This is a genomic window from Terrabacter sp. 05T424 (assembly GCF_056396225.1).
On the sequence record NZ_JBFTLB010000002.1, the window covers coordinates 167,180 to 224,230 of the forward strand.

The 57,051-nt window shown below is 67.5% G+C and carries 53 protein-coding genes (1 of these 53 running past the window's edge); 26 read left to right on the forward strand and 27 right to left on the reverse strand.

Features of this window, described 5'->3' with window-relative positions:
• The 4 genes from AC1DE0_RS05835 to AC1DE0_RS05850 all read left to right on the forward strand — a co-directional run.
• A protein-coding gene (locus AC1DE0_RS05835; protein WP_478098138.1) for a LacI family DNA-binding transcriptional regulator crosses the window boundary here: on the forward strand, positions 1 to 336 show its 3' end. It extends 723 nt beyond the left edge of the window; only the last 336 of its 1,059 coding nucleotides appear in the window; its start codon lies beyond the left edge, outside the window; the stop codon is at positions 334 to 336.
• A gap of 1 nt (position 337) precedes the next feature.
• Entirely contained in the window at positions 338 to 1,597 is a 1,260-nt protein-coding gene (locus tag AC1DE0_RS05840; RefSeq protein WP_478098140.1) for a sugar ABC transporter substrate-binding protein, read from the forward strand.
• Positions 1,598 to 1,727: 130 nt separating this feature from the next.
• Positions 1,728 to 2,795 (forward strand): carbohydrate ABC transporter permease, encoded by a 1,068-nt coding sequence (locus AC1DE0_RS05845; protein WP_478098142.1) that lies wholly within the window; start codon positions 1,728 to 1,730, stop codon positions 2,793 to 2,795.
• A complete protein-coding gene (locus tag AC1DE0_RS05850) occupies positions 2,792 to 3,652 on the forward strand; it encodes a carbohydrate ABC transporter permease (protein WP_478098144.1) in 861 nt (286 codons plus the stop codon). The genes AC1DE0_RS05845 and AC1DE0_RS05850 overlap by 4 nt, the downstream gene beginning before the upstream one ends.
• 154 nt (positions 3,653 to 3,806) lie before the next feature.
• Here AC1DE0_RS05850 and AC1DE0_RS05855 read toward each other — a convergent pair whose 3' ends face one another.
• From AC1DE0_RS05855 to AC1DE0_RS05865, 3 genes are all read right to left on the reverse strand, one after another.
• Positions 3,807 to 4,496: an SRPBCC family protein gene (locus AC1DE0_RS05855; RefSeq protein ID WP_478098146.1), complete on the reverse strand. Its 690-nt coding sequence runs from the start codon at positions 4,494 to 4,496 to the stop codon at positions 3,807 to 3,809.
• A gap of 304 nt (positions 4,497 to 4,800) precedes the next feature.
• Complete coding sequence (locus tag AC1DE0_RS05860; protein WP_478098148.1) at positions 4,801 to 5,949, reverse strand: hypothetical protein; 1,149 nt, start codon at positions 5,947 to 5,949, stop codon at positions 4,801 to 4,803.
• Between the two features lie 108 nt (positions 5,950 to 6,057).
• A complete protein-coding gene (locus AC1DE0_RS05865) occupies positions 6,058 to 6,582 on the reverse strand; it encodes a 2'-5' RNA ligase family protein (RefSeq protein ID WP_478098151.1) in 525 nt (174 codons plus the stop codon).
• Positions 6,583 to 6,620: 38 nt separating this feature from the next.
• Between AC1DE0_RS05865 and AC1DE0_RS05870 the strand changes: the two genes are divergently transcribed.
• Positions 6,621 to 7,031, forward strand: a complete 411-nt coding sequence (locus AC1DE0_RS05870) for a PPOX class F420-dependent oxidoreductase (RefSeq protein WP_478098152.1) — start codon at positions 6,621 to 6,623, stop codon at positions 7,029 to 7,031.
• A 105-nt stretch (positions 7,032 to 7,136) separates the two neighbouring features.
• Positions 7,137 to 8,087, forward strand: a complete 951-nt coding sequence (locus tag AC1DE0_RS05875; protein ID WP_478098153.1) for an oxygenase MpaB family protein — start codon at positions 7,137 to 7,139, stop codon at positions 8,085 to 8,087.
• A gap of 83 nt (positions 8,088 to 8,170) precedes the next feature.
• On the opposite strand, the gene AC1DE0_RS05880 is transcribed toward AC1DE0_RS05875, so the two are convergent.
• The gene (locus AC1DE0_RS05880) at positions 8,171 to 9,280 is read right to left on the reverse strand and encodes a hypothetical protein (RefSeq protein WP_478098154.1); all 1,110 of its coding nucleotides are present in this window, start codon (positions 9,278 to 9,280) and stop codon (positions 8,171 to 8,173) included.
• 116 nt (positions 9,281 to 9,396) lie between these two features.
• Between AC1DE0_RS05880 and AC1DE0_RS05885 the strand changes: the two genes are divergently transcribed.
• The 3 genes from AC1DE0_RS05885 to AC1DE0_RS05895 all read left to right on the forward strand — a co-directional run bounded on the left by AC1DE0_RS05885 (position 9,397) and on the right by AC1DE0_RS05895 (position 12,633).
• Entirely contained in the window at positions 9,397 to 9,915 is a 519-nt protein-coding gene (locus AC1DE0_RS05885; RefSeq protein WP_478098156.1) for a glycine cleavage system transcriptional repressor, read from the forward strand.
• 618 nt (positions 9,916 to 10,533) lie between these two features.
• Positions 10,534 to 10,719: a hypothetical protein gene (locus AC1DE0_RS05890; protein WP_478098159.1), complete on the forward strand. Its 186-nt coding sequence runs from the start codon at positions 10,534 to 10,536 to the stop codon at positions 10,717 to 10,719.
• A gap of 27 nt (positions 10,720 to 10,746) precedes the next feature.
• Positions 10,747 to 12,633, forward strand: coding sequence for a glycoside hydrolase family 15 protein (locus AC1DE0_RS05895; RefSeq protein ID WP_478098161.1), 1,887 nt, complete (start codon positions 10,747 to 10,749; stop codon positions 12,631 to 12,633).
• An 80-nt stretch (positions 12,634 to 12,713) separates the two neighbouring features.
• Here AC1DE0_RS05895 and AC1DE0_RS05900 read toward each other — a convergent pair whose 3' ends face one another.
• The 3 genes from AC1DE0_RS05900 to AC1DE0_RS05910 are packed head-to-tail and all read right to left on the reverse strand — an operon-like array spanning position 12,714 to position 13,940.
• On the reverse strand, positions 12,714 to 13,145 hold the full coding sequence (locus AC1DE0_RS05900) for a type II toxin-antitoxin system VapC family toxin (protein WP_478098163.1): 432 nt from the start codon (positions 13,143 to 13,145) through the stop codon (positions 12,714 to 12,716).
• Complete coding sequence (locus AC1DE0_RS05905; protein ID WP_478098165.1) at positions 13,142 to 13,402, reverse strand: type II toxin-antitoxin system Phd/YefM family antitoxin; 261 nt, start codon at positions 13,400 to 13,402, stop codon at positions 13,142 to 13,144. Before AC1DE0_RS05905 ends, AC1DE0_RS05900 begins: the two co-directional genes overlap by 4 nt.
• 37 nt (positions 13,403 to 13,439) lie before the next feature.
• The gene (locus AC1DE0_RS05910; protein WP_478098167.1) at positions 13,440 to 13,940 is read right to left on the reverse strand and encodes a hypothetical protein; all 501 of its coding nucleotides are present in this window, start codon (positions 13,938 to 13,940) and stop codon (positions 13,440 to 13,442) included.
• A gap of 163 nt (positions 13,941 to 14,103) precedes the next feature.
• Here AC1DE0_RS05910 and AC1DE0_RS05915 point away from each other — a divergent pair, with 163 nt between their 5' ends.
• From AC1DE0_RS05915 to AC1DE0_RS05930, 4 genes are all read left to right on the forward strand, one after another.
• Complete coding sequence (locus AC1DE0_RS05915) at positions 14,104 to 14,598, forward strand: hypothetical protein (protein ID WP_478098172.1); 495 nt, start codon at positions 14,104 to 14,106, stop codon at positions 14,596 to 14,598.
• Between the two features lie 52 nt (positions 14,599 to 14,650).
• Positions 14,651 to 15,628 carry an ERCC4 domain-containing protein gene (locus AC1DE0_RS05920; RefSeq protein ID WP_478098174.1) on the forward strand — a complete coding sequence of 326 codons (978 nt, stop codon included), beginning with the start codon at positions 14,651 to 14,653 and terminating at the stop codon, positions 15,626 to 15,628.
• A gap of 75 nt (positions 15,629 to 15,703) precedes the next feature.
• Positions 15,704 to 16,192 carry a hypothetical protein gene (locus AC1DE0_RS05925; protein WP_478098176.1) on the forward strand — a complete coding sequence of 163 codons (489 nt, stop codon included), beginning with the start codon at positions 15,704 to 15,706 and terminating at the stop codon, positions 16,190 to 16,192.
• Between the two features lie 54 nt (positions 16,193 to 16,246).
• Entirely contained in the window at positions 16,247 to 16,840 is a 594-nt protein-coding gene (locus tag AC1DE0_RS05930; protein ID WP_478098178.1) for a hypothetical protein, read from the forward strand.
• Positions 16,841 to 16,857: 17 nt separating this feature from the next.
• On the opposite strand, the gene AC1DE0_RS05935 is transcribed toward AC1DE0_RS05930, so the two are convergent.
• The 3 genes from AC1DE0_RS05935 to AC1DE0_RS05945 all read right to left on the reverse strand — a co-directional run bounded on the left by AC1DE0_RS05935 (position 16,858) and on the right by AC1DE0_RS05945 (position 19,789).
• Positions 16,858 to 18,321: a plasmid pRiA4b ORF-3 family protein gene (locus AC1DE0_RS05935; protein ID WP_478098180.1), complete on the reverse strand. Its 1,464-nt coding sequence runs from the start codon at positions 18,319 to 18,321 to the stop codon at positions 16,858 to 16,860.
• 311 nt (positions 18,322 to 18,632) lie between these two features.
• The gene (locus AC1DE0_RS05940; RefSeq protein ID WP_478098181.1) at positions 18,633 to 19,427 is read right to left on the reverse strand and encodes a helix-turn-helix transcriptional regulator; all 795 of its coding nucleotides are present in this window, start codon (positions 19,425 to 19,427) and stop codon (positions 18,633 to 18,635) included.
• Between the two features lie 167 nt (positions 19,428 to 19,594).
• Positions 19,595 to 19,789, reverse strand: a complete 195-nt coding sequence (locus AC1DE0_RS05945; RefSeq protein WP_478098183.1) for a DUF4177 domain-containing protein — start codon at positions 19,787 to 19,789, stop codon at positions 19,595 to 19,597.
• A 532-nt stretch (positions 19,790 to 20,321) separates the two neighbouring features.
• On the opposite strand from AC1DE0_RS05945, the gene AC1DE0_RS05950 reads away from it, so the two are divergent.
• The 8 genes from AC1DE0_RS05950 (at position 20,322) to AC1DE0_RS05985 (ending at position 30,513) form a co-directional block, all read left to right on the forward strand.
• Positions 20,322 to 20,486, forward strand: coding sequence for a hypothetical protein (locus AC1DE0_RS05950; protein WP_478098184.1), 165 nt, complete (start codon positions 20,322 to 20,324; stop codon positions 20,484 to 20,486).
• Positions 20,486 to 22,588, forward strand: coding sequence for a DUF262 domain-containing protein (locus tag AC1DE0_RS05955; protein WP_478098185.1), 2,103 nt, complete (start codon positions 20,486 to 20,488; stop codon positions 22,586 to 22,588). The genes AC1DE0_RS05950 and AC1DE0_RS05955 overlap by 1 nt, the downstream gene beginning before the upstream one ends.
• Positions 22,589 to 22,958: 370 nt before the next feature.
• A complete protein-coding gene (locus AC1DE0_RS05960; protein WP_478098187.1) occupies positions 22,959 to 23,795 on the forward strand; it encodes a hypothetical protein in 837 nt (278 codons plus the stop codon).
• A 645-nt stretch (positions 23,796 to 24,440) separates the two neighbouring features.
• Entirely contained in the window at positions 24,441 to 25,565 is a 1,125-nt protein-coding gene (locus AC1DE0_RS05965) for a restriction endonuclease (protein WP_478098189.1), read from the forward strand.
• 610 nt (positions 25,566 to 26,175) lie between these two features.
• The gene (locus AC1DE0_RS05970) at positions 26,176 to 27,057 is read left to right on the forward strand and encodes a pentapeptide repeat-containing protein (protein ID WP_478098191.1); all 882 of its coding nucleotides are present in this window, start codon (positions 26,176 to 26,178) and stop codon (positions 27,055 to 27,057) included.
• A 190-nt stretch (positions 27,058 to 27,247) separates the two neighbouring features.
• On the forward strand, positions 27,248 to 27,934 hold the full coding sequence (locus AC1DE0_RS05975; protein WP_478098194.1) for a hypothetical protein: 687 nt from the start codon (positions 27,248 to 27,250) through the stop codon (positions 27,932 to 27,934).
• 1,281 nt (positions 27,935 to 29,215) lie between these two features.
• Positions 29,216 to 29,845 (forward strand): hypothetical protein, encoded by a 630-nt coding sequence (locus tag AC1DE0_RS05980; protein ID WP_478098198.1) that lies wholly within the window; start codon positions 29,216 to 29,218, stop codon positions 29,843 to 29,845.
• Positions 29,846 to 30,003: 158 nt separating this feature from the next.
• Positions 30,004 to 30,513 (forward strand): hypothetical protein, encoded by a 510-nt coding sequence (locus tag AC1DE0_RS05985; protein WP_478098202.1) that lies wholly within the window; start codon positions 30,004 to 30,006, stop codon positions 30,511 to 30,513.
• 390 nt (positions 30,514 to 30,903) lie between these two features.
• Here the strand turns inward: AC1DE0_RS05985 and AC1DE0_RS05990 are convergent, their stop codons facing one another.
• The 4 genes from AC1DE0_RS05990 to AC1DE0_RS06005 all read right to left on the reverse strand — a co-directional run bounded on the left by AC1DE0_RS05990 (position 30,904) and on the right by AC1DE0_RS06005 (position 35,051).
• Entirely contained in the window at positions 30,904 to 31,749 is an 846-nt protein-coding gene (locus AC1DE0_RS05990; RefSeq protein WP_478098206.1) for a nuclease-related domain-containing protein, read from the reverse strand.
• Between the two features lie 166 nt (positions 31,750 to 31,915).
• The gene (locus tag AC1DE0_RS05995; RefSeq protein WP_478098210.1) at positions 31,916 to 32,728 is read right to left on the reverse strand and encodes a hypothetical protein; all 813 of its coding nucleotides are present in this window, start codon (positions 32,726 to 32,728) and stop codon (positions 31,916 to 31,918) included.
• A gap of 92 nt (positions 32,729 to 32,820) precedes the next feature.
• Entirely contained in the window at positions 32,821 to 34,050 is a 1,230-nt protein-coding gene (locus AC1DE0_RS06000) for an HU family DNA-binding protein (protein ID WP_478098214.1), read from the reverse strand.
• 170 nt (positions 34,051 to 34,220) lie between these two features.
• The gene (locus AC1DE0_RS06005; protein ID WP_478098217.1) at positions 34,221 to 35,051 is read right to left on the reverse strand and encodes a DUF7669 domain-containing protein; all 831 of its coding nucleotides are present in this window, start codon (positions 35,049 to 35,051) and stop codon (positions 34,221 to 34,223) included.
• Between the two features lie 172 nt (positions 35,052 to 35,223).
• Here AC1DE0_RS06005 and AC1DE0_RS06010 point away from each other — a divergent pair, with 172 nt between their 5' ends.
• From AC1DE0_RS06010 to AC1DE0_RS06020, 3 genes are all read left to right on the forward strand, one after another.
• Positions 35,224 to 35,547 carry a hypothetical protein gene (locus AC1DE0_RS06010; protein WP_478098219.1) on the forward strand — a complete coding sequence of 108 codons (324 nt, stop codon included), beginning with the start codon at positions 35,224 to 35,226 and terminating at the stop codon, positions 35,545 to 35,547.
• Between the two features lie 728 nt (positions 35,548 to 36,275).
• Complete coding sequence (locus AC1DE0_RS06015; RefSeq protein ID WP_478098221.1) at positions 36,276 to 36,677, forward strand: hypothetical protein; 402 nt, start codon at positions 36,276 to 36,278, stop codon at positions 36,675 to 36,677.
• A gap of 255 nt (positions 36,678 to 36,932) precedes the next feature.
• Positions 36,933 to 37,913 (forward strand): hypothetical protein, encoded by a 981-nt coding sequence (locus tag AC1DE0_RS06020; protein ID WP_478098223.1) that lies wholly within the window; start codon positions 36,933 to 36,935, stop codon positions 37,911 to 37,913.
• Positions 37,914 to 38,099: 186 nt separating this feature from the next.
• On the opposite strand, the gene AC1DE0_RS06025 is transcribed toward AC1DE0_RS06020, so the two are convergent.
• From AC1DE0_RS06025 to AC1DE0_RS06050, 6 genes are all read right to left on the reverse strand, one after another.
• On the reverse strand, positions 38,100 to 38,333 hold the full coding sequence (locus AC1DE0_RS06025) for an HNH endonuclease (protein ID WP_478098225.1): 234 nt from the start codon (positions 38,331 to 38,333) through the stop codon (positions 38,100 to 38,102).
• Positions 38,334 to 38,811: 478 nt separating this feature from the next.
• Positions 38,812 to 40,518 (reverse strand): DNA/RNA helicase domain-containing protein, encoded by a 1,707-nt coding sequence (locus AC1DE0_RS06030; protein WP_478098228.1) that lies wholly within the window; start codon positions 40,516 to 40,518, stop codon positions 38,812 to 38,814.
• 301 nt (positions 40,519 to 40,819) lie between these two features.
• Positions 40,820 to 41,797 carry a glycosyl hydrolase family 32 gene (locus AC1DE0_RS06035; RefSeq protein ID WP_478098230.1) on the reverse strand — a complete coding sequence of 326 codons (978 nt, stop codon included), beginning with the start codon at positions 41,795 to 41,797 and terminating at the stop codon, positions 40,820 to 40,822.
• A 27-nt stretch (positions 41,798 to 41,824) separates the two neighbouring features.
• Positions 41,825 to 42,775: a carbohydrate ABC transporter permease gene (locus AC1DE0_RS06040; protein WP_478098233.1), complete on the reverse strand. Its 951-nt coding sequence runs from the start codon at positions 42,773 to 42,775 to the stop codon at positions 41,825 to 41,827.
• Positions 42,775 to 43,731 (reverse strand): carbohydrate ABC transporter permease, encoded by a 957-nt coding sequence (locus AC1DE0_RS06045; RefSeq protein ID WP_478098235.1) that lies wholly within the window; start codon positions 43,729 to 43,731, stop codon positions 42,775 to 42,777. Before AC1DE0_RS06045 ends, AC1DE0_RS06040 begins: the two co-directional genes overlap by 1 nt.
• 9 nt (positions 43,732 to 43,740) lie before the next feature.
• Positions 43,741 to 45,036 carry an ABC transporter substrate-binding protein gene (locus AC1DE0_RS06050; RefSeq protein ID WP_478098238.1) on the reverse strand — a complete coding sequence of 432 codons (1,296 nt, stop codon included), beginning with the start codon at positions 45,034 to 45,036 and terminating at the stop codon, positions 43,741 to 43,743.
• A 229-nt stretch (positions 45,037 to 45,265) separates the two neighbouring features.
• Between AC1DE0_RS06050 and AC1DE0_RS06055 the strand changes: the two genes are divergently transcribed.
• Together AC1DE0_RS06055 and AC1DE0_RS06060 are read left to right on the forward strand one after the other, a co-directional pair.
• Positions 45,266 to 46,288 (forward strand): LacI family DNA-binding transcriptional regulator, encoded by a 1,023-nt coding sequence (locus tag AC1DE0_RS06055; RefSeq protein ID WP_478098240.1) that lies wholly within the window; start codon positions 45,266 to 45,268, stop codon positions 46,286 to 46,288.
• Positions 46,289 to 46,318: 30 nt separating this feature from the next.
• Positions 46,319 to 49,099, forward strand: a complete 2,781-nt coding sequence (locus tag AC1DE0_RS06060) for a glycoside hydrolase family 38 N-terminal domain-containing protein (RefSeq protein ID WP_478098242.1) — start codon at positions 46,319 to 46,321, stop codon at positions 49,097 to 49,099.
• Between the two features lie 135 nt (positions 49,100 to 49,234).
• Here the strand turns inward: AC1DE0_RS06060 and AC1DE0_RS06065 are convergent, their stop codons facing one another.
• From AC1DE0_RS06065 to AC1DE0_RS06095, 7 genes are all read right to left on the reverse strand, one after another.
• Positions 49,235 to 50,473, reverse strand: a complete 1,239-nt coding sequence (locus AC1DE0_RS06065) for a CehA/McbA family metallohydrolase (protein WP_478098244.1) — start codon at positions 50,471 to 50,473, stop codon at positions 49,235 to 49,237.
• Complete coding sequence (locus AC1DE0_RS06070) at positions 50,470 to 51,549, reverse strand: ABC transporter ATP-binding protein (protein ID WP_478098247.1); 1,080 nt, start codon at positions 51,547 to 51,549, stop codon at positions 50,470 to 50,472. Before AC1DE0_RS06070 ends, AC1DE0_RS06065 begins: the two co-directional genes overlap by 4 nt.
• The gene (locus AC1DE0_RS06075) at positions 51,549 to 52,370 is read right to left on the reverse strand and encodes an ABC transporter permease subunit (protein ID WP_478098249.1); all 822 of its coding nucleotides are present in this window, start codon (positions 52,368 to 52,370) and stop codon (positions 51,549 to 51,551) included. Before AC1DE0_RS06075 ends, AC1DE0_RS06070 begins: the two co-directional genes overlap by 1 nt.
• Positions 52,371 to 52,377: 7 nt before the next feature.
• A complete protein-coding gene (locus AC1DE0_RS06080; protein WP_478098251.1) occupies positions 52,378 to 53,340 on the reverse strand; it encodes a carbohydrate ABC transporter permease in 963 nt (320 codons plus the stop codon).
• A gap of 43 nt (positions 53,341 to 53,383) precedes the next feature.
• The gene (locus AC1DE0_RS06085; RefSeq protein ID WP_478098253.1) at positions 53,384 to 54,838 is read right to left on the reverse strand and encodes a sugar ABC transporter substrate-binding protein; all 1,455 of its coding nucleotides are present in this window, start codon (positions 54,836 to 54,838) and stop codon (positions 53,384 to 53,386) included.
• 126 nt (positions 54,839 to 54,964) lie between these two features.
• Complete coding sequence (locus tag AC1DE0_RS06090) at positions 54,965 to 55,720, reverse strand: DeoR/GlpR family DNA-binding transcription regulator (RefSeq protein WP_478098255.1); 756 nt, start codon at positions 55,718 to 55,720, stop codon at positions 54,965 to 54,967.
• Between the two features lie 105 nt (positions 55,721 to 55,825).
• Positions 55,826 to 56,881 (reverse strand): cation diffusion facilitator family transporter, encoded by a 1,056-nt coding sequence (locus tag AC1DE0_RS06095; protein ID WP_478098257.1) that lies wholly within the window; start codon positions 56,879 to 56,881, stop codon positions 55,826 to 55,828.
• Positions 56,882 to 57,051: the final 170 nt, after the last annotated feature.

A 57,051-nucleotide genomic window follows, 5' to 3' on the forward strand; every position in this document is an offset into this window, starting at 1 on the left:
GCCCCCCTCATCGACGCCCTCGGCACCGGCGGCGCGCTCGTCTGCGCGTCCGACGCCCTGGCCCTCGGCGCCTGGCAGGTGCTCACGCGGCGTGGCCTGCGGTGCGGCGTCGACTTCGGGCTCGTCGGCTTCGACGACACCGACATCGCCCAGGCGCTCGACCTCACGAGCCTTCGCCAACCCCTCGACGAGGTCGCCGACCACGTCCTGCACCTGCTGGGGACCGGCGCGGAGCCACACGCGCCCGCGACCCACGGACTCCTCCTCAGCCCCGAGCTGGTCGTCAGGTCCAGCTCCCATCCCGCGGGTGACCGCACCAACCGGAAAGAGAAGTGACATGAGAGCACGTATGCCGCATGGTGTCGCCGCCCTCGCTCTCGCCACCACCGGCGCGCTCGTCCTGAGCGCGTGCGGCGGAGGCGGGTTCAGCGGAGGCACGAACACCCAGCCGCAGAACACCTCGGCCGGCCCCGTCAAGCTGACGGTCATGATCGGCAGCTCGGGCGATGCCGAGACCAACGCCGTCAAGACCGCCGTCGACGCCTGGGCCAAGAAGACGGGCAACACCGTCGAGGTGATCGCAGCCTCCGACCTCGGCCAGCAGCTGGGCCAGGCCTTCGCCTCGACGACACCGCCCGACCTCTTCTACACCGACGCCTCGAAGGTCGGCACCTTCGCCAAGGCCGGCAACCTGTATGCGTACGGCGACCAGGTGAAGGACGCCGGCTTCCTGCCGGCCCTCGTCAAGACGTTCACCTACGACGACAAGTTCTACTGCGCGCCGAAGGACTACTCGACCCTCGCGCTCGAGATCAACACCGACCTGTGGAACAAGGCGGGGCTCACCGACGCCGACATCCCGAAGGACTGGGCCGGACTCGAGGCGACGGCGCGCAAGCTGACGTCCGGCAAGGTCACCGGGCTCGTCATCGGCGACGACATCAACCGCAGCGGCGCCTTCATCAAGCAGGCCGGCGGGTGGATCGTCTCCGAGGACGGCAAGACGATCACGGCCGACAGCGCACCGGCGAAGGCCGGTCTCGCCGAGGTGCAGAAGATGATGAAGGAGGGCATCCTCAAGTTCAGCAAGAACACCTCGCCCTCCACCGGATGGGGCGGAGAGGCGCTCGGCAAGGGCGTCGCCGTCATGACCATCGAGGGCAACTGGATCAGCGGCGCCAAGAAGGACTTCCCCGACCTCAAGTACAAGGTCGTCGAGCTCCCCGCCGGCCCCGCCGGCAAGGGCACCCTGCTGTTCAGCAACTGCTGGGGCATCGCGGCCAAGTCGAAGAACCAGGCGCAGTCCGTCGACCTGGTCAAGTCGCTCATCACGACCGACCAGCAGATGAAGTTCGCCGACGCCTTCGGCGTCATGCCGTCGACGGAGGAGGGCGCCAAGGCGTTCGCCGCGAAGTACCCCGACTCGGCGGCGTTCGTCGCCGGCGGTGACTACGCGCAGGGCCCGGTCAACCTCGCCGGCTTCGACGACGTCATGTCGAAGTTCAACTCGTCGCTGGCCACGCTCGGCAAGGGCGGCGACCCGAACGCCTGGCTGGCGGAGCTGCAGAAGAACGGCACAGCCGCCCTCGCCGGCTGACCTGCCACACCCCACCACCGAGGGCCCCGGCCCTCACCCGAGGGCCAAGCCCTCACCGCGGGCGGCATCCGTGCACCCCCACCACGGATGCCACCCGCACCCCCGTCCCTCCTGCGGAAGGAGCAGCGCGATGGCGCGCACGCGCACGGCAACCGGCGGCATACGGGGCAAGGAAGGCATCGCCGGGTGGATCTTCGTCGTCCCGATGATCGTCGTCCTCGGGATCTTCCTCGTCATCCCGATCTTCATGGCCCTCTGGGTCAGCTTCACGAACTGGCAGGGCAACACGAACCCGTTCGCGATCGGTCAGGGCACCGAGCTCGTCGGCGCCAAGAACTACACCGACCTCTTCGCGCGCGACGGCCTGACCCGTGACAACTTCATGCAGTCACTCGGCAACACGTTCTACTACGTGCTGCTCGTCGTGCCGCTGCAGACCGTCCTCGCCCTCGCGCTCGCGCTTCTGGTCAACAACAAGATGCTCAAGGGCAAGAGCTTCTTCCGCACCGCGTTCTACTTCCCATCGGTGACGAGCTCGATCGCCATCGCAACCGTCTTCCTCTTCCTCTTCTCCAACTCCGGCGCCGTCAACGCGTTCCTCGGCTTCTTCGGGATCGACGGGCCGCAGTGGTTCAACGACAGCCGCGGCGTGCTGCACCTGCTCCTCAACGCGGTCGGCGTCGACAACCCCGCCTGGGCGCAGGGCGAGATCCTCGGCCGCAGCCTCTGGGACTGGCTCGCCGGGCCGTCTGTCGCGCTCTTCGTCGTCATCTTCCTCGTGGTCTGGACGACGTCCGGCACGTTCATGCTGATGTTCATCGCCGCCCTCCAGGACCTCCCCGTGGAGATCGACGAGGCCGCGGCCCTCGACGGCGTCTCGAGCTGGCAGAAGATCCGCCACGTGACGATCCCGATGATCCGGCCGGCGCTCTTCCTCGTCATCACCCTGGGTCTGATCGGCACCTGGCAGGTCTTCGACCAGATCTACGTCATGGGCCAGGGAGCGCCCGACGGCACGACGCTCACACCGGCCTTCCTCTCCTACCAGCAGAGCTTCCGCAACTTCCGCTACGGCTCGGGCGCCGCGATGGCGTTCGTCGTCTTCGTCATCATCGTGGTCCTGACGCGCGTGCAGCGCTACGTGCTCACCGAGAAGGACGAACGCAAGCCCCTCTTCCGCATCGGAGGCCGCAGATGATCCAGAAGCCCTCCAACCCCGTCAAGACGATCCTGCTGTATGCCGCCCTGATCGCCTTCGCGCTCGTCTTCATCTACCCCTTCTTCATCCAGATCGCCACCTCGTTCAAGACCGACCCGGACGCCGCGAACAACCCGCTCTCGCTCATCCCCAACCCGGCGACGACCGCCGTGTGGCGGCGGATGTTCGGCGGCACGGAGGACTCCTCGGTGCCGATCACGACGTGGACGCGCAACTCGTTCCTCATCACCATCGTCGTCACGGGGACGCGCGTCTTCCTCGACTCCCTGGCCGGCTACGCCCTCTCGCGCCTGCAGTTCCGCGGGCGAGGTGCCGTCTTCGGGGCGGTCCTGGCGGTCATGGCCGTGCCGGGTGTGGCCCTGCTGATCCCGAAGTTCCTCATGGTCAACTACCTCGGCATCTACGACACGTACGCGGCGATGATCCTCCCGCTCGTCGTCGACGCGGCCGGCGTCTTCATCATGAAGCAGTTCTTCGACTCGGTCCCGATCTCGATCGAGGAGGCCGCACGCATGGACGGGGCCGGCGTCTTCCGAACGTTCTGGTCGGTCGTCCTGCCGATGGCCAAACCCGCGCTCATCACCCTGACGATCCTGTCTTTCCAGGGGTCGTGGAACGAGTTCTCCCACTTCCTCGTGGTGACCCGGGGCACGCCCGACCACATGACCCTGGTGACCGGGCTCGCGAGCATGACGACCGGGCAGCTCGGCTCCGGCACGCAGTACCCCCTCAAGCTGGGCACAGCCCTGCTGACGACGATCCCGGTCGCGATCCTCTTCTTCGCGCTCCAGCGCTACTTCATCCGCGGCGCCAACGAGGGAGGCGTGAAGGGGTAGCCGGTCTCGTCGGTCACATCGTCTGTCGGACCCGTCGGCCGGCGGGCGAGATCCAGGGGAGCAAGGCGATGTGGGCCGCGATCATCGCGGTGAACTTCGTCGGGCCGCTCGCCTACTTCGCTCGTGGTCGCAAGGTTGTTGAAACGCACGTCGTTCAGGCGCCTGTTCTTGCCTGACGCTCCGCACGGTCGCGGATGCCGCGCAGCATCTTCTGGCTCATCAGCGAGCTCGCGGCCGAGACGGGTTCGACGAGCAGCGGTGACCACCGGTGGGTGTAGCCGAACCGCTCACGGGTGATGAGCCGCGTGGCCGTGTGCGGGTGGCGCCGCAGCACGAAGGCCCAGGTGAAGTCGTAGGGCGCGTCGGGCGTCGCACCCCGAGGGCGTATGCCGTCGGGCGGGGTGGCTTCTGACCCGGCGCGGTCCCGGTTGGTCGGGGGCGCTGCGCGCAGAACGAGCGAGTGGTCCGGCTCGACCGAGACGACGGTGAGGGCGACCTGGGGGTGCAGCCGCACCAGGTCGCCGGGGCCGAGGTGCTGCCACTCCGGCACCACCGTCTTGACGCTGCGCAGGTTGCAGCCGACGAGGTTCTCGATCCGGTCGTAGCTGTAGAAGCCGCCGCGGTCGGCGCCGATCTGCACCACCCACGGCCAGACCATCTCGGGCAGCGCCTCGATGGTGATGGCGCGCGTCGCGACGAGACCCGGGTCGGCGATCAGCTCGTCACCGGGCAGCGGCTCTCGCGACTCCTCGGTGGTGGCGCCCCAGTGCAGCGCCGACCAGCGCGCGGTCACGACCGACAGGGCCGCGGCACCGACGAGGAGGGGTGCGGCGAGTCGCCTCATGTGATCCACGGTAGTCCGGATCCCGTTGCGCAGTCGTGGGATTCACAGGGCGGTGACGGGGCGAACAGCCCCCTGGAACTGATGAAGCCCGGCTCGCAGATGCGAGTCCGGGCCATCAGTGACGGTTCACGTACCACAACGGGCCAACCGCCGAAGTCTCTGTGTCGCTTGGGAAAAGCATCCCGTTCCGCGACGACTCCGTCAGGTTGACACGCCGGTGTGAACGCGTCAGCGAAAAGATGGACATTTGGTCCGAACGGACTATTGGAGTGACTAGTCATCCATCCCCGTTGCCTCCAAGTGATCAGTAGATCGGCGCTCCAGTGGCCAGTCCGGCGAGCGTTCCGTCGGGCACGACCCGCACGCAGCCCCACTCGAGGCCGAGCCGGTCCATGACGGCCGGGCTCGTCACGTGACGCAGCCGGCCCCCCTCGACGAGCCACACCGGGTCGGCCGAGCGCTCGCGCAGCAGGGTGCGGTCGAGCGGCACCCGCCGCAGGCCGCCGAGCGACCCCTGCGGGATCTCGCGCACGGCGTTCCAGTCCAGGCCGAGACCGTCGAAGACCTCGGGCGACGGGATCCAGAACGCCTTGCCGCCATAGACGACGTGGATCGGGTCGATGCCGCGCTCACGCACGAGCGTGCCGTTGGCCGGGTGGGTGGCGACGTGCGCCATCGAGCCGGGCTTCGCGGCGACGACTGCGTCCCAACGGAACCCGCACGCGTCGAACTCGGCCGGTGACGGCACCCAGAACGCGCCGCCGCCACGGATGACGTGGATCTTCGGGTCGGTCGAGTCGTGGATGAGCCGGCCGTTCGCGAGGAAGCTCGGCGTCTTGCGGGTGTAGCTCTCGACGAAGAGCCCGCGCCACGTCTTGCCGTTGCTGCCGGTGATGGCGCGCTCGGCGGGGTCGTCGACGGTGGTGAGCTTGAGGCGCACCTCCTGGCCCGGGTTGTTGTTGTCGTAGACGAGCACGTAGGTGTAGCGGCCGTCCTGCTCCCAGCCGTACGCGACGACCTGGTGGTCGTTGCCGAGCTGGGTGATGTCGCGGGCCTGGGTCAGGCCGAGCAGCACCGGCTGGCCGGAGTTGAGCCGCGCCTTGAGCTTGGGCAGCTCGTCCTCGCGGGTCATCCGGGCCACGCCCTTGCCGCGGAGCCACGTCGGCTGGTCGAGGCTCGTCGCGTACTGCACGAACTTGGCGCCGTTGTCGACGAAGGTGTCCATGAGGCGCGAGTAGACGTAGTCGGCGACGAGCGAGCCGTCCTGCGGCAGAGCGCTGTTCGTCGACATCGCGAGGCCGGCGTGCCAATAGTCCATGGAGGCGGCTGCCATGCCGCCGCAGCGGCCGCGTGTCGTGACGTCGATGCCGAGGGCCGGGATGCGGAGGACGTGGTTGGTGAACCCGTTGCTGAACGCGAAGCCGTTCTCGGCGGGCGTGAAGCTGATGCGCACGGTGGTGCCTTTCCCTTGGTGACCTGCTGGCGGATCGTTCGGGGAGAAGTGCGCCGGGGCGGCTCGGCAGTACTGGGCACACGTACTCAAACCGGACACTGCGCGCGCTCAGGGCACGCCCGCCAGCGGCCAGGTGGTGCCGTCCGTGGTCTCGATGAGCGCCGCGGTCGTGCAGTGGAGCGTCAGGGGCAGCCGGTCGGACACCGCGGTGACGACCGGCCCGAGGTCCGCCATCTGCACCCCGGTCGACGCCGAGACGTGCGGCATCCAGTGGCCGGGCTCGTAGTGCCGGTGGATCATCGCACCGGTGGCCCGCAGCGCCTCGACGGCCCGCGCCTGCCGCGCGGCCAACGCCGCCCCGGCCGAGCCCGCGAGCGCCACCCGTCCTCGCGGGAAGACGACCGTGCCCTGCACCGAGATGTCCACCGGGCCTGCGTCCGGCAGCGCGAGAGCGACGTCGCGAACTGCACCGACATCGCCGTCGAGCAGGACGGCATACGACAGGTGGGGCACGTGCCGGCCGTGCGTGTGGGAGAGCAGCGTCGGGATCCCGTTCTCCTCCAAGCGCATCCACAGCTCCCGGACCAGAGCGTCCGAGCGTCGGTCGAGCAGGAGGCAGAGCGCGAGCGCCATGCCTCATTGTGCGGCAGCACACGGCATACGCTGGCTGCGTGAGCTCGACACCCCTCCCGAACGACCTCGACGTCGTCAACGCCAACCGCTACGTGCAACTGACGACGTTCCGCCGCACGGGCACTCCGGTGGGCTCGCCCGTGTGGGTCGCGAGGGACGGTGGCGAGCTCGTCGTGATCACGGTCGACCCGGCGGGCAAGCTCAAGCGGTTGGCGCACACCGCGCGGGTCGAGCTGCGGCCGTGCGACCTGCGCGGCCGGGTGCCGGAGGGGGCCCCGACGTATGCCGGCACGGCCGTCGTCGACCGCACCCCGGAGGGCGTCGCCGCGGTCAAGCGCGCGATGGGGCGCAAGTACGTCATGGCCCGACTGGGTGACGCGATCGCGGCGGTCACCGACCGCATCCGCCCGCGTGGACCACGCGCCGCTATCCGGATCACGCTGGCCTGACCACAGGCCTGGGCCGCCCGACGCACCCAACCTTGGACAGCGCCCTGCCCCAAGGTTGGACACGCGGTTTTCCCGGAGCGCTGACCTGCGCATAGCGTGACCTTCATGAGCACGGCCTCAGGTGCCCGGCTGGTGCAACGCCAGCTGGGAAGGATGCTGCGCAGCAAGGTCGCGGGCGATGATGCGCCCCACCGCGCGCAGCGCATCTGGGGTGCCCAGGGCGAGCGTTGGTTCACGCCGGCCGACCCGGTGTGGCGGGTGCACGCGGATGCGTCGATGTTCCCCGCCGGGGTCACCTCGCTGCTGCTGCAGTCGCTGCACCCGCTCGCGATGGCGGGGGTCGCCGGCCACAGCGGTTACAAGGGCGACCCGTGGGGGCGGCTGCAGCGGACCAGCCACTACCTCGCGACGACGACGTTCGGCACGGTCGAGCACGCCGAGGAGGCCATCGCCACCGTGCGCTCGATCCACACCCGGGTGCGCGGCAAGGCTCCGGACGGCCGGGCCTACCGCGCCGACGACCCGCACCTGCTGATGTGGGTGCACGCGGCCGAGATCGACTCGTTCCTGCGGGCGTTCCAGACCTTCGCGGCCACTCCCCTGACCGCCGACGAGGCCGACGTCTACGTCGCGCAGGCCGGCATCCCGGCGGCGCGGCTCGGTGTCGTCGAACCGCCCACGACGGTCGCCGGACTGTGTGAGGTCCTCAACGCGTACCGCCCCGAGCTGGAGGCCACGCCCGCCGCCCGCGAGGCCGCGCGCTTCCTGCTGCTCAACCCGCCGCTGCCCCTCTACGCCCGGCCCGGCTACGCGACCATCGCGTCCGGGGGCGTGTCCCTGCTGCCCGGGTGGGCGCGCGAGATGCTCGGCATCCCGCTGCCCGACGTCGTTTCGACGCTCGTGGCGCGGCCGCTCGGCCGCCTCGGCACGGCGGCGGTGCGCTGGGGCATGGCGGGGCTCGCCGAGCGCCGGCCCAGCGACTCACCTGACTCACCCGACTCCCCTGATCACCGCGACGGGTCCGCCGGCCCGGTCGGGGAGAAGGCCGCCGTCTGAGCGGCCACCTTTGGCCGGGCCGGGCGGCGTTCAAGAAGCGGGCGCACCCGGCCCGGTGCCAGGTCTGTGTTCCCGTCCCGGCGCTAGGGGTCGAGGTCGGCGTCCGGTCGTGGGTGCGGGCCGTCGGGGTAGGGCTGCAACGGCACCTCGGTCGGGCGCTCGCGCATCCCGATCTCGTATGCCGCCTGCCCGGCTGCCGTCAGCACGCGCCGTCCGCCGTTGGGCAGGGTCACCGTCACCTCGAGGTCGGCGATGGAGCAGTTGAGCACGGCGTGGTCGTGGTGGGTCGTGTGCGCCTTCGCGGTCGTGCTTGCGGCTGCCTTGGTTGCGGCTACGGCCGTGGCGGCGGCGTGCGCGCCTGGCTCGGCGTAGAGCCACGCGACGGACCGTTCCGGCGGAGCGGTGACCTCGACGTCGATGGCGAGGCCACCGCGGCCCGGCAGGTGCAGGTGGGCGCCGTCGCGGCGCTCCTCGACCGTGGTTGAGCGGGCATGCGCGATGCCGCCGAGCCGTCGACGGTCGCCGCGGACAGAGAGCGCCCCGTTCGCGACCCACGGCAGCGTGCGCTCACCGACCCGGAGGCGTCCGAGCACGACGTCGATCCAGGTGCCGCTGGGCTCGCCGTCGAATCCGAGGCCGTGCAGCCAGATCCACCGCTCGGCGTGCTCGGTGCCCCAGTTGTGGCCGACCATGCCCTTCCATCCGTCCACCTCGATGACGCGCCCGTCGACGGTGACGGTGCCGGTGAACCGGGCGCACGGGTGGAGGCTGACGGGCTTCGTCCTGGGGAGGGGGACGGCATACATCCACGGGGACGGCAGGTGCTCGAGCGCGCGCTCGCCGAGGAAGGTTAATTTCCACGAGACGGGGACGTGGGCGGGAACCTGGCCGGGTGGCGGCACCATCGCGCCGACGGCGCGGGTCGGCCCGAGGGTCGCGTCGGCGATGCCGACCCAGTGCGGGTCGTGGCTCGGGGCTCCCTCGACCGTGGCCTTGGCGGTGGTCGGGCCGGGCGCGTGGGCGTCGAAGAGGGTGAACCACGTCGACGCGAGCGGCTGCTCGCCCGGCTCGAGGTGCACGGTGTGCCGCAGCCAGAAGCCGAGGCCGCCACCGGGAGCCACCGCGCGCAGGTAGTGGCTCTCGTAGCCGGACCTCATCGCCGCGAACCGCGCGGCCGCCGGATCGCCCCGCATCCTCCTGACGCTACTCCGGGGACGGCGCGGCGCCAGACCCCCTGAGCGGATCGCGCGATCGCGGCGATCGCGCAGTCCGCCCGGACGCGGCGACCTCGCGTCAGTAGGCTGCGGGTGTGCCCAGACTCGTGCTCACCGTCATCGGCGACGACCGCGCCGGCCTCGTCAACGCGCTCGCGGACGTCGTCACCGCGCACGACGGCAACTGGGAGGACAGCCAGCTCGCCGAGCTCGCGGGCAAGTTTGCGGGCATCGTCGTCGTCGGCGTCCCGGCGGGACGCGTCGACGAGCTGACCGCGGCGCTCAACCAGCTCGAGGGACTGCTCGAGGTGACGTCGCACCCGGGCGCCGAGGTCGACTCGGTGCCCGACGACTCCGCGTCGCAGCGCCTCACCCTCGACCTGCTCGGCAACGACTCCCCCGGCATCGTCCGCGAGGTGTCGTCGGTGCTGAGCCGGCACGAGCTGTCGATCGAGACGATGACGACGGGCACGCGCGAGGCGCCGATGGCCGGCGGACTGCTCTTCGAGGCGCACGTCGTGGTGCGGGTGCCGGCAGAGTCCGACACGGGTGCGCTACGCGCCGACCTGGAGAAGCTCGCCACCGAGCTGCTCGTCGACATCGCCGTCGCCTGAAAAGTCTCCGAGCACGACGAAGGGGCCCGTCTCGCGGTGCGAGCTCCGGGCCCCGTGACGGTTCACGTACCACAACGGGCCAACCGTCAAAGTCCTTCGTCAACCCCTGACGAATACGTCCAGTGAAGGGCGCTTTTCGGGTCACTACGAAGGTATTCCGCTGACCTTGTGAAATTCTTGCGGCCGCCTTGCGGCTGCTCCGGACGTTATCCGGCATCCTTCAGCATCCAGCAACCTCACGGCATCAGAACCGCATGCGAGCAGGCGGGAGGGCACTGGGGACACGCGGACCGGCGCATGGTTGAGGTGTGTCATGGGGGCGTCAGCCTCACGATAATGGGCAACCGGCTTCTCGGTCGCCGCACTGACAGCGGCGACCCTGGCCGCGTGCTCCAAGGAGGATCGCAGTCCCGAGCGTCGACGCGCTGGGCACCCCGGCCGAGATCCTGCTCGCCGACTGGTCACCCGACGGATTACGACTGTCGTTCAGCCGAGTGGACAGGAGGGTCAACCCGTTCCGGGCCTCGATCTGGGTCTCCAACAGCGACGGTTCGGCTGCCCGAGAGGTCTTCTCACAACCTCTGGACGGTGCGACCTGATGGGAGTGCCCTTCGCCAGGTGACCCGGTTCGCCCAGCCCGCGGTGGCTGCCCAACCGTCGTGGACGTCCGACGGGAAGATCGCCTTCCTGCACTGCGCCGCGATCCCCGCGTGCTTCCTGGCCTATGCGACCGCCGACGGATCGGTGGTGCAGACACCACAGAAGGTGCGCGGCCTCTGGCCGAAGCTGAAGCCTGTTGCCTGACGGCCGTCGCGCGAGCAGTGTGGGGTCATGGACGGTCATGGGTACTCGGCGACAGCTGCTCCGGTCACGCACGCGAAGGCGGTGCCGATCGCGGACTACGGGTTCCTGTCGGACGGCGAGGTGACGGCGCTGGTCACGCCGGGCGGTGACGTCGACTGGATGTGCCTGCCGCGCTTGGACTCTCCGAGCGTCTTCGGCTGCCTGCTGGGCCGGCACGCGGGTCGTTTCCGGCTCGGGCCCTCGGACGTGAACGTGCCGACGGCGCGGCGCTACCTGCCCGGCACGATGGTGCTGGAGACGAGCTGGGGCACGCCGACGGGCTGGATCATCGTGCGCGACGTGCTGCTGATCGGGCCGTGGCACCACGACGACGGCATCTCGGCGAAGCACCGCCGCACGCCGATGGACTACGACGCGCAGCACACGCTGCTGCGCACGATCAGGTGCGTGTCGGGTGAGGTGCAGACTGTGATGGACTGCGAGCCGGTGCTCGACTACGGCCGCAAGCCGGTGAAGTGGGAGTACACCGATCGCGAGTACCACCAGTGCATCTCGCAGTCGGAAGGCTCCGACATCAGGCTCACGCTGACGACCGACCTGCGTGTCGGTTTCGAGGGCGGGCAGGCTTCTGCGCGAACGCTGCTCAAGCAGGGCGATGAGCGTTTCGTGGCGTTGTCGTGGGGTGCGATCGCGCCGCCGTTGACGTCGGAGGAGGCGCACGACCGGCTCGAGTGGACGGCGCACCACTGGCAGCACTGGCTCGCGCGCGGCCGCTTCCCCGACCACCCGTGGCGCAGCTATCTCCAGCGCAGCGCCCTGACGCTCAAGGGCCTGACGTACGCGCCGACCGGGGCGATCGCGGCCGCGTCGACGACGTCGCTGCCCGAAACCATTGGCGGAGAACGCAACTACGACTACCGATTCACCTGGATCCGTGACGGGACGTTCGCCCTGTGGGGTCTCTACTCGCTCGGGTTCGACTGGGAGGCCGTGGACTTCTTCTCGTTCATCGCCGACATGGCCGAGCGCGACGAGGACCTGCAGATCATGTACGGCATCGGCGGGGAGCGTGAGCTGCCGGAGTCCACGCTGGACCACCTGCCGGGGTATGCCGCCTCGCGCCCGGTGCGCATCGGCAACGCCGCTCACTCGCAGGTGCAGCACGACGTGTGGGGTGCACTGCTCGACTCCGTCTACCTGCACTCGAAGGTCGCCGACCACCTCGACGGGCGCATCTGGCCGATCCTCGGCAAGCAGGTCGAGGCCGCGCTGAAGCACTGGCACGAGCCCGACGCCGGCATCTGGGAGGTGCGCGGCGAGTTGCAGCACTTCACCTCGTCGAAGATCATGTGCTGGGTCGCGGTCGACCGCGGCGCGAAGCTCGCCTCGATGATCGGCCAGGACTCGCAGGCCTCGGAGTGGCAGTTGGCCGCTGACCAGATCAAGGCCGACATCCTCGAGCACGGTGTCGACTCACGCGGGGTGCTGACGCAGTACTACGGGACGGATGCCCTGGACGCGTCACTGCTGCTGGCGCCGTTGGTGCGGTTCTTGCCGCCTGACGACCCGGTACTGCGCGCGACCGTGCTCGCGATCGCCGACGAGCTGACGGTCGACGGGCTGGTGCTGCGCTACCGCGTCGACGAGACCGACGACGGGTTCTCCGGTGAGGAGGGCACCTTCACGATCTGCTCGTTCTGGCTCGTGTCGGCGCTGTCGGAGATCGGCGAGACGAAGCGGGCTCACGAGCTCTGCGCGAAGCTGCTCTCGCTCGCCGGGCCGCTCGAGCTGTATGCCGAGGAGATCGACACCCACACGGGCCGCCACCTCGGCAACTTCCCTCAGGCGTTCACCCACCTGGCCCTGATCAACGCGGTCATGCACGTGATCGCGACGGAGATGGGAACGCATTAAGCTTCGGCTGGCTTGGATCTTGCTCCGCTCAGCGGAGCAAGATCCAAACGCTGGCCGTTGCGGGGAGCCAGGCCCGCACCCTAGGTCCCGGAGTTGATGTCGCACGTCGTCAGGCCCCCGAACTGCCAGGCGGCCAGCAGATCTCGGTCACCCGAGGCCGCCACCCCGTCGTCGCGAACCACACGCGTACCCGTGGCGGCATGGACGCCGTCATAGCCGCGCAGTCCACACGTTGTCACGAAGGACGCCGCCTCCCTCGACAGCCGGTCGTCGAGGGTCACGAGGTGCATCTGGTCAGCAAGTGATTCGGCGGCTTCGAGAAGCCCGTCCATCTGCTCCGCGGTGATGCGCCCGGTGTGATGGGCTCGCCACAGCGCGGACGCCGACTCGGGTCGCAGAGCCACCGACGAGACGACGTCGTCGGCGGAGTCCCACAGCCGCCGACAGAGCGCTGAGGACGGTTCGGCAACGAGCAGCGGCACGAACGCCGAAGTGTCCAGGTAGAGGATCACCGACTCTGGTCGCCGACCAGGTCGCTGATGCCGCCTTGGACAACCATGGGCTGTGGCGCCTCACCCTTCTGCCGGGCCTGCGTCACGAGCCCCTCGTCGATCAGGGACTGAAGAGTGATGCGGCCGGTCAGCGGCCGGATCTCGGCGACGGGCCTGCCGCGGTCGGTGATGACGAGCGTCTCCCCCGCCTGGGCGCGAGCGACGTACTCGCTCAGCCGGCTCTTGAGCTCGCGTATGCCGACTTGACGCAAACTCATTGTGACCACCTCATGATGCATTGTAGTCACTAGCGCTTCACCAGTCCCAGGGATCGCCGGCGACCAGCGTCTGCGTCCTGATTTCGTTGTCCGCGGCCCGGATGAGGTAGAGCTCGCGGTTGTCCCCACGCTCCGCCGCGATGACACCGGTGACGATGTGGTCGAAGGTGAAGTCCTCGAAGTCCTCGTGCTGGCCACGCGCCAGTCCGTCGGCGCACAGGAAGTGGTCGACGAGGTGCCTGAGCCAGCTCGCGGCGTTGTTCGACTTCTCGAACTTCCTCCACTGAAGGCAGCAGCCCTCGACGCACGGCCGCCAGTCGCAACGACCCCACGGCACGCCGACGTCGACCTCCACGTGCGCCGACTCTCGCTCAACGGGGTAGCGGCCGGCGTTCGCCGCCCTCGGGTTCAGGGGCAGGTCGTAGCCCCACTTGCCGGGTTCGTAGACCTCGGCGTAGGCCCTTAGCCACTCGATCTCCGCTTGGTTGAGCACCGGCTCGATGTCGAGCCGGCCCAGATAGTTCGTGCTGTATCCCACGGGTCCTCCCTGCCGCCTATCGCTGTGCCGCGATGTGGGTCAGAGACAACCACCCCCGCGGCGACGACGACCGGCTTCGTCCACAGCCGTTGCTCCGGGGGCCCGCCCACGCCACTGGGGACAACCCGAGCCGACAAACGCTCACCGGTGGCACGGTCTGTCCATGACCAGATCCCTTGAACGTTGGGAGCTCGAGGATCCCGATCGCGTTCTTCGCGCCGTCGACGCCTTGTGCCCTTTGCGCGCCGGCCAGGTTGTCGTGGCGTCAGTGCACCTCGAATCCCAAGAGGTCGTCGACGCGGCCGCCCTGCCGGATGCCTCTGAGCCACAGCCGTGCTGGGACCCATACGAGGCGAGCCGCCGGCTCTGCGAGGTGGCCGAGCGGCTCGTCCCGCCGCGCACCGGCACCCCGACTGGGTGGAGTCCCATCACCCACGTGTTGGTCACGGTCGTCTGCCGTGAGGGGCGGGTCATCGACACCATCACCGAGCACCGTTGGTTCCGGCCCTGGCGTTCCAGTAACCACTTCACGACGGCGACCGAGGGCGACATCTACGTCGTCACGCCCCACGGATGGACCGGGGTGATGGACAAACGCGCCGGCCTCGTTCCTCGACTTCGCCCCCGCCTCGCTCTGGCACCGAGGGCCACCGCCTGACTCCTCGGCCGAGTCGCTGCCGACACGCGTGTGGGTGCGCCACGATGGGTGCGTGCCTGATGACTTCCTCATCGCCCGCAACCCAGACGAGGCCAGCACGTTGCCCTACCTCGTGCGGATTCCCCTGGGCGAGAACGGCATCGTGCTGAAGAGCAAGGAAACGTGGCCTCGCACCAGCAAGGTCTACTGCCACCGCGCCGAGGAGTGGCCCGCCGACGCCGACGTCGTGGAGCGGGTGGCCACACGGGTCTGTGTGCGCCGCGGGGCCGCCATCGAGCTCGTCCTCGACCGCACCCGTGAGAGCCGGTCGCAGTTCGTGCTCACGCACGTGAAGGGGCGCGAGGCGATCTTCTGGCAGAGCGCCCGCACTGCGAAGCAGGCCCGGCCCTCGGTCCGCATCCCGACGGCACGCGCGGCCACGCCCACCACTGTCGACACGGGCCCGCTCGAGATCCTCGTCGATGCGCACGAGCGCTACGCCTGGCGTTTCAGCCACCAGCAGGTGACCACTCGCAAGCAGCGTCTCGACGCGGGTGACTACGCCGTCGAGGTCGATGGGCGGGTCGTCGCCGCAGTGGAGCGCAAGAGCCTCGAGGACCTCGCCTCCTCTCTGCTGAACGGGAAGCTGAGGTACGCGCTCGCCGAGCTCAGCGGCATACCTCGGGCGGCCGTCGTGGTGGAGGAGCGCTACTCACGCGTCTTCTCCCTCACGCACGTGCGGCCCGCCGTCGTGGCGGACGCGATCGCCGAGTGTCAGGCGCGCCATCCGAGCGTGCCGATCGTCTTCGCCGAGACGCGAGCCCTCGCGCAGGAGTGGACCTACCGTTTCCTGGCGGCCTCCTTGCGCGAGGTGGACGCCGACGCGGGTGCGGTTGAGCGGTTGGCTGATCTGGTGCCAGCCGGGCCGGTGCCGGATGCCGAGCCCAGCACGGCCATGGTGCGGGCGTGGGCGATGGCGCAAGGCCTTTCCGTCAGCGACCGGGGCCGGCTGCGCCCCGAGATCTGGAAGGCCTACGAGGCTCGAGCCTGAGCGCGCGGCTGTGCGACGTTCTCCCTTGGGGATGAAGCGCTCGGGCCGGGCCCGACTGGTGGCACGGTGGTGTCCATGGACCGACTCCCTCCGGGATGGCAGCTCGAGGATCCCGCAGACACCCTGACCGACATCGACCGCCTCTACCCCTTCGTCTCCGGCCAGGTGATCGTCGCCTCCGTGGACAACGAGCTGCAGGTCATGGTGGCCGCGACCCCCGTCCCCGTCGATCCCTCGCCCGGCTGGGACCTCGACGGGGCGATCGGCCTGTTGACCGACGTCGCCTCGCGGCTCGTGCCCGAACTTCCGGACGACGAGGTCGAAAGTGCTCCGGTCCGGCAACATCTGGTGACCGTCGTGTGCCGTCGCGGCCCTGTGACCGAGACGGATGTCGAGCACGGCTGGGACGAGGCCTGGATCCACGTCAGTCACTCCGGCCCCGCGTTGGTCGGTGAGGTCTACGTGATCACCCCCGCCGGGTGGCATGGCGTCACGGACCGCCGCACCGGCGCCGAGCCGAGCCTGCGGCCACGTTTGTCCTTGGTGCCCCTGACCGACGCCTGACCACTCGGGTGGAGACTGGTCTGGTCGGTAACCGTGACGAAAAGGGAGCTCGCCGTGTCTGACAACGACACCTACGTGACGGCCCAGGTGGGGCACCCCTACTGGGCGAAGCACGCGTACGAGGTCCTCGTGGAGACGGCCGGTCGCTACGACGCCGTCATCACCTACTCCGACCTGGCCGAGGAGGTGCAGCGCCGGTCGTCGCTGTGGAGCAAGTCCGAGATGCGCACGTGGATCGGCGGCCTGCTCGCCGACATGGCGAAGGTCAACCACGCGCGTGACGAGCCGCCGCTGACGTCACTCGTCGTGCACAAGCAGGACGGGCGCACCAGCGCGGGCTACGACCAGGCCCGTCGCCTCGCGGGCCAGCGCGCCCTCGACGACCCGGACGAGCGGGAGACGCAGGCAGCCACCGCGCGTCTCGAGTGCTACCGACACTGGGGCGCCGACGTGCCCGCGGACGCACGCCCGACAGTCCACACGCGTACACGGGAGGCTCGGCAGCGCAGTCCTCGCGCTTCCCGCTCGGTGGCCGGCACGACTTCCCGCGCCACTTCCCGCGCTTCCACGGAAGAACGGCGGGGAGCCGTCTGCCCGACCTGCTTCATGGAGATGCCGCTCTCGGGCGTGTGTGCGAACTGCGATTGAGCCGGCGCGATCCGGCCTCAGCGCATGCGGCGGAGGATCGCCAACGCCACCCGGCGCGTCAGGTCTGCAGCGTCCCGCGACGGCACGGCCGCCTCTGGCTCCGGCCCCGCGCCGACGCACGACACGAGCATCGTGACCGCGCCACCCAAGAGCCGGGCGCCACCGAAGGCGTCCCAGCGGCCGGGCGGTTCGCCGTCCGTCGTGCGGAAGCCGGCGCTTCCCAGCAGGCGGGCGACAGAGTCGTACGCGTCGTCCGAGTCCCAGCCGCGAGGGTGCGTCTTCAACGGCTCCCCGCCGACGACCGCCACTAGCACCAGCCCGCCCGCGACCCGTTCCCACTCGCGGCCATCGGCAGCCGTGCGTGACAGCGCGAGGTCGAGCAGCCGCTCGGGGTGGTCGCGCAGGCGGCCGGCCAGCGCCGTCGGCAGCAGGTGTCCCTTCGCCTTGCGCAGCAGTCCGAAACTGCGCACTCGGTCGCGCAGGTCGAGAACCGGCGGCGTGAGGTCCTCACGGTTGCCCGTGCCCGGCCAGTTGTCGGCCATTCGCGCCTCGCGGAGGATCCGCTCGGTTACCCGGCCAGGCAAGTAACCAGCCGGCGTCAGCTTCAGCCCGTCGCCCACGGCGTCGAGGACGACACGGATCGGGCGCGTCAACGCCTCTGCCTCGGCAGGACTGAAGTGGTCGGAGCTGGCCCAGTGGGGTGTGGAGAGCCAGTCGTCGAGCTCGAGGCGAGCCAGCCGGTGGAGCCGGTTGATGACGTCGACGAGCTCGTCCGGCAGCTGCGCGAGCGCGGTCGAGATGTCGCGGGGCGCGAGCCGGGCGAGGGCTGCGTTGGTCTGCTCGAGATCGAAGTGGTCCGGGTGCCATCCGCGAGGCAGCCACGCCCGCATCTCGCGGGCCGTCAGGCCGTTGCCCAAGCGGTGAGCGGGATTCTCGCCGGCGCGCACCCACGCGGCGACGTCCTCGTAGCCGGGCTGGCCGCCGACGTCCTCAGGCGGGCATGCACGCTCCCCTGCCAGGCACGCGATCGCGTATGCCGCCTGGCCCGGGTGAGCGCCAGCGTCCTCGCCCCTGCGCGGCTCCAACGATTCGATGTGCTCCAGCGTCAGCGTGTGGGTCCAGCCGTCGCCGAAGTCGTAGGCGTAGGTGAGCTGATCGCCGGGCTGCCGCAGCACCTGATCGAGCCGGACGTCGGTCTCGAGGATGCCCTCGTCGCCCTCCTCGACGTCGAAGGCGGTGAGGAAGCGTGGGCTTACGTGCGCGGCCCCGATACTGAATTGGTGCAGGTGCGAGTCGGTCCAGCCCATCAGCAGCTGGAGCGCGTCGTGCACCCGATCGAGACGCACATCGCCCGCGATGGTGAAGCGCCTCCACACCGGTGGCTCGATGTCGTCGAGCGCGATCCGGACGGTCAGCAGCGACGCCTCCGGCGGTGGTGGTGGGACGTCAGGCGCGGACGGGCGGTCGGGCCAGGAACTCACGCCGACAGCGTACGCAAGCGGTGATTTCTGGTTGGGTCACCGCTGGCTGGTCGGAGGCGTGCTCACAGCGCTGGCCGAGGCGGCGCCGAGGTGTGGGTGCGCCCGATAGCCCCACCGGGCGCACCCAAGGATCCCCTTGACTTCCCCCAGGAGTGAGTCGTTCGGCTGCCACGCCCGACCACTACTGGTCCCCCTTCCGTGCGCTGCCGCTGTGTCCGCTCGCGAAAGAGGAGACGGCAACGCCCGCTCGTCAAGGATCGGACAGGGAGAAGTCGGGCGCTAGGTGTCGGAAACGACACCTAGCGGTGACATCAGCGCTGCGAGGGTGCGTCGCTGCCCCGCCGACTCTGCCGGGCCCACCACGCCGTGGCGGCGGCGCGCCCGCGGAGGCCTGTCTTCGCGTACACGGAGGAGAGGTGCTTGCGCACAGTCCGCTCGCTGAGGCCGAGGCGGTGCGCGATAGCGCCGCTGGTGAGGCCGCCGGCGGCGAGGGCGAGCACCTGCTCCTCGCGCCTGGTCAGCGCCACCAGTTGGTCGTGACCGATGCCTCCACTGTCGTCGAGGCTCAGGGCGCGCAAGCGGCTCGTGGCCTCGGTGATGCGGGCGTTCAGGGTCAGGGCGGGCGCGACGATGCTCTGGATCAGGGCGAGCGCGTCGAGGTCGTCGTCGGTGAAGTCGCGGCGGTCGCGGTGCAGGCCGAGGAACGCGAAGCCGGTGGGGCTCATCTGGAGGGCGATGGACGCGGGGTAGTGGGCGGTCGGCAACCAGCCGTGCATCGCGTCGAACTCCTCCGTCTCCCAGAACGCGTCCATCCGCACCTGGTCGCTCGTGCGGACGGGGCGCGTGGCGCCGAACTGGAACATGGCGGTGAACGACGGGTGCGTGCCGACGAACTGGGCGGCGCGCTCAGCCTGACCGGGCAGCACGATGCAGCCATCGGACGTGACGACGTCCGGCGCGTCACCGGGCTGCAGGTCGGCGCTGAACGTGGCCAGGCCGCAGCCGCCGTCGGCCGCGAGCACGACCTCGATGCGGCGGACGAGGTCCTGCTTGAAGGGCTCGCCCGCGGCGATCTGCCGGGCGATGTCAATGCCGAGCCGAAGCACGTCAGCTTCGCGTGGACCGCCGGCCCCGATCAAGGGGGTAGAGCGATGCGTCCCCATGTCGTGCTCCCCTCGACCGCCGGGCGTCGAAGGCCCGTCAAGAAATGGTAAGAGCGGTCTGAGGAGTGTGCGGCGATTTGTCGAACGTGCCGCGGCATGGGCGCGCCGCCCTACTCCTTCTCGAAGGTGACGAGCACGCCGCTGACACCGCCGGGGCCGATGCGGCCCTTCACGTCGACGGAGGTGATCGCCTTGACCGACCAACCCTTCGAGCCGTACTCGTTGAGCACCTTCTCGAGCTTGTCGCCGGACATCTTCCCGCCAAGCATCCCCTCGCGGAGCTCGACGACCTTGTACTGCGGCATGACAGTCCCCTCTCGTTTCGTGGTGCCTTGACCATAGGTGGAGATGACGAGGGCGGGATTCCTGTCGCTCAGGCTGTACGCGCGCGGCTCGGTCGTGCGCCGCTTGGAGGCAGGAGACAAGCCAACCTCAGCTACCAGTCAGTGAGCAGGCGCACGGGCCTGACCCAAATCGGACTGGGCAGTGCTTGATCCGTTCTCAAGCACCAGTCTCCGACCGGCTCGCGCCCAATCCGCCCACATAGGGCGCACCCAGCTCTGCTGCCTACCGCCCACAAGGCCCGTCGCCTGCCGCACTGGCGTCGTCTCCGGTGACGAGGCGCTCCACCGACCACCCACGAAATGCGGACGGCGTCTGCGGCACGTAGGAGGGAGGGGTCTTAGAGCTGCCCGGATGACTTTGGGACCTCGGTGGCGATGGCCCGAAGCATGCCGTCGACCAGTAGGAGTCGATGTGTTCGCCTGTCGCGCGTCAGCCCGATCCTTACAGTTATGACCTCACAAAATCGTGGGGGTTCGTCCTGAATCATCGCGTGTGCTGAAAGACTGCCTCGGTGAGCGTTACGAGCAGGGCGGGGGACGCGCGCGTCGCCGTCGACATCACCGAACTCAAGCCGAGTTCGCCCGTATCGCCGAGAGCCAGTCGAAGTTCCACGCCGAGATCGACGCGATCGTCGCCGACCTGGAAGGACAGCGCTGATGCAGGCAAACCCAGCGAAACTGCTCGACGCCCTTGGTATCGGGGGGCGCCAGTTCGTGGTGCCGATCTACCAGAGGGTGTATTCGTGGCGGCCATCCGACGTCCGGCGGCTGTGGGAGGACGTCTTGCGGGCGGGTGCGACCAGCGCGACGGCGAATCACTTTACCGGCTCGATCGTCTACATCGGCAAGGGCCAGGGCACCCGGACGTCGACCGAGCCTGATCTGCTGATTGATGGCCAACAGCGAGTGACCACTGTCAGTCTGCTTTTGCTGGCGCTTGCCGACCATTTGGGAACGCTGCCGGAGGACCAGCGCGAACCGGCCGATGGATTCACGTCCCAGGAAATCCGCGCGAACTACCTCACCAACCCCCTGAAGGACGGCGAGCGGTTCTTCAAACTCGTGCTCTCGAAGGCTGACAACGAGACCCTGAAGGCCCTGATCAAAGGCGCACCCCTTGCCCCAGGACGTTCGCGCATCCGGGACACCTACGAGTTCTTTTCCGTCAAACTCAGGGATGCCGGCGTCAATCTCGAGAATGTCTGCACGGGATTAACAAAGCTCGAAGTGGTGGACATCGAGCTTGCTCGGGGAGTTGACGACCCGCAGCTGGTCTTTGAGTCAATGAATGCCACGGGCAAGCCGCTTGAGCAGAACGACCTCGTTCGCAACTACGTCCTCATGGACCTGGAGCAGGAAGCTCAACGAGAGCTCTACGAGTCATACTGGCGCCCGATGGAGGAGTTGTTCAGTGGGGATGACGAGTGGTGGTTCGGCGAGTTCGTCCGCAGCTACCTCACGCTGAAGACGGGCGGCGTTCCGCGACTCGGTGATATCTACGAAGCGTTCAAGGCGTACACCCGATCCCTTGATGCGAACTGGCGGGCGAGCCATGCTGCGGAGTTGCACGAGCACGCCACTTGGTTCGCACACATGGTTCTCGGTACCGAGCCAAACGAGCAGCTCCGTCGGCTGTTTGGAGAGTTGCGGCAGCTGCAAGACACGATCTTCTATCCCCTCGGCTTGCGCCTCTACGCCGAGTATCAGAAGGATGAGAACGCGCTTTCGCGAGAGGACTTCATCTCGATTCTGCAGGCAGTTAGGTCGTATCTCCTGCGGCGAAGCATCTGCCGGATCCCGACCAACGTTCTTAACAAGACCTTCGCGGCTTTGGCGGTTGTCACGAGCGACGCTCCGATCACGGATGAGGTCGTCGGGCGGTTGCTCGCGTACGGCGGAAGCCAGGAATTTCCCTCCGACGAGGAGTTCGCCGAGGCGCTCCGCACCGGCAATATTTATAAGCTCGGCCGCAAGAGCTACTTCCTGCACGAGATGGAGAATCATATCGAGACGGGGAATGGCCTCAAGCGGCGAAAGGAGGAGGTCCAGACGCAAGGCTTCACCGTCGAGCACGTCATGCCGCAGAACGAGAACCTGTCACCATGGTGGAAGAACGCCCTGGGAGACAATTGGCGCGAAGACCACCAGCGACTGCTGCACACGCTTGGCAACCTGACACTGACCGGCTACAACCCGGAATACTCGGACAAGGACTTCCCGGACAAGCGCGACATGGACGGCGGCTTCAAGGTCAGCCCTCTATTGCTGAATCAGGGCCTCGCGGAGCTCGACACGTGGAATGCTGCGTTGATCGAAGAGCGCGCGCAGAAGTTGGCGGCCAAGGCGCTGCAGCTGTGGCCAAGGCCGCAGCTGTCCGACGAAGTCGCCGACGCGTACCGCACGCAAGTCGCGGTCGGCCGGGGCTTTGACTGGAGCCTGCTCCACCAAATTCTCGAGGTCCTTCCGCCCGGTCGATGGACCGGCTACTACTACCTAGCGGAGATCGTCGGCACGGCGTCGCAGCCGCTCGCCAACCACGTGTCGAAGTGCACCGAGTGCAAGCATGCCTACCGGGTGATGACGTACGACGGCCGCATCGCTGAGGGATTCAAGTGGGGAGCGAATTCCGAACATGCCGGCAAGGACCCAGTGGATGTCCTCGCCGAAGAGGGGCTCCAGTTCATCAACGGCAAGGCTGATCCGGCCCAGAAGATGCAGACCGATGAGTTGGTGGCGCTCGTTGATAGGCCAATCGAATGAGCCAGCATCGGCGACCTCATTGCTGAGCACTGTCGGGACGGGGTTGAGTTCAAGACCCTCGGCGAGGTGGGGGATTTGTCCGCGGGCATGGGCTGCAGAAGAAGAACTTGGGCGGCGATGGGTTGCCGGCGATCCACTATGGCCAAGTCTTCACCACCGACGGAACGCCAAGGGCATCGGCCCATGCCTACAAGGTGAGTCATATCGCCGCCGGTCGGCGCGGTCTGGAGCGCACGCCTGCGGAGCATGGCCGGCCCCAGACCAATGGCGAAGCGACAATTCGATGCGGCCGGGGCCGCGAGACGTGGGTACTGCGGCCCGCGACCCTTCTGACTCCGTCGCGTAAGGCAAAGGGAAGTTGGGGGACGACATGGGTGTCAACAGCCGTGACTGCCGTGGTGTAGTAAACGGCCTGAGCGGCCTTCAGTTCATGCTGACCGGCGAGACGTGGGTCGACGGTAGGCACGTCCTTCGTCCACAACTTCGCGAGTTGATGGAAGCAAAGGGAGGACGGTTCCGCGACAGGACCCGACAAGCCGACCTTCTGGTGGTCGGCCAGCTTCGGTGGACCGCCAGCGATTGGCTCCACGACCGGAGCCAGCGGGTGATCTTTGTTGAGGAGCAACGGCAACACGGTAACCACATCTGCATGGTCGACGACGCGGGCATCAGCGTCCTCTTACGCGGGGAACCGGCCCAGTGCTTGGAAAGTCGCGGCGCCGCGGACGGCGGGGTTGAGATCAAGAGGCCGGAGCCGGTTCGCCCGCAGCTGCTCCCCTTCCGCTTGCGGGAGGTCGGACGCCACGATCTGTCGCTGCTTGACGTCGACCTCTCGGCTCTCGATCGCGGGAGCCAAGCGCACGAGGACGTTCTGGCTGCATTGCTCACGCATCTCGCGCCGACATCCATTCATCGCATCGACCGTCCGCAAGTGGACGCGGCTTGGATCGACGCCCATGACCCGTCCATGCTCCACATCGCCGAGGTTAAGAGCCTCACCGACGGGAACCAGGATCAGCAGCTTCGGCTCGGCGTCGGTCAGCTGCTCGATTATCGGCAACAACTGATACGCAGGCCCGTGCCCGGCACCGCCAATGTGAAGGCGCACCTCATCACGGAGACCCGTCCTTCCGACGAACGGTGGATCGAGTTGGCGCAAGCCGTCGGCTTGGACTTGGCATGGTCGCCGGGTTTTAAGGGCATCTGATTCTGAGCACCTCGTTCCATGCGCGCTGCGACCACTCGCGCCACTCAACCGAGACGCTCAACTACTCATGAGGCGCCAGTAAATGGAGCGCCTTCGACCCACGCTCATGCCGGTCCGAACCTGCGTCACATCGCCGCCTGACAGGCGCCGTGTCCGAAGGGCGACGCAGACCGCGACCCCGTCAGGTCGTTGTTGCGCGGGTGCCCTCTCAAAGTCCAGGTAGCGATTGGCCACGGCGGCATGGCCGTCGTCCAAGTGGATACGACAGAGGCCACAGCACTGGACCGTACGCTGGGTCCCAAGGCCGATGTCCCTCTCTGGCACTCGCGCGATGTCGAAGGACTCGCCGTCCCCAGCCGCCCCTAGGGTAGAACCCTGCCCTGACAACGTCAGACAGGTCCTCTGGGGTAGAGGCGCTTGGCGCGACGATGCCCCACAGGAACATGTTGATCTCGAACTTCTGGCCCGCGACGTTGGATGGCGCTGCGATGGCCGCCATGCCACGACGTCACCCCGGGGCCGTACGCTGCCTTTCGACAGCGCGGGCTGAGCCCGGGATGGCATAGCCGCAACGCGGCACGACATAGGACCGGCGCCGCGCGGGCGCTCGCGGGTACAGGGGAGCACGTGAACGAGCAGCCGCAGGTGACCCAGATCGACTCGTGGCAGGTCGCGGAGGTGAACGCGGCCGTCTGGATGCGGTTCTGGGGTCATGCCGACGCGCACGTGACGGCTGCGGGCGCGGACGGCGGCATCGACGTGCTGTCCGGCTCTGCGCTGGGTCAGGTGAAGTTCGAGGCCGCGCAGGTCGGTGCCCCGGCGGTGCAGCGCCTGGTCGGGGCCGCCGGCCATGACTCACACAAGCAGCTGTTCTTCTTCTCCGGGGCTGGGTACTCGCAGCAGGCGATCACCTACGCCGACACCATGGCAGTGGCGCTGTTCCGCTACGACCTGCTAGGTCGGATGACACCGGTGAACGACCCGGCGCGCTTCGTCACCGGGATGCGGCGCCCAGAGCATCCTGACTCGCCCTCGAGCCACTACACATACCCCCCGGCGCTCGATGCCGTCGCCCACGACGACGATGACGAAGCCCTCTTGATCGAGGCACTCGTCGACTTCGACGTTGAGCAGGTCCGCAGGTGGGCATACGAGGCGTACGAGTCGACGCCGCGCCCGCCCCTATTGGCGCGCCTTCTGGGCCGGAGCAAGGTCCTGCAGCGCTCCGGTCTCGCCGAGTACGTGAGCGGCGTTGCTGGGGGCCGGGGCCGGATGTTCTGGTTGCGCTACTGGCCGTGGATCCTGGCTGGCCTGTTCTCTATCTCGGCGTTGGCCAACCTGGGGTCCACCACGACGGAGGGCACCGCCGAGCACCGGATCGGCACGGTGAGCGGGCCGAACCTCGGCGCGTTCGTCGTCGCTCTGGTCCTTGCGGTGGGATTCGCCGTGTACGGGTGGCGGCGCCCGTCCCGGTCGTTGCCACAGGCGCGTCCTGCGGTCGTCGCCACGACGGTGCCCACCCAAGGTCTGGGGCCGGAGGTGGAGCAGTTGATGCGCACGCTGCCGACGGTGGTCGAGGACGGGTGGCCGTCGTCGGTGGCGGGATACCAGCGGGCCTACGATCAGCTCGTCCGACTCACAGAGGGTGGCTCTTTCGTCTCGCTGGCGCTCGTGTGGGCCTACTTCGTGCACCCACAGACCGGGTTGAGCTTGCGGGGTTGGGTGGATTCGCACATGGCTCGACGCGCTGGCCTGCGCATTCAGCTCTGAAGGCCTGCGAGGCAGATGGCACCCAGCGCAAACTTCGACGGTGGCGTGACGAGACTCCGAGGTGCCTCCGCGCGATGAGCCGCGGATACCTCGAGGCCTCGCCTCCGGCTCCGGCTACTAGGGACTGGGCTTGATCCAGTTCGCCCTCAAACTCCAAGTAGTCACTGCCTGGGGCGGCGACGTTCGGTGTGTCCGGTTGGGTCTCATGCCATCCGAGCAAGCGTGCCGACCCCCCGCTCCTCGGAAGTGGTCGCAAACTACGCCACCACCGACCAGGGCGGCAGACCCGAACGCGCGTAGGCCGGTCGGGTCGGGCGACCACGCGACACGCCTCTCTCAACTGAGCGAGCCAGGCTGCAGGCGGTGCGAGGGCGCAGACAGCGAGGTGCACCACGGCGCGGTGAGGGCGTCAGTTCCATGACGCAATGACGCGCGTAGTGCGCACATCTGGCCGCCCCGTACACGGACGGTAGCCCATGTCAGAATTCCACGCCCGGAACGCTGGTTGGATGGGTAGCGTCCATGAGGTATGAGGGTTAGGTCCACGGCAAGTCAACCGCGACGGTCTCGACGTCTGGCCGAACGCAATTCTGGCGGGACGTTCCTCACCATGGCTACACCCGTCTGGGTGGAACTCGGTCTCGCAGCAGCTGTATCCGTCGTCCTTGCCATCGTAGGTAACAATCTCTCGGTTCAGCTAACCCGAGAGTCGGAGAAGCAGTCGGCCGAGCTCGCAACGCGCGCAGAACAACTCGAAAACCTTCGATTCGTGCGAGACCGCAGTTCCATGGCCCTGGAGGAGCGGCCATTTTCTTCGCTGGATCTCCGACAGCAGAGCTTCGTTGGGTTGAAACTCCGTGCCGCCGACTTTTCCGGCGCAAGACTTGACGGGACGGACCTACGTGAGGCGACCCTAGCGACGAGCAACTTCAAACGCGCGCAGCTTCCTCAGGCAAATATGGAGCGTGCTGATCTGCGCAAGGTCCAGTTCGGAGAGGCTGTCCTCGATGGCGCACGGTTGGGGGACGCAGATCTCACCGACGCAGACATGGGACAAGGTTCAATTGAGATGTCGGGCACGACATTGGTGGGTCGAGACGTGGTGACCATTGGCATGGGACTGCCTGACGGTGCATCCGCGAAGGGCAGTCGTTTGAACGGCGCGCAGCTGACTCGGGCTAACTTCAATGACGTCAATCTCGAGGGAGCGTTCCTCAACGGAATTCATGCCGACCATGTCAGCCTTGAATGGGCTAACTTGACCAGGGCAGACCTGACGTACGCGGAACTCCGCAACGCGCGGTTGGACCGTGCGCGCCTAGCCGGGGCAGATTTCACGGGAGCCACGTTGACCGGCGCAACGTTCGCCGGCTCTTGCGTGGATTCACGCACCAGATGGCCGATCGGCTTTAGAGCGCCAGCGCTAGACACGTGTGCAGGAGCCTGGATAGGTGCGCATGAAATGTCGATTCCGCGGCCAACGAGACGGTAGCCAGTTTGGGGGGACCTGCGTCTTACCGCCGCCTGATGGGCGTGTCCCAGCGCCGCGCAACCTTCCCTGCGCGCCCATCGTCGGCGCCAGCGTCGAACGTCAGTTACCTCGTAGAGGACGGTCAGGCCACTATGGACTAGCCCCTCCACCCGCTGCCCTCGGGATCTGGACGTGACCCTGGAGCGTGTCGATGGGCCGCACGTCGACGGTCAGACGGAATCCTGTCGAGATGCATGAGGCTTTCGAGCTAACAGTCCAGGACGAGCAAGCTGGCTGGCCAGAGATGACATCAGCAATCGGGCGCGTCGTCGCTACATCGGCTTGGGCGACCATCGCCCTGCAGGAACTCGCCGTCGCTGTCGCCGACTCAGAGTTCGTGTACTTCATGATGGAGGACTCGACGATGGGCGGGCAGATCAATCAGGTCGAGAACCTGATCAAAGGTCCAAAGCGCTGGTCGTGGAACTCCAACGCATCGCCGCTCCATCACGATTGCGAAGCCGTAGCACTTCAGTGTCTCGTGCCGCTCCGGCGGCTGTCCCTTTATCGGAACCGGATCGTGCATGACGAGTGGTATCCAGACATGAGATGGGGCCACTCGGACGGCCTCCTCGGCCGCCGTGCAACGAGGTACGGGAAGAACGAGATTCTCAGCCGGCGGGCGACCTTCCATCGAATTGCTTATTCACTGAGCATCGCCACGGAGTCCTTGAATCACACAGCAATCGCGGTTCGCGACCTTCGAGGCTCGGGTGAATCGGGACTCGACGAGTTGCGACTCGCCCGCGAGTGCCTCGCGACCTTGGATGGACGACGGCTGGACGCTGAGACGGGCCGGGATACCGAGTGGCGCTGGCTAGAGCGCCCCTCACCGTAGTCGGGTGGACTGAGGAGGAAGCCTCCACTCGCGCGACTCGTGGGCCAGCGGTGAGCACAGTCTCGCCTGTTGCGTCCTTCCGCCGCGAGCCGCCCGTACAGTTGACGTCGTTGGCGTGCCGGGACTGTGGGTGAGCGCATTTTCGTGTCGCGCCTGACCGGGGCCGGGGTACTGGTCGCCGCCCGCCGGCACGGCTGAGCTCGTAAGCCGTCCCGGTCCTTCGGAGCGGTCATGGCTGTGACCGTAGGGGGCTGATGCTCATCCGCGCGGAGGAGACTCATGGAATCCGACCCGGCGACCGAGGGAATCGGGTCAAATCCCTCTCGGACCAGGGCAACGTGGGGCAGGATCGCGGCTGACTGTCAGGGAGGCACGCGATGCAGAAGAAGGTCATGTTCAACCCGCCGCCTGGGTGGGTGGTTCAAGAGAGCGGATGGATTCCGAGCGTCAGTTGGCAGCCGCCTGCAGACTGGCCCCCCGTGCCGCCCGGCTGGCCGCTGTTCTACGTGCGGCGTACATGGCTTCCCATGGTCGTGTTCTACAGCTGTCTCTGCCTTGGAGTCGCGGGATACGCCTGGCTCATGGCCAAGGCGGGTCACCCGCTAACACGCGAGTCGTACGGCCTGGTTGCCGTGTTCGTCCTTGCGGTGACGCTTGGTGGTCGCGTGCCCGAGTGGAAGAAGGCCCCCCCGACGAAGTGGCCCTGGCTTCCGCATCATCCAGGTGGACCCACTTCGGCGGTGACGGAGCTTCGCGTCCGCTGAGGGGCCTTGGGGATGAGCCAGCGCGGGGTGCGCATATGCGCTGGCAAGGCCGGGAGCGATGGGTGCCCAGTCCCGCGTTGTTCGCGCCGAAGGCGCCATAAAGCCAGTACAGAGATTCCTCGCGCCGCGCGAGGGGCTCGATCGTGCACCGTCGGGCGATGCGAGACAGTCGTCCGCTCGACGCCACGCCGGTACAAGGTCACCCAGTCGCTCGGCCGTGATGCGAGATCAGGCCGATATAGGCCAAACGTGCGCGCGCGCTCGAGAACTCCTATAGCGTCCCCGTTCTGCACGGCAGCTCATGTCAGGGAGAGTAGCGATGAGGGTCTACAAGGTCTGTTTGGGGCTAGTAGTGGTACTGCTAGTGGCCCTCGGGCTGGGAGCAACTCTACGCGAATCTGACGCCGCGCCACGGTCGTCAAACTCCGATGTCGCTTACGGTCGAGCGGATAGCCCGTCCGCAGTCCCAACGGCGGACTCGCCGTCACCAATTAGCAGCGGACCCGACGACTCTGCGGTGCGCGCCGCCAGAGCCGATGCCGCTGCGAAGATTGCAGCCGCAAGAAAGTCAGAAGCGGACGCAAAGGCAGCAGCTGCGGCGGCGGAGGCGGCCAGAGACAAAGCAGAGGCAAAGGCCGCCAAGGAGGCCGATGCGAGGGCCAAGGCCCAGGCGGAAGCCGAGGCGGCAAAGGCAGCTCAGCGGGAAGCAGAAGCAGCGGCTTCGGCTACGCACACACTAAGCGGAGACATCACGGTTCCCGACATCAACGGCGCCCTTGTTGTTCAGGTAGGCGGTTACCCCGGCCAGCCTCTGAGCGAGCTCACGGGAGACCAACTCGATCGCATGAGTGTCTTCCTGGACCGAATCGGTGCCGGGAAAACCTATTCTTGCCCCCTTGGGTCCGGCGGCGGCTTCAGCGATCTGACGGTGGGAGCGCAGGTGGTTGTGGAGAACGAGGGTGGGCTCGTTCTGGCGACATCTGAGTTGCGAGGCGGCACATTGAACAAGCGCGGCTGCGTGTTCCACTGGCAAGCCGTCGTGCCGGCAGCCAAATTCTATCGCGTTTCAATCACTCACCGAGGCGAACTGACGTACTCACGCGAACAGCTTGAGCGCGACGGGTGGCGGGTCACCTCGAAGTTGTGACTTACTGCCGATTCACTTGCAGTAAATGTGATTTGAAAGTGAGTCACTCCGCCGCGAGTTCTTCCGGTGAGCGGCCTGTTGCGCCTCAAGGGATTGGCGTTGTGGCTTGACACAGGAAGAGTGAGGCGCCGATGACTGCGCCCTGCAAGACTCGCTGTATGCCCAGCGACCGCGTCGAATACCTCCTCCATCTGGAGGACCTGGATGACGAAGCCCTGTGGGCTGCAAGTCGAGCAGCGCTCACCCTCGTACAAGACGAGATGGCCACGGCAGAAACTGACATCCCCTGGTCCATGCGCGACACGTGGCCCATGCACGCAGTTCATGCCGCCGAACTGCTGATCGAACGCTTCGTCCCCCAGCGCCGACGTGGCGAGCCGTACTTGCAGAGCGGCCGTCAGCCGACTGATGATCCTGCGGTGCGTGACGCGTTCATCACGTTCGCCGCGCACGCCTACGACGCCACCTTTTGGCGTCATGATCGCGCCGAGGTCGCCAGCCTCGCCGACGAAGGAACCTCTTTCGCCATTCACCTCACTGAGAGCCAGCGCCAGACGATCACCGAGATGATCGGAGAGGATCGCATCGTCACCCTGGCGGAATGGAACAGGGCCCACCCCTCGTTGTGGCGCTCGCTCCTCGAACTGCTAACCACGCCGGAGAAGTAGGCGTCGGCAGCAGCGTCTATCCGCCGCCTGTAGCTACACGACGTGGAACTCGACTCGGTGGACAAGGGTGTTGTCGCCGATCGGCCCGGCGTGGGCCGCCCTGTCCCGAAGAGACTCGCGATCGGCATCGCCTGATGCGGCAACGTCGTCGTCGGTCAGGCCCGAGAAAGGCAGCACCTCGATGGAGTCGATCTCGATGACGACTCCGGCAGTCCTTAGCGGCCTCCCTCCTTGACCTGCGGCCTGCTCCAGAGCCTGATCGAGACCGTGACCTCGCCGCCGGCAACGCGCTCGCGAAGGTCTCGGCTGAACATCATCCCAACACGCTAGGTCCGCCTCCAGGCGCGCGTCGATGTGCCCCCTCCGCCGCCTCTGCGCACGCGGCCCCTGTTAGGCAGGCGGAAGTGCGTGGGCGAGCTTCCGGTGGATGTCGGCGACGGTCTCGGCGTGGAGGGACCCTTCGGCTTCAAGCTGGGGATAGAGCCTTCGGGGCCAGAGGGCTTGCACACCACGGGTGGTGAACGCTCCGCCAATGAGCGGCCAGTCTGCTTCGACGAAGCAGAGCACACCGTGGACCGGAACTTCCATGTCGAGCAGTTCGCGCACGATCTCGACTTGCTTGAGCACTCCGTCGACGAGCTTGGTGCAGTCGCGTGACCCGACGAGCAGTCGTTTCTCGCGGGGCCGGAAGAGCCCACCTTCGACTTTAAGGTGCGGGCGGCCCCGGTACTTCTTGGCGTCGATGACGTAGACGCCGTTGGGGGTCACTGCGATGTGGTCGATATTCGCCCTGCTTTTCGGGATCCTCCGGTCATGCAACAGCCGGAGGGTGTCCGATGCCAACCGGTCGAGGCCTTTGCCGAGACGTTCCTCTCCGGCAGCGCCGGTGTCCCAGGCCGTCGTTGACTGTCGTTCGTCGGAGAGCGCGAGGATGAGGCCGCCCAGCTTCGGGTGGTTGGTCCGGATGTGTTCTTCACGCTTTGCCTTGCGCCGCTCGAACTCGCGCCGGGCCGATGCTCCCGCGGTGCCGGACTCGACGACGTCCACGAAAGCGGGCTCGAGACCTCCGATGGCAATCTCGTCGGTTGGAGCAGTCACGTCGTGGTCGATGCATCGAACCGTCTTGCTCGTCCGCTCGTAGATCGCCGGCGCCTTTGCCGGCAGCTCCGCCTGACAGACTCGACAAACTCCGGCGTAGCGCAGGCGCATGCGCTTCTCGTCGACTCCCCCGTCCATTCGGTCACCGTATGCGGCGTGCCTTCATGAACCGAAAGAAACGGCAGAAGAAACTGCGTCACATCGCCGCCTGGCGCCACACACGAGATCCGACTTCGCGCTATCGGGGCACGGCCTGAGACTGCAGGGCACAGCCAAGGCGCACCCATAGACCCCTTGTCACCGATCATTCATGTAGTAGAGCCAAGAACCACTGGGCCGCGCGCACGGTGTCCAGCGGCAAACCCCGACGGTGGCGGGACGCCATGACGACATCGAGACTCCGACGTGCCTCCCCTCGTTGAGTCGACGACAGCTTCGAGACCTTGCCGCCGACTCCGGCTACTAGGGATTGGGCCTGATCCAGTTCGCTTAAGAAGTTGAAGTAGTCCCCTTCAGCGGCCGCAAGGTCCGGTGTAACCGCCTGCGCCTCAAGCCACCCGAGCATGGTGCGCCGATCCGTTCGCTCCTCGGGAACTCGCCGCAAGTTACGCCACCACGGGCCCGGTCGGCGGACCCGGACCCGCGTCAGCAGTCTCGGTCCGTCACCCCCACGCTGGACCGCGTCCCCGACCGCCTCCAGGTATTCCGTGACGCAGAACGTCACCGACGGCATGTTGACGGGCTCGGCGTCCTCGTAGAAGCGCTCCCAGGCCCAGTCCGCCCATTGCACTGTGTCACCGGATCGGGTCAGCCGGACCATGAGCGCCCCGCACAGCAGGTCGCCGCACTCACACATCAGAAGTGGCACCCGAGCTGGGTCAGGAAGCCAGTCCTCGAAGGGCGCTTCACCGACCAGGGCCGCACCCGCCCGCTCGGCCGATACATTGAACGGGCTCACCTGGTCCTCGACGACGGTGCGCTCTCGCGTCCGAATCAGTTCGCCAACACCAACTTCATCGATGAAGAACTCGACGCGGCGATATACCTCACGCACGCTCCATACGCCGTCGAGCACGTTCCAGACGGCGACAGCCTGACCGGCCCTCAAGCTGTTCATAAGCGGCATTCTCTCGGGAAGCTTGGCGAAGCGTCACTTCGCCGCTCAGGGGTCAGTCGCCGATCCGCGGAAAGCACACTGCAGGATGGCAGCTACTTGACGTCGATAGCCGCGCTGGCGGGAGGATAGAAGTCGTAATCAAGGGGCTCGAGGTCGCACTCTTCGGCGTCCCATGCGTACCGCCGCAGAGTGCCGCTACCGGGATCGATTGAGCCGTCCGCCTGAAGGGTCAGTCCCGATAGAACCCCCATGATGCACGCTCCGGGGTGGCTGCGCGCCCAAGCCACCTCGCCTCGGGTGACGATAACTCGATCCCCTTTCGTCACAGTGCCTTTGGCCTCGAGGTAGATCGTCTCGTCCCCCTTTGTGGCTTTGGCGTCGAACGGGTTGCCGTACCGAAGGTCGCCCACCGCCCAGTCGTCGTCTTCGTAGAGCTTGGTGAGTCGTGCCTGCGCAAGATCTTCGATCTCCTTGCGGAGTTTTGTATCAAGGAGGCGTCCTTGCCCACCGTGTGATCCGGCAGCATGTGTGACGGTCGAAGCGTTGCGGACCGCGGCGACGTGCTGAACCCAGAGACTTTCGAGCCTTTCGGCCACCGCCGCGTCAACCTGGCTTCCGCTGGCCTGCGGTTCCCATTGTCCCTCAGGCAACTGATAGAAAAGGGTCTCAATCGGGAGTGCATCTTCGGGGTCGAGGACCGTGTCCCACAAAACGTCGGCGTAATTAGCCAAACCCCCGCCCCCGTCCCAGTGCTCGGCTTGGAAGACGTTCGAGTCAACGGTGCCGCTAGCAAACAAGCCTCTGCCGGTTACGCCTTGGCGCAGCAGAAATGCTCGGTCACCCGGAACGATTTTCTTCGTTGTCGCGCCGGTCGACCATCTTCCCTCGACCAAGTGCCCTGCAGCAGTCGCTGCAACCCAAGCGGCCAGGTCGTCCGCGTCGAGTTCCCACCTCTTCGGGTTGTTCGTAAAGAGGAAGGTGTCACGTGAGCGCTGGCTGGCCCGCGGCGCTTGCGGGCTGCCTGTTGCAGCCGGAGGGTCCAGGCGTTTGGGATCGGCCACCGCATCTCTGAAGCGGCGGCCGGCCCTGAACTTCGGAGCCCGGGAGCGCGCTATCCGGACCGCCTCGCCTGTTCGCGGGTTTCGCCCAATGCGGGCCCTACGGTTCGCCGGCTCAAAGGTCCCGAAACCATCCAAGGCCACCGAGCCGCCTGCGGCTACTTGGCCGACCACGATCTCGACGATGGCCGATAGGGCGGCGTCAGCCCTGTCAACGCCACCAAGCCGGGGGCCGAGTTCTTCGACGAGCTGACGGCGATTCATGATTGCCCTCCCCTGCTGACGGATGGAGTCTCGACCCTAAACTGGGGCCCCTCATCTCGAATGATCGGACGCGCGCGAAACCCTAACTACAGCGGACCGCACGAGCACTGGCTGCGATCATGCGCCGCACCGCTATGCGCGTCTTACCGCCGCAAGTCACGGGTGAACGGTCAGTCGCTCAGAGCGCCGCCGGAATCGATCCACCAGACCTCAATCTGCGCGGCCGTTAGCGAGCCCACCGTCTGAGTGTGCAGTTCGCGGTACCGCGGAAAGTCCGGCAGCACGATCACGCTGCGCCACGACAACTCCTTGCCTCGTAGGCGCATTGCTGCAAGTACGGCCTGCGAGTACCAGTGCCCTGCTTGTGTGCTGGGCGTCGTCCGCTTCGCCTCACCGGCACGGGCCGGGTCCGCGTAGTTGCGGCTTGGAAACCCTTTCACCTCAATGCCGACCGTCTGGTCATCGCGAACTGCAATCACGCCGATGCCGTGCTCCTTGGTCGCGGTGTTCGCTACCGACAGGATGCGCCAGCCCGCGTTCACCAGCGCGGTTACCAGGGAAGACTGCACATTGGCCTCAGTGTGCCACTCGCCCGAGATCTGCGTCGTTCCTCGAAGGGCTCCGTCCGACCGATCTGAGGCTCCGTCGTCGGGCGCTGCTTCCTCGCGTGGGTATCCATCGCCCTGTGGGTGCGCGGTGTGCTCGGTTGAGCGGGCGCTCGCGATGTTCGTCCGCCACTGGTCCAGCTCTTCAGCGGTTGCTCGGCGGAACACTCCCCGATCAATCCGGGTGAGGAACGGCTCCCGGTGCGAGAACTGGGCACGGTCTGCGACGTTCCAACTAGCGCCGCGCGTGTGAACTCGGATCGAACTGTCTGTCGCCTTGCCCGGCGCGTGTCGTCCGAACCAGGAGATCGCCTCCTGCGAGGTAAACGAGCCTGTCTGCGCGGCCGTGAACTCCCGAAGGCGCTGCCAAACAGTGGATGCCCGATGATCCGTCATGGGTTCAAGGCTCCCACCGCCGAAGGGCCGATGAGGCGTTTGTCTAGCCGAAGATATGCGACTCTATCCATGGCCCACCGACGCTGCAGTCTGATAGACAACGGGCTCTCCGTCCCATCCTTGACGTTACAAAACGGCCATTAGATCCCTGTTTGTGTCGTAGTCTCCGTCCATGTCGCCCATGCGTTTAGTCGCCGCCGTAGGCATAGCTCTCGTTCTCGGCGGATGTTCTGATGGAGGCGGGACTCTGAGCGAGCAGAATGCGGACTGGGCATCCGCCATTCTGCTCAACGGCATCACTGACGAGCAGAGGCACGAGCTCTATGTCGAGTACGCCCCGGCTTGTTCTGACGAGCAGGTGCTTACGCGCTTGGCGGTCCACGCGGCTGATGCTGGGACTGACACGGTGATGATGGGGATGAACGTGCTCTCGGCCGTGTGCCCGCGGCAGGTGCCGCGCTGGCTGGAGCTGACCGCCGCCCCCAACTCGCGCTAGGCCCTCCAGACCGCGATTAGACCCCGCTCTGGCCAGCTGCTCCGTCTCCGCCTCTCGCGCGCCTTTGACGCGGACCCGCACTCGGCCGCGGATGGGCAAGATGAGGCACGGCTGACGCGGGTCAACGACGACGTACGAATCGTGGGCACAAATCCGCTGGCTCGTGGCCGCCGACGAGCCGGCGCTGATCGATAGCTCGAACATCTCAGTTGGCCAGCGGGGCGGGCGAGTCGCCCTGATCGGTACGGGTCGGAGCCAGGCACTGCCACGGGCGACGGCGCGCGCCTAAGAATCAACGTGCATCGTGATCCTTGCGTCTGCCAGGTGTGTCATATTGTCCCAGTCCAGAAGGGATGTGGCGCAAGGTGTCGAGCAGACGACTGATGGCTGTTTGCCTTGCCGCGGTCGTTGGCCTACTTACCTTGTTCTACGGGGTTTGGTGGCTTGGCTCCCGTTCGCCGGCGGCGAGCAGCGTTGCAGCGGCCCCCACCTCAGCCGAGAGCATCGCGACTACGACTGGACCTCATAGCCAGAGCCCGCCACCGCCACCGCCACCGCCACCGCTCAGCCGTACCACCCAGCCGAATGGGAACGCGGAGCGGACTTCCCGACCTGCGATAGTTGCTCCTCAGGTCGGGACATCTCCACGACCAACTGAACGACTGGCACCCATGCCGAGCCAGCAACCTCGACCTACCCCAGACTCTCCCGAATGTCCGACAGGGACCATGAGCGTTGAGATACCGCTGTCCAGCATCAAGGTCGCACCATTCGCCCAAGAGACGTACCGGCATGTCACCGCCCATGGTGTCTTGAAGAACACGACGTCCGGCGATGTCTTCTTGTTCGCTGACGACCCGCCCTCGCTCCTCGCCCTCGATGGCGCCGGAAACATCCTAGAGATGGTGACAGTGGGCACCTTTGATAACCAGCGCAGCGACGGTGTCCCACGCACTTCCGGAATTGTTTTGAGGCCCGGGCAATCGATTGGTTTCACCTTGGATGAGGAGCGTGGAAACACTATTGATGGCGTTGTAACCTGGTTTGCGGATGCACGAGTGGGCGCCCTGATGGCCCCTTGGAACCAGGCCCCACCGGACTGCCCATCGCCGCTCAAGCCGGCCTATTGATAGGGCATGAAGGACCGGCGCCGGCGTGATCTGCGTGGAACTCTAGTCAGAAGTCGATGCGGTAGTGGTCGGCTTCGGTGAGCACCCAAACGCTGGGCAGCTCGAACTTGCGCGCTTGCTGTCCTGCGCCAACCTGCGTCTTACCGCCGCGAGGGCGGCTCGCTCCATCCGGTTGGCTGGATCTGCCTGGGGTGCCGAGCATCTCAGGAGAACGTAGTTGAGCCACAGGGACGTTGAGTAAGCAACAATTCGCCCATGCCTGACGAGAGCCCTCAGATGATTGACCTACGCGCATCGCTAGAACCCCTCACAGACGAGCGGCTCGATGAAGCGGAGCACTCCGACCGAAACAACATGAACTTCCTGGACGCCGTCCGTAAAGTGCGAACGCTGCGGCGACTTGGCCAAGCCTTCGCACAGGAGTACGTGGACGAGCTCCCGACGCACGTGGTCGACCAGATTCAGGCGAAGTATCAGCTGTTGCCTCCGATCGTAGAACGCATGATTGCTTTTGACGTGGACAGCGAGCAGGCCGCAAGCCTGCGCAACGGAATCATCCAAGACGTCCAGCAGGTTCACGACACGGTCCTCTCGCAGTATCGACCCCTCCTCCGTGGTGGGGTGACACCTGCTGCACTCATAGAGCAGCTGTCCGCTGAGGCAGAAAGGCTAGCCAAGCTGAGAGCGGAGATGGATGAGACTCACGAGCGGGCGCAACGGCTGGTTGGAGAGGCGGAGTCACTTGCAGCCGACATAGCCGCCAGCAACCTGTCCAAGTTCTACGACGAGCAGGTGACGACCCACAAGAACGCTGGCCGAAACTTTCTTGTGGCCGCCGGTGTCCTAGCAGGGGCGCTTGCCATTGGTGCCTTCTTCCTCTTCAAATCACTGAGCGAATCCGACGACGCGGCCTGGAGTGCGTACGCCCGCGACCTGGGAGTCCGTGTCTTCATCTTGGGCCTCGGTCTTTACGTGATCGGATTCCTAACGAAGGGATACCGAGCGAACCAACACCTGCGCGTTGTGAATCAACAGAAGGCCAATGCCGTCAAGACGTTCCGCCTCTTCCAAGCGTCAGCCGATGAGGATTCGACGACGCGGGACTTGATAACCACGGAACTGGTGAAGGCTGTCTTCACTGCCGACGAGTCCGGGTTCCTGGACAACGCTCCCGACAAGACGGTGGTCGAGGGCCAGTCAGCCCTCGTGGCACTACTCGCCCGCCAGCAGCAGTGAACGAGTTTCGCTCACCCCCGGCACCCGCGCGAGAGGGCATCGCAACCTGAAGGCACCGTCCGGCCTCTGGGTAGACATGGGCGCGGGTCGCGTGCCCTCTTTCGTCGTTTGCCTCTTTTCGCCGCGTGGCGTGCTGCTTGCAGGCCATTGACGCAGCGGCGGGCCGGCCCTCCGTCTCGGACCCCCTCATCTGTGGAGCGTGATGCTGGCGCCCTTCTGACGATTGCAAGGACCACAAAGCACTTGAAGATTGTCCGGTTCGCTGGAGCCCCCCATGGCAACGGGGATGATGTGGTCGAACTGCAGCTCTACAGTTGCACCACAGTTGCGGCACGCACCCTGATCACGAGTCCAGACGAGGTGTTTTACATCGTCAGGAATGGACTCACGGATGGGCGCAGATCGCGGGGCGCTACCCATGGCAACTATCCGCTGGGCTCGATCGATCCGCTGAGCCTGGCGCTGCTGCCGAGTCACGATGAGGGCATGGACTGCGGCGCCGGCCAGTCCGTCGTTCTCAGATCAGAACTGGTGTTGGAACCACCAGTACGTTCGGTTCTTCACCTGCGCCAGCGCACGGGCTGCTGCTGCTGCTGCAGCCGTAGTCGGCGCACTGAGCCTTGTGCAGCTTGCTGATCCGCACCCCAGTCCTGACGCCGATCTGCAGCGTGACCCAGCCCTTGCCTGTTAATAGGCCGGGCGCGAAGAGCAGTCGGACATTGTCGTGCTTCCTGAGCATTACGCGAAGTCCCCCGTCAGTGCTTTCAAAGTCAGATCGGCGCGAACATACGTTGCGACCGGCCTGCCTGCGCCCGATTTCGTCACAATTGGGGAGCGCTCGAGCAGGCGGAGCCAGATGCGTCACGCATTTCACCGCCCCGAACAATCCGGCCGCGGTTCAAAGGACCAGCCGACGAAGGAAGTCGCGGGTCTCCGCGTCTGTGGAGTAGATCGTTACGCTCTGCATACCTCTCGTGAGCAAAACCTTGTAGACGTTGCGAACGAGTCGGTCGAAGTCACTGTCGCTCACCTTGGTGCGGTTCCGGAAGTCAGGGTCTCGGTTCGCCTCCCGCACCGTCCGCCAGCCACCTTCGCGCCAGACGAAGTCGGGACCGATGATGACGCCTGCATGGTCGTACTCGAAGCCCTGGGCCGTGTATACGCAGCCGACCTGGCCGAAGCCCGCGGGGTCGCTGGCCCAGAGGGCGGCAGGTGGGGCGCCACCGACTGCGCGGTCACCGCGGAGGTTCCACGGGTGCGACCAGCCGTCGATCTCGACGTCGTTGACCACGGAGCCATCCGGACGGGGGTCACTCCATGGCCAGCAGTAGCCGGCGGCCATACGTGCCGAGTAGCCGTCGTCTTGCCGTGTCGCGAGAACATGCTCGAGCTCTTGCGGCGTGTCTGCAACACAGACACTGAAGCCATCGTCCCCCCTCCACGGGATCGGCCCGCCAGGCTTTAGACCAAGGAGGCGCAGCACCCAATCGACGTAGACCTCCGATCCGCCGCAACGGAACTGGTCATTGAGGTTGATGTGCTCGACTTTCAACCTGAGGGCCTCGGCGTGCGCCTCGATGTCTTCGACGGTACCCATCTCGCCGGGGCGCACGACCTGGTGCTCGTCGAGGAGAAACACCGGAACCCTTGCCGCCGAGAGGAGCTCGTGGATCTGCGGACGCCCGGCGGTGCGCAACTCCTTGCGGGTGTAGCGGCTGACGGACGTCTCGCGGATGCGGTGAGCCTCGTCGAGGATGAGGCAGTCGAGGTCATTCGGTTCTGCGGTCATGAACGAGTTGAAGTAGGTGAAGAGCTTCTGCACTCGCGGCGCCCGCTTGCCGGCGACCTTGCGTAGCGTCATGGTGAAGGATCGCGACCCGGTGGCGTGCATGACCGCGCGGCCTTGGCGTGAGAGCTCTCCCATCAGCGAGAGGGCGATGACTGACTTGCCGCTGCCCGGGCCGCCGCTCACGACGACGGCCGTCTTTGTGCTTGACCGGCGGGCTCGCTCGACGGCGTGCATCACGTGCTCGTATGCATCCCGTTGCTCGTCGAGGAGTACGAACTGCTCCCTGTTCTGCACCTCTTCGGCAGCCACCGCAAGCAGCTGCTTGCTGGGGCTGATCTTGCTCCGCAGCAGCGCGTCAGCCGCCCCGGCGCCGCTCTCGCCCGGTGCGAGCAATGAGCGCAGGTAGTCGACGAACGCTCCACGACTCTGACCGGTGAACAGCGCCCCCTGCTTGTTTCGCTTCAGACGGAGGAGGTCCGAAACGCCGAGGTCCGTAGCGTTGTGTAGGTAGGCAACGCCAGCCAGCGAGTGCGGTTGCTCAGCGAGCATCACGGTGAACGATGAGAGGTAGTCGCAGTAGTCGGCGACCTGCAGCGCGGGATGCGTCACCGCGCGCCGTCCATACTGCTCAACTGAGACAAGAGTGTCGCTGCCCTCGAAGCTCTCCGCGGCGCTCCATTGCTTCAGCTCGACCACGACATAAGAGGGCTGGCCAGTCTGGGGGTGCTTACCAGCCAGCACGACGTCAGCACGCTTGCTCGTCAGCGGCAGCTGGTACTCAATGAGCATCTCGACGTCGTCGAGCCCGCCGGACACGAGGTCTGCTCGAAGGGTAGGGAGGCTGCGCTCCCAACTGCGGGCCTCGCCCGCTGCAGGTCGTCGACCGGTCTGGATACTCATCTGCTCAGCAAGACGATCCGCCAAGTGTGCCTCCAGGGCCGAGAAGCCTCTAACGGAGGTGCGAAGAAGGTGCACGAACAAGTTCCCCTGGCAGCACGAAGTGACTCGTGCGGTGTGGGGGCATGTCCGGAAGGAAGCCCGTCGGGCCGCAATGACATGGGCAGCCTAGCCAGTTGGCGTCTGAAATCGACGCCAACTGGCCGGCGTTGAGCGCCACTCAGGCGGGGATGTCCACCGTCGAGCGACTGGGCGCAAACACAGGTTTGTCACCGTCCCAGCTGACCCCATACGGATCCGTGATCTCGCCGATGAACTGGCCGCCGGTCTCGTTGCGGAAGGCCATGAACTTGGTCTCGCCCGTCTTACGGTCGTCGATGAACTTGCCGACGTAGAGTTCCGGGTCGTCGATGCGGCGCGCCCCTGCGATGTCGTATGGCCCGAGCGGTGACTCGGCCTGCGCGATCCACACACCCCCCTCGGTGCCCGTCGCCTTAATCCGGTCCGAAGCGTCCCCCGCCAGGCAGTTGAACAGCAGCACCTGCCGCCCGTCCACGACGTGTGTCTGGAACACCTCGAGCTGCCCGAACCCCTGCCCCGGCTCCGACAGCGGCGGCCGCAGCTCCCACGTCTCCAGGTCGGCCGACCACGCGTGCCCCACAACACCCCGGTCCACCCGGTCCGAGGGGTCAGCAGCAGGACCACCGGCAGACCGCGCCGTGATCAGCATGTGCCAGCCATCACCTTCAGGGTCGGCGAACACCCACGGGTCACGGAACGCCTCGTCATGCCAGTTACCGTGAGGCGGCGGCGCCCACTTCTCGTAGATCTCACCGTCAGCCGACAGCACCGGCCCCGGCGCCTTGTCCCACGCGTAGAGGTCGGACGAGACGGCATACCCGATGGACTGCACGTTCGCCCCGGACGAGTTGAGCCGAGCGCCCGTGTAGAACATGAACCACCGCCCGTCCGGGTGCCGCACGACCGACCCGGTCCACGTGGCGGTCTCGTCGAAGGCCGGCGCATCCGAGCGCACGAGCGCGTCAACAACCCGCTCCCAGTGGACCAGGTCCGAAGACACTGCGTGACCGATCGAGGCCCGGTAGTGACGTGCGTGCGGATCCTTCAAAGCACGCGACGCGTAGAGGAAGAACAGGTGGTAGTCGGTCCCGTCGTCGACGAGCCAGAAGTCCCACACCCACGCCTCGGGGAGCTTGAACACGAGTCAGCCTTTCACGCCGGAGGAGGCGATGGAGTTGATGAACGATCGCTGGAAGGCGATGAAGAGGACCAGCACGGGCGCGGTGATCATCGACGCGTACGCCATGATCTGCCCCCACGAGGTGTTGAGCTGTTTGAAGTAATCGATGCCGACCATGACCGGCCGCAGCTCCTCGCTCTGCACCGACATGAGCGGCCAGAGGTACTGGTTCCACGTCGGCAGGAAGGTGAGGATCGCGACGGTCGCGACGGCCGGCCCCGACAGCGGCATGACGATGCTGCGGTAGATGCGGAACCAGCCGGCCCCGTCGACCTTCGCCGCCTCGTCCAGCTCCTTCGGGATCGAGTCGAAGTACTGGTAGAAGAGGAAGATTGAGAACGCGTTCGCGATGAACGGGACGATCTGCACCTGGTAGGTGTCGAGCCACCCCTCGGTGAACCCGTCCGGCCCGAGGAACGGCAGCTTGTTGACCCACCACAGCAGCGGCAGCGCGAGCGTCTCGAACGGCACGATGAGCGTCGCGAGGATGAGCCCGAGCACGATCCCGCTCCCCTTGAACTTGATGCGCGCCAGGGCAAAAGCCGCCATCGAGTTCACGACGACCCCCAACACCACGGTGACGACCGTGATGACGACCGAGTTGGTCATGAACTGCGCGAAGGGAACTCGCCCGAAGACGCCCGTGTAGTTGTCCGTCGAGATGTCACCGACGGGCAGGAACGCCTTCCAGCTGCCGAGGTCGCCGAAGATCTGCAGGTCCGGCTTGAAGCTGCTGACGAACATGAAGAGCAGCGGCAGCCCGAAGACGAGGCACAGCACCAGCCGTCCCACCAGGGCGAGGGGCTTGCGTATGCCGTGTCCTCCCTCTCCCCCGCGGCGCGGTGCCGTCGTGGTCGACTCGGCGACGTGGGCGAGGTGGTCGGCTCCGAGGCCGGGTGCGGTCGCGGTGCTCATCAGGCGTCCTTGTCTCGGGTGAGGTGGCGGTTGACGAGGGTGACGGCGAGCACGAGCACGAAGAAGACGAGCGAGATCGCCGAGGCGTAGCCGGTCTGCTGCTGCTGGAAGCCGGTGCGCACCGCCATGAGTACGACCGTCGACGTCGAGTCCAGCGGGCCGCCCTGGGTCATGATGTTGACTTGGGTGAAGAGGGCGAACGCCGAGATCGTGATGGTGATGAGGATGAAGGTCCGTGTCGCCCGCAACCCGGGCCACGTGACGTAGCGGAACTTCTCCCACGTGCCGGCGCCGTCGAGCTCGGCAGCCTCGTAGAGGTCGCCGGGGATGGTCTGCAGGCCGGAGAGCCAGATGACCATGTGGAAGCCCATCGCCTGCCACGCCGACATGAGGATGATCGCGAGCAGCGCCGTGTGCGGGTCGCCGAGCCAGTCGGGCCCCTCGATGCCGAACTTCAACAGCACCTGGTTGATGAGGCCGTTCTTCTGGTACATGAACAGCCACAGCATCGACACGACGACCATCGACGTCACGACCGGCAGGAAGTAGATCGTGCGGAAGAAATTGACCCCGCGCATCTTCACGTTCACGAGCAGCGCCAGCCCCAGCGCGCACGCCGACTGCACCGGCACGATGATCGCCGCGAAGATGACCGTGTTGCGCAGCGACGCCCAGAACGTGTCGTCCTCGAAGAGGCGCACGAAGTTGTCGACGCCGATGAACTCCGCCGGCCTCGGGCTGATGAGGCGCGCGTTGGTGAACGCGAGACCGAAGGTCAGCCCGATCGGGACCAGCAGGAAGGTGATGAGCAGGATCCCGGCCGGCAGCAGCATGAGCAGCGCGGTCGTCGTCGACGATCGGGAGCCCTTCACCGGGGTGCGAGTCGGGGCGCGCTTGGCGCCCCGCCCCCGTCGCGTCGTCGCCGAGGCGTTCTCGGCCGAAGTGATGGTCGTCATGTCAGTCACTCACTGGAAGTAGCCGTTGGACTTCTGGTTGGCGTCGATGTCCTTGACGGCCTGGTCGAGCGCCTGCTTCGGGTCGGCGCCGTTGAGGATGTCCTGGGCCGTCTTCGTGAACTCCGTTGCGATGAACGGGTAGCCGGGCGTGACCGGACGCAGCACCGCGAACTTCTTCGCGTAGTCGAGGAAGAGCTGGTTCTCCCCGCCCTTCTCGTAGCCCTTCACCTGGGCGGCCGCAGCGTCGGTGGCCGGGATGTTGTTCGTGTCCCGCGCGACCGAAGCCACGTACTTGTCCTGCGCCGCGAACTTCATGTAGTCGAGCGCGCCGGCGGTGTCGGAGCAGTTCTGCGAGATGCCCCACTGCCACGAGCCGCCACCGATCTTCGGGCCGTTGCCGAGGTCCGGCGGCGGGAGGAAGAGCGTGTCCTTGCCGAAGGCCTTGCGGGTGTCGACCGCCGTCCACGTGCCGTTGTAGAGGATCGCGGACTTGCCGTTGATGAAGTCCTTGGCCGGGTCGGCGCCGGACTTGAGCGGAACGAGCCCGTCGGTGACGAGACCGCGGAACCACGTCGCCCACTCGACGGCCTTGGCGCCGTTGAGGGTGCCCTCGGCCGTCTTGTAGCCCTCGCGGTTGACGAGGTCGCCGCCGAAGCTCTGCAGCATCGGGGAGTACGCGTAGGGCCACCACTCGCCGGTGAAGCTCGTCGCGATGTCGAGGGGGGTCTGGAAGGCGCCTGACGCCTTGATCTTCTTCAGCGCGGCGGTGAACTCGTCCTTCGTCCACGGCTGGTCGACGGTCGGGACGCGGATGCCGTACTTGTCGAGGATCGTCTTGCGCGTGACCATGACGAGCGCGACGTCGTAGTAGCCGAACGAGTACGTCTTGTTGTCCCACTTGCCGAGGACGGTCGGGAGGTACTTCGCCAGCGTCCCCTCCATGCCGTCGAGCGGCGCGAGGTAGCCGGCCCAGGCCCAGTTCGGCACGTTCGGGCCGTCGATGTCGAGGATGCACGGGAGCTTCTTGCTGGCCGCGGCCGCGACGACCGACTGGTTGTAGGAGTCCTGCGGGAACGCCTGCACCTTGACCTTGTACTTCTGCTGGCTCGCGTTGTAGTCGGTGACGATCTTCTGGATCGCCGCGAGCTCGGCCTTGTTGCCGGCGTTGTGGGTCCACATCGTCAGCTCACCGCCGGTGCCGCCGGTCGAGCTGCTCGCGCCTTTGGAGCAGGCGGCCATGGACAGGGGCAGCGCCGCGGCGAGCAGGCCGACGGCGATGCGCTTGCTGGTGGGGGTGAGCTTCATCGGTTCCTCCGTGGTGATCAGGTCAGCGCCTCTGCTAAAACCTTTCAGCACGAGACCGTAGGGCAAGGTCCACGGGGAGCGCAAGAGGTTGCTAAATGCTTTTCACCAGCCGGTATGCCGACAGGTGCCCGCTACCGTGGGGTACGCTTTCGCCGAGTGCCCCGAAGGGTGCACACGGCATACGCAAGGTCGCGACGACGCGCCGTGCTGACGACGCGAAGGGGTGGGAGTGAACAAGCGACCGACGCTCGCCGACGTCGCCGCGAGGTCGGGGATGTCCAAGACCGCGGTGAGCCTCGTGCTCAACAAGCGACCCGGGTCGCGGCTGTCCGACGACGCCGTCGCGCGCATCCACGAGGCCGCGCGCGAGCTGAACTACCGCCCCAACCCCCAGGCCAGGTCGCTGCGGCTCGGCACCACCGGCACCGTCGGCTTCATCTCCGACGACGTCACGGTCACCCGCTTCGCCTCGGCGATGATCCGGGGCCTGCTCGACGCCGCCGACGAGAGCGACCGCGGCGTCCTCATCGCCGAGACCTTCAACCACCCCAAGCAGCTGCGCAAGGCACTGGACTCGATGGCCGACCGCCAGGTCGACGGGCTCATCTTCGGAGCGCTGTCGGCACGCCTCATCGACCTCCCGCCCCTGCCCGACGGCATACGCGCCGTCACCGTCAACTGCGTCAGCCCCGACGTGCCCGTCGCCGTCCTCCCCGACGAGGAGCAGGCCGGGTATGCCGTCACGCGCCACCTGCTCGACGCCGGCCACCGCGACGGGATCGCCATCATCGGCAACGCCCCGATCGCGCGCACCGACCCGCGGGTCTCCGTGACGATCGGCCGCCGCTTCGACGGGATCCACCGGGCACTTGCCGAAGCCGGCGTGGCGCCGGTGGCGGTTGCGGACATCGAGAAGTGGGAGCCGTGGAACGGCTACGACGCGGCCAAGGGCGTGCTCGCGTCCGGCGCCCCGGTGACCGCGCTGCTCTGCCTCAACGACCGCGTCGCGTTCGGCGCCCAGCAGGCCATGCACGAGAAGGGACTTCGCATCCCCGACGACCTGTCGGTCGCCTCCTTCGACGACGACCAGATCGCCGCCTATCTGAGGCCCGGCCTCACGACGGCCCGGCTGCCCTACCTCGAGATGGGTCGGCGGGCGCTGGAGCTGTTGCTCGAACCTTCGCCCACCCCGGGCGAGCATCTCGTCGAGATGCCGCTGCAGGTGCGCGGCTCGATCCGTTCCCTGGGCTGACGCGAGTCCTCGCTGACATGATCGTGAGCCATGACCTCGACGGTGTGGCTCGTCCCGCACACGCACTGGGACCGCGAGTGGTACGAACCCTTCCAGCGCTTCCGCCTGCGCCTCGTCGACCTCATGGACGACGTCGTCGAACGCGCCGCCCGCGAGCCTGACTTCCGGTTCACCATGGACGGCCAGATGGCCGCCATCGACGACTACCTCGAGGTCCGGCCCGAGCAGACCGACGCCGTGCGCAAGCTCGTCGCCAACGGCCAGCTCGCGATCGGCCCGTGGCGCGTCCTCATGGACGAGTTCCTCTGCTCCGGCGAGACGATGATCCGCAACCTCGAGATGGGCTGGGCCGACGCCACCCGGCTCGGCCAGGTCATGCCCATCGGCTACCTCCCCGACATGTTCGGCCACTGCGCCCAGATGCCCCAGATCCTGCGCCACGTCGGCATCGAGCAGGCCGTCGTCTACCGCGGCGTCCCGGCCGAGGTCGACCGCCACGAGTTCTGGTGGCGCTCCCCCGACGGCACCGGCATCCGCACCGAGTTCCTCGCCAACAGCTACGGCAACGTCGCCGACGTCTTCGGCGGCGGAGCAGCCCGCGAGCGCCTCGCCGCCCGCCTGAAGACCCAGAACCACTGGTATGCCGGCGACTTCCTCGCGATGTACGGCACCGACCACGCCGCTCCCCTGCCCTCCCTCATGGCCGAGGTCGCCGACCTCGACGCCGACACGGACGGCCCGCGCATCACAGTCGCCACCCTCACCGAGTACCTCGCGCAGCCGCGTACGCCGGAGGCTGAGCTGCGCACCATCGACGGCGAGCTGCGCAGCCACGCGCGGTCCAACATCCTCCCCGGCGTCCTGTCCGTCCGCTGGCACCTCAAGGAGGCGATGGCCCGCACCGAGCGACTGCTCACGAGGTATGCCGAGCCGTTCGCAGCGCTCTACCTGCCCACCCTGCCCAGCCACTACCTGTCGATGGCCTGGCGTCGGGTCATCGACTCCTCGTGCCACGACTCCGTCACCGGCTGCGGCGTCGACGAGACCGCCGTGCAGGTGCTCGCCCGGCTGCAGGAGGGCGAGCACGCCGCGCAGGCCGTCCGCGACCGGGCTCTCATCGCGGCCGAAATCATGAGCCCGCTCGGTTCGGTCGTGGTCGCCAACCCTCTCGCGACCGAGCGTGACGACGTCATCGAGCTCACCCTGCCCGTGCCCGAGCCTTGGTCTGCTGTCGGCTTCGAGCTGCCCGACGGCCGAGTGGTGCCCGCGCAGGAGATCTCGCGGCCCGACGCCGTGCTCGCCACCGAGACCGTGGGTTCGGAAGAGCTCCCGCGGCTCATGCACCGGGTCCACGACCGTGAGCTCTTCGGCCTGCAGGTGCGCGACATCGAGATCGACCACACCGCAAAGGTGCTCACGTTCCACCTCGCCGACCACGGCGACCCCGACTTCGACGCCATCGCCGCGGAGGCTCGCCTCAGCGCTGCCGCCGATTCGGCCGGACCCGGCACCGAGTGGCAGGTCATCACCCGGGACGAGCCGCGCCGGCGCCTCGCCGCAGCCGTTCCGGCTCCTCCCCTCGGGTGGGCCGCGATGCGCGTCGCCGAGCTGACCGCGGCGGCACCACCCGGGCACAACATCCGCCAAGGCGGCCGAACGCTCGACAACGGGCTCGTCCAGGTCCAGGTCGAGGACGACGGCACCCTGACCGTCACTGCCGACGGCGTCACCCACCGCGGGGTCGCCCGACTGGTCGACGGTGGCGACCCCGGCGACTCCTACAACTACGCACCCCCGGCGCACGACGTGCTCGTCGACGAACCGACCCAGGTGTCGGTGACCGGGCTCGGCAGCGAGGGCCCGGTCGTCGGTGCCCTCCGTGTCGACCGCCGCTACGAGCTCCCCGTCTCGAGCAGCCTAGGTGGGCGGTCCGAGGAGACGGCGACCACCGCGGTGGCGATGCACGTCGAGCTCCGGGCGGGCGAGCCCTTCGTCCGACTCCGACTCGACTGGCAGAACCTCACCCGCGACCACCGGCTGCGCCTCCACGTCCCGACGGCCGAGATCGCCACGGTCTCGCACGCCCAGGGCCAGCTCGCCGTCGTCGAGCGCGGCCGCACGGCGGAGGCGGGACCGGTCGGCGAGCACCCGCTGCCCACGTTCCCGGCCGAGCGTTTCGTCGACGCCGGCGGTGTCGCGGTCCTCCTCGGCCGCACGGTGGAGTACGAGGTCGTGGACACCGACCGCACAGCCGATGGCTCCCCCAGCGGCACGGAGATCGCCGTGACGATGCTGCGCTCGATCGGCTACCTCAGCCGCAACGTCCACCCCTACCGCAGTGAGCCTGCGGGACCTCAGCTCCCGACACCCGATGCACAGGCCCTCGGTCCGTGCACGATGTCGCTCGCCGTGATGCCGCATCAGGGATCGTGGGCCGCGGCCGAGGTCGCCGCGGCGACCGAGGCCTACCTCCATCCCGTCGTCGTGACGCGCGGCTCCGGGCCCGTTGACGGACGCCTCCCGCGAGTCGAGGGGCTCAGTCTGCTGGGTGCCGGCGTGGAGCTCGTGTCGCTCCGACGGCGGTCCGACGGCGACACGGCCGTCGAGGTACGCGTGGTCAACGCCTCCGACCAGTCCACCGTCGCAGTCCTCGGCTCGGACGCTGTCCCGGTGCGGTCCGCGGGCCTGGTCGACGGCCTCGGCCGACGGGATGACCCACTCGCGGTCGAGCACGGCGTCGTGCGGATCCCCCTGCGCCCCTGGGAGATCGCAGCCGTACGCGTCGACATCGCAGCACCCCTCCACCCCTAGCCCCCCGCCCTCCCCAATCGAAAGAACACTCCGTCCGCCCTCAAGCGGGACCGCGCGGTCACGCTGTCAGGACGAAGTGTTCTTTCGATTGCTTCTTGGGCCCGCAATGGCCCCTCGTGCTTGTCACTCGGGCGGTCAGGCGGAGAGGGCGTGGATGGCTCTGGTGCCGTCTTCGAGCCAGCACGGTCCCTGCCACGCGGGCACGCGCACTCTGTCTTCGCGTAGGGTGCAGCGGCGTTGGCCGAAGCCGGTCATGATCAGGCCTTCGGCCCCTAAAGCCACGACACCGTCGCCGTCCCTCAGGAGCAGCGGTCCGTCGACGCCCGCACTGACCGCGGTCCGTCCCGCGCGCACCGCCCCGAGGATGTCGTCGCCCTCCGCGAGCACCCACGTCGTCGGGGATCCGGGCAGGCCGTCCGCGCCGTGGACGTGGAAGTCGCTGCCACCGATCGGGATCGTCCTCGGCATCTGCAGCCACCAGGCGAGGGGCGCTCCCCACGTAGGCGCCTGCGCCCACGACGAGTGCCATACCTCGGCCACCCTCGGACGGTCGACGGGCAGCAACCAGGCGCAGTCGCCGGCGAGCGGGTGGTTGATCGACATCAACCCGCCGCGGCTCTCGGCCTGCGCCGCCCACGTCTCGGGCGGTGACCGGAAGTCGACGAGCCCGATGTCGCCAAAGACGTTCGCGTGCCCGACGTCCCGCGTGACCTCCTGGCCCGGCACGAGCGTGATTCCGTGCTGCCGCCCGACGGAGGGCAGGTGCGCGTGGTGGCTGATCGTGTTGTGGTCGGTGACCGCGAGGAAGTCCAGACCGCGCGAGACAGCCAGTGCCGCAAGGCCGCCCAACGACAGCGACCCGTCCGAGTGCACAGTGTGCGAGTGGAAGTCGCCCGCGAGCCACTGCATCCCGTCCACCGACGGCAGGCCGCGCTCACTCCCCGCACGCGGCCGAGCCGAGGGGCTGGCGGGAGCGGGCTCCTCGGGCGAGGCCCCCCGGTGCTCCTCGACGACAGCATGCTCCACGGCCCGCACCGTCAGCTCCATCGCTACACCCGACGCAGGAACCCGGTGCAGCCCGATCAGCACCGACCACATCCCCGGCTCGACCGGCTGGGGCACGTAGCCCGGCGTCGCCCACCTTGGGGAGACGACGACACGGCTGCGTGCCCCACCCGACCAGCCGACGTATCCCGCAGGCCCCTCGAGACCGAGGTCGAGCACGGCACCCGGCTCGGCGGCATACGTCATCTCGACCTCGATCGCGCCCGCCCCTGACCCGGGCACGTCGAAGGCGATGGAGCGGGTCTGCGACTCCGCGCGATCCTCGGGCCGCCACGTGCGACTGACCCGCAGCAACGTCGGGGAGCTCATGGCGACAGCAGCTCCCCCTCCGCGTCGTAGACGAGCACCCGGCTGGAGGTCGGGGCGACTCCCACGACCGCCCCGACCCCCGGCTCCTCCCCCTCCGGCACGACGACCTGCACCCGCTGGCCGTCGTCGGTGCGCGCCGTGACGAGCACGCTCGCACCGAGGCTCTCGGTCGTCTCGACCGCCCCCTCGAAGACGAGCGGCCCGTCGCTGCCGACCCGCGCGTACTCCGGCCGGAACGCCACGGTCACCTCACCGTCCGCTGCATCGGCACCCGCCCACCCGGCCGCGACCGCGTCCACGCCCTCGAGCGACCCGACCTGCAGCGAGCCACCGATGAGCTTGCCCGGCAGCATGTTCATCGGCGTCGACCCGATGAAGTTGGCGACGAACGTGTTGGCCGGCCGGCGGAAGATCTCCGACGGCGTGCCGAGCTGGCGGATGCGCCCGGCCTCCATGACGGCGATCTGGTCGGCCATCGCGAGCGCCTCGCTCTGGTCGTGCGTGACGAACACCGTGGTGACGCCGAGGTCGCGCTGCAGCCGCTTGAGGAAGGTGCGCGCCTCGAGCCGCAGCCGGGCGTCGAGGTTCGAGAGCGGCTCGTCGAGCAGGAAGACCGAGGGCTGGCAGGCCATCGCCCGCGCGAGCGCCACCCGCTGCTGCTGACCCCCCGACAGCTCACCCGGCCGCCGCTCCATCAGCGCCGACAGCCCGAGCCCCTCGCCCGTCTCGGCCGCCTTCGCCGCACGCTCGCTGCGCCCGACCTTCTTGATGCGCAACGGATACGCGATGTTGTCGGTCACCGTCATGTGCGGGAAGAGCGCGTAGTCCTGGAAGACCATCGCGACGTTGCGCTCGCCCGGCGCGAGTCGTGTCACGTCGCGGTCGCCGATCGAGATCGACCCGCCCGATGCCTCCTCGAGCCCTGCGATGGTGCGCAGCAGGGTGGTCTTGCCGCAGCCCGACGGGCCGAGCAGCGCGAAGAACGACCCGTCCTCGACCGTCACGTCGAGACCGTCGATGGCGGTCACGTCACCCGGGTAGACCTTGGTGAGCCCGTCGATACGAATGTTGGCCATCAGCTCTTGATGCCTCCGTGGAACCGGAACCCGTAGCGTCGGTTGACGAACAGGTAGAGCGCCACCACCGGCAGCGCGTAGACGAGCGAGAACGCCGAGATGAGAGGCAGATTCGCCTGCCCGCCCTCGGAGTAGAACGTATACATGACGACGCCGGCTGGGATCTTGGCCGGGTCGCGCAAGAGGATGTATGCCGTGAGGAAGTCGCTCCACACGTTCACCAGCGCCCACACCGCGATGGTCGCCAGCCCCGGTCGCACGATCGGCAGCACGACGTGCCGAAGCACCTGGGTCGGGCTCGCCCCGAAGACCCGCGCGCTCTCCTCGTAGGACTTCGGTGTCGCATCCATGAAGTCCTTGAGGATGAAGATCGCTGCCGGCAGAAGGCCGCCCGTCAGCACGAGGATCACGCCGGACCGGTCGTCGATGAGGTTGAGCTGGAACATCAGCTGGAAGATCGGCACCATCGCCGCGGTGCCCGTGACGATCGAGCTGAGCAGCAGCAAACCGTAGAGGATGCCGTTGCGTCCGGGGATGCGCACCCGCGAGAGGGAGTATGCCGCGAGCGCCGCCAGGACGGTCACGCCGAGCATCGTGCCCGCCGCGAGGTAGACGGAGTTCTTGAGCGAGGAGAACGCGTACGGGTTCTCCGAGAGCTTCTGGAAGTTCGCGAGCGTCCAGTCGGGCCAGCTGACGTCGAGCCCCGGCTGCTTGTCGAACGGCGCCGTGACGAGCCACAGCATCGGCAGCGCCCAGAACGCCACGACCGCCGCGAGGAACGCGACGAGCGCGAGGCGACCGACGACCGACCGGGCTCTCATCGGGACCTCACCGCCGCTCCCGAAGTAGGCGCACGTAGAAGAGCGCGATGACGAGGTTGATGACGAGCATGATGAACGAGATGGCCGAGCCGTAGCCGAGCTGGCCACCGTAGAGGGCCTTGTTGTAGATGAAGACCGGCAGCGTCTCGCTCGCGTGGTTGGGCCCGCCCGCGGTGAGCAGGTAGGGCGAGAAGTCGTTGAACGTCCAGAGACTGATGAGCAGCGTGTTGGTGAGCACGTGCCCGCGAATGTGCGGCAGCACGACGTCGCGCAGCTGGGCGATCGCCCCGGCCCCGGCGAGGCGTGCCGACTCGAGCTGCGACGGCGGCACCGCCCCGAGCGCCGCCGAGAAGAGCAGCATCGAGAACGCCGTGCCGCGCCACGTGTTGAAGACGATGATCGAGGCCATCGGGTGCTCGAGCAGCCACTCGGTGCCGGTCGTGTGGAGCAGCGCGTTGAGGGTGCCACCGTCGCCAGAGAGGTAGGCGACCCAGAGGAACGCGACGATCGAGCTCGGCAGGATCCACGCGAGCAGCACCAGCGTCTCGACCGCCGACCGCACGAGCTTCGGCACGGTGCGCAGCGTCCACGCGAGCGCGAAGCCGGCGACGGTCTGCCCGATGATCGCCGAGCCGAGCACGAAGAGCAGCGTCAGCCACAGCGAGTTGCGGAAGTCGGGGTCGACGATCGCGGCCCGGAAGTTGTCGAGGCCGACGAACTGCGGGTCGGCCGCCTGGATGCCGGTGAGGCGGTAGTCGGTGACGCCGAGGTAGACCGTCCACGCCGCCGGCACGACGAGGAAGGCCAGCACGAGCACGAGCGCCGGCGCGACGAGGCCGGCCGCGCGGGCCCGGCCGAGACCGGCGGCGTCGCCCGAGTCGACGTGAGAAGCCTTGCGAGCCTTGCCTTCCCGGCGGCCCTGGCCATCCCTGCGGTCCTTGTGTTCCTTCCGGTCCACGGTCGCGGTCATCGGGCACCCGCCTCCCCCTGAAGGGGCGGGTGCCCGGGGACCATCAGGATGTCGCCACCTTGTCTGCGCCCCCGACCGCCTTGGCCACCGCCGCCGAGTAGGCCTTGGCCGCCTCGTCGACACTCTTGCCCGACACGATGTCGGCCGTCGCCTGCTGCAGGGCCTGCGACACCTGCGGGTAGACCGCGAGACCCGGCCGGTAGTGCGTCACCGGCAGCACCTTCTGCGAGATGAACGTCAGCAGCGGGTCCTTGGCGAGCACCTTGTCGTTGACGTCCTGGCGCGCCGTGATGCGCGCCGAGCCCGCGAGCAGCGCATTGATTGCGTCGGCCGACCCGAGGAACTGGAGCAGCTCCCACGCCTGCTGCGGGTACTTCGTGTTCGGGTTGAGGAAGTAGCCGCCGCCACCCGACATCGAGACGTAGTCGGTGCCGCCCACGCCCGCGCCGGGCTCGCGCGCCGGGATGAACGCCCAGCCGACGTCGGCGTCGCGCGAGGCCATCGGGTTGGCGCCCTGGTCGGGGTTGACGACCGAGCGCCAGAAGTAGTCGCCCTCGAGCAGGATGCCGACCTTGCCGGCCGCGAACGCCGCGAACGACTGGTCGCGGCCCTTGGCGGCCTGCTGGTAGTTCTTGTTCATCAGCCCCTGGTCGACGAGCTGCTTGTAGAAGGTCAGCACGTCGCGTACGGCCTTGGTGTCGCCCTGCCATTTGTTGTCGGCGTAGATCTCGGAGCCGGTGCCGACGAGCAGCGGCAGCACGCCCTGCATCGTCGTCGCCTCGCCCATCGCGGTGCCGGCGTTGATCTGGACCGGCTCGATGCCCTGGATCGCCTTGAGCTTGTTTCCGGCGTCGACGATCTCCTGCCACGACTTCGGCTGCCAGTCGGCCGGCAGGCCGGCCTGCGCGAAGAGCTTCTTGTTGAAGTAGAGGACGCGCCCGTCGCCCCCAGCAGGTATGCCGTACGCCTTGCCTTCGAACGACGCGTTCGCCTGGACCGCCTTGGGGATCTGCGACCAGCCCTCCCACGACGTCACGCCCGGGCCGGCGACGTCGGTGAGCGGCTTGAGGTAGCCGGCCTGGGCGAACTCGCCCACCCAGATGCCGTCGAGCGCCATGACGTCGGCGCCGGCCTTGCTCTTGAGGTCGAGCGCGACCTTGGTTTTGTACTGCTCGTCGTCGACGCCCGACGGCTGGAAGGTGACCTTGACCGTCACGCCCTTGGCCTTCTGCTGCTGGGTGAAGGTCGGGATGACGTACTTGGCGTACCAGTCGGCCTCTTCAGCGTTCTTGCCGCCGGCGATCGAGTTGGACGTGATGGTCAGCGTGACGTCCTTGGCCCCGGCGTTCTGCGTCGGATTGGCCGACGTGCCCGAGCTGCGGTCGCAGGCGGCCCCCACCATGGCGACGGACGCTGCGAGGCCGACGATGACGGTGCGCCGGAGCGGGCGCGCGGGTGTGCGCCGTGGCGTGCCGTGGGTGGCGGAACGGACTTCCATGGTGTGGCTCCTTCTCCGGTGGGCGAGCTGGGGGCGTACTGGGTGATGGCGGTTGGCGGGGTGTGGCGGTTGACGGGATGTCGGTTCGGTGTCCGGCGGGCTTGGTCGTGGTGGTCGTCGTGCGGCTCAGGGGGCGAGCAGGACCTCCGTCCCGGTCTCGCGGGCGCGGCCGAGCGTGTGCGGGTCGGCGAGCGAGGTGGTGATGAGCACCGACACGGACTCGAAGTCGCAGACGCGGATCGAGCCCTTGCCGGGGAACTTCGTGTGGTCGGCGAGGAGCACGACGCGTCCGCCGCTCTCGACGAGCCGGCGCTTGGTCGGCACCTCGACCGACGTCGTGTCGAGGATCCACCCCTCGGAGTCGACACCGCTCGTGCCGAGGAAGACGAGGGAGGCGCTGACGTGGCGCAGGGCGTCCTCGGTGAGCGGCCCGACGAGCGAGTGGTAGGCCCGACGCAGGGCCCCGCCGAGGATGACGACGTCGACGACCGGGTCGTGGCGCAGCTCGTCGAGCACGGCGAGGCTCGGCGTGACCACGGTGATGCTGCGGCCCCTCAGCTCGCGGGCGAGCGCGCCGGTGGTCGTGCCGATGTCGATGAGCACCGTGTCGCCGTCGCGCACGAGCTCTGCGGCCCGGCGGGCGATGCGCTGCTTCTCGGCCGCCGCGTCGTCGGCGGCCTTCTCGTAGGGCTGGTCGATCTCGACCGGCAGGGCCGGGGCAGCGCCCCCGTGCACGCGCCTCACGAGGCCGGCGTCGGCGAGCTCGGCGAGGTCGCGGCGGATGGTGGCCGACGAGACGCCGAGGCGCATGACGAGGTCTTGCACGGAGACGGCTCCGTCTCGTACCTCGTCGGCAATGGCGCGGTGCCTTGCGTAGCGCACGATCGAACTCTTGCACACAAATGAGCGAAATTGCGCGCTGGTGATCGGTGGGTGCGCAACCGTGATCGTCGCGCACCCCGGCCCCACCGCAGGACCGGCCGCGCGTCAGGAGGTGCGGTCTCCCCTGCTCATCGCCCCGGCCGTGCCGACGCCGCTGCTCACGCCCAGCGAGCCCGGGTCGATGGTCTCCGCGTCCGGGCTCGACAGCGTGATCACGGCGCGCTCGACGACCTGGTGCTCCTCGACGCGATGGCCCAGCGCGGTCAGCCGGTCGGCGACCTTCGCCTCCGTCTCGTCACCGACGAGGTCGACCGCGGCCACGAGGAAGACCTTGCCCGGACCGACGAACTCGAGGTGCAGGAACGTCACACGCTCGACCTCGGGGCTGTCGTTCAGCTCGTCCAGCGCCCGCCGCCACACTTCGGCGCTCACCGACTCGCCGACGAGGAAGTCGCGGTTGCGGCGGATGAGGAAGATCGCGACGACCCCGAGCAGCAGCCCGACGAGGATCGACCCGACGGCGTCCCACACCGCCTGGCCCGTCACCTGGTGCAGGAAGATGCCGAGCCCCGCGATGAGCAGGCCGACCAGCGCCGCGGCGTCCTCGGCGAAGACCGCCCGCAGTGTCGGGTTGGACGTGTTCGCAATGAACTTCAGCGGCCGAAGACCACGCTGCTTCGCCTCGGCCCGCGTCTGCCGCGTCGCCTGGATGAACGACACGCTCTCGAGCACGAAGGCGATGGCGAGCACGGCATACGCCCAGGTGTACGACGTCTCCGGCTCCTCGTGACCGAGCACGGAGATGCCGTGCCACACCGACACGACGGAGCCCGCGCCGAAGAGGCCGAACGCCGCGAACATCGACCAGACGTACGCCTCCCGCCCGTAGCCGAACGGGTGCCTCGCGTCGCGGGGCTGGGCGGCCTTGCGCTCGGCGAGGATGAGGAAGACCTCGTTGCCGGCGTCGGCCCACGAGTGCGCCGCCTCAGCGACCATCGACGCGGATCCCGTGATCACGGCGACGATCGACTTCGCCACGGCGATGAGCGCGTTCGCGACGAGCGCGATGATGACGGTCGTCAGGCTCTCACCGCCACCGCCGCCCGTCTCGTCCGCTTCGGCTGCCTCCGCTGATTCCACGCCCGCCCTGTCGTCTGCCACGAGTGTCACCCTTCTCCCACCGACCGTCGCCCGCAAGAGAGCGCCCACGTCATATACCCCCGGGGGTGGTGGGGGGAGCGCGACCATCGCCGCGCCCAGCACGGCGCCGGCCCCCATACGACAGGGCGCCCGGGAACACGTGTGTGCCGGCCTCCGCGCAAGGCGCCTAC

Coding starts and splice junctions, on each gene's coding strand:
- AC1DE0_RS05850 (WP_478098144.1), top strand. CDS start 2,792: ATGATCCAGAAGCCCTCCAACCCCGTCAAGACGATCCTGCTGTATGCC.
- AC1DE0_RS06020 (WP_478098223.1), top strand. CDS start 36,933: ATGCCTGACGAGAGCCCTCAGATGATTGACCTACGCGCATCGCTAGAA.
- AC1DE0_RS05970 (WP_478098191.1), top strand. CDS start 26,176: ATGGCTACACCCGTCTGGGTGGAACTCGGTCTCGCAGCAGCTGTATCC.
- AC1DE0_RS06040 (WP_478098233.1), bottom strand. CDS start 42,775: ATGAGCACCGCGACCGCACCCGGCCTCGGAGCCGACCACCTCGCCCAC.
- AC1DE0_RS05855 (WP_478098146.1), bottom strand. CDS start 4,496: ATGAGGCGACTCGCCGCACCCCTCCTCGTCGGTGCCGCGGCCCTGTCG.
- AC1DE0_RS06080 (WP_478098251.1), bottom strand. CDS start 53,340: ATGACCGCGACCGTGGACCGGAAGGAACACAAGGACCGCAGGGATGGC.
- AC1DE0_RS05895 (WP_478098161.1), top strand. CDS start 10,747: ATGGACGGTCATGGGTACTCGGCGACAGCTGCTCCGGTCACGCACGCG.
- AC1DE0_RS05985 (WP_478098202.1), top strand. CDS start 30,004: ATGCCCAGCGACCGCGTCGAATACCTCCTCCATCTGGAGGACCTGGAT.
- AC1DE0_RS06010 (WP_478098219.1), top strand. CDS start 35,224: ATGTCGCCCATGCGTTTAGTCGCCGCCGTAGGCATAGCTCTCGTTCTC.
- AC1DE0_RS05990 (WP_478098206.1), bottom strand. CDS start 31,749: ATGGACGGGGGAGTCGACGAGAAGCGCATGCGCCTGCGCTACGCCGGA.
- AC1DE0_RS05875 (WP_478098153.1), top strand. CDS start 7,137: ATGAGCACGGCCTCAGGTGCCCGGCTGGTGCAACGCCAGCTGGGAAGG.
- AC1DE0_RS05955 (WP_478098185.1), top strand. CDS start 20,486: ATGCAGGCAAACCCAGCGAAACTGCTCGACGCCCTTGGTATCGGGGGG.
- AC1DE0_RS05960 (WP_478098187.1), top strand. CDS start 22,959: ATGGGTGTCAACAGCCGTGACTGCCGTGGTGTAGTAAACGGCCTGAGC.
- AC1DE0_RS05865 (WP_478098151.1), bottom strand. CDS start 6,582: ATGGCGCTCGCGCTCTGCCTCCTGCTCGACCGACGCTCGGACGCTCTG.
- AC1DE0_RS06075 (WP_478098249.1), bottom strand. CDS start 52,370: ATGAGAGCCCGGTCGGTCGTCGGTCGCCTCGCGCTCGTCGCGTTCCTC.
- AC1DE0_RS06060 (WP_478098242.1), top strand. CDS start 46,319: ATGACCTCGACGGTGTGGCTCGTCCCGCACACGCACTGGGACCGCGAG.
- AC1DE0_RS06000 (WP_478098214.1), bottom strand. CDS start 34,050: ATGAATCGCCGTCAGCTCGTCGAAGAACTCGGCCCCCGGCTTGGTGGC.
- AC1DE0_RS06085 (WP_478098253.1), bottom strand. CDS start 54,838: ATGGAAGTCCGTTCCGCCACCCACGGCACGCCACGGCGCACACCCGCG.
- AC1DE0_RS05845 (WP_478098142.1), top strand. CDS start 1,728: ATGGCGCGCACGCGCACGGCAACCGGCGGCATACGGGGCAAGGAAGGC.
- AC1DE0_RS05945 (WP_478098183.1), bottom strand. CDS start 19,789: ATGCCGCAGTACAAGGTCGTCGAGCTCCGCGAGGGGATGCTTGGCGGG.
- AC1DE0_RS06015 (WP_478098221.1), top strand. CDS start 36,276: ATGAGCGTTGAGATACCGCTGTCCAGCATCAAGGTCGCACCATTCGCC.
- AC1DE0_RS05905 (WP_478098165.1), bottom strand. CDS start 13,402: ATGAGTTTGCGTCAAGTCGGCATACGCGAGCTCAAGAGCCGGCTGAGC.
- AC1DE0_RS05975 (WP_478098194.1), top strand. CDS start 27,248: ATGGGCCGCACGTCGACGGTCAGACGGAATCCTGTCGAGATGCATGAG.
- AC1DE0_RS06025 (WP_478098225.1), bottom strand. CDS start 38,333: ATGGGTAGCGCCCCGCGATCTGCGCCCATCCGTGAGTCCATTCCTGAC.
- AC1DE0_RS05880 (WP_478098154.1), bottom strand. CDS start 9,280: ATGCGGGGCGATCCGGCGGCCGCGCGGTTCGCGGCGATGAGGTCCGGC.
- AC1DE0_RS05925 (WP_478098176.1), top strand. CDS start 15,704: ATGGACCGACTCCCTCCGGGATGGCAGCTCGAGGATCCCGCAGACACC.
- AC1DE0_RS06005 (WP_478098217.1), bottom strand. CDS start 35,051: ATGACGGATCATCGGGCATCCACTGTTTGGCAGCGCCTTCGGGAGTTC.
- AC1DE0_RS06045 (WP_478098235.1), bottom strand. CDS start 43,731: ATGACGACCATCACTTCGGCCGAGAACGCCTCGGCGACGACGCGACGG.
- AC1DE0_RS05915 (WP_478098172.1), top strand. CDS start 14,104: ATGACCAGATCCCTTGAACGTTGGGAGCTCGAGGATCCCGATCGCGTT.
- AC1DE0_RS06065 (WP_478098244.1), bottom strand. CDS start 50,473: ATGAGCTCCCCGACGTTGCTGCGGGTCAGTCGCACGTGGCGGCCCGAG.
- AC1DE0_RS06050 (WP_478098238.1), bottom strand. CDS start 45,036: ATGAAGCTCACCCCCACCAGCAAGCGCATCGCCGTCGGCCTGCTCGCC.
- AC1DE0_RS06070 (WP_478098247.1), bottom strand. CDS start 51,549: ATGGCCAACATTCGTATCGACGGGCTCACCAAGGTCTACCCGGGTGAC.
- AC1DE0_RS05995 (WP_478098210.1), bottom strand. CDS start 32,728: ATGAACAGCTTGAGGGCCGGTCAGGCTGTCGCCGTCTGGAACGTGCTC.
- AC1DE0_RS05840 (WP_478098140.1), top strand. CDS start 338: ATGAGAGCACGTATGCCGCATGGTGTCGCCGCCCTCGCTCTCGCCACC.